This window comes from Klebsiella sp. HMSC16A12 (assembly GCF_001808265.1).
Taxonomy (GTDB): domain Bacteria; phylum Pseudomonadota; class Gammaproteobacteria; order Enterobacterales; family Enterobacteriaceae; genus Klebsiella; species Klebsiella pneumoniae.
Genome location: NZ_KV792576.1, coordinates 1233 through 57861 on the forward strand (window position 1 = coordinate 1233; position 56629 = coordinate 57861).

General features: G+C 58.1%; 56 protein-coding genes, 3 pseudogenes and 1 other annotated feature (1 of these 60 running past the window's edge). Of the genes and pseudogenes, 21 read left to right on the forward strand and 38 right to left on the reverse strand.

Translation table 11 applies throughout. The features are described 5' to 3' along the window. Positions 1–65 precede the first annotated feature (65 nt). The 5 genes and pseudogenes from phnV to phnR all read right to left on the reverse strand — a co-directional run bounded on the left by phnV (position 66) and on the right by phnR (position 4753). Positions 66–863 carry a 2-aminoethylphosphonate ABC transport system, membrane component PhnV gene (phnV, locus tag HMPREF3140_RS08830; RefSeq protein ID WP_004145044.1) on the reverse strand — a complete coding sequence of 266 codons (798 nt, stop codon included), beginning with the start codon at positions 861–863 and terminating at the stop codon, positions 66–68. A gap of 2 nt (positions 864–865) precedes the next feature. Then, positions 866–1726 (reverse strand): 2-aminoethylphosphonate ABC transporter permease subunit, encoded by an 861-nt coding sequence (gene phnU, locus HMPREF3140_RS08835; protein ID WP_004150257.1) that lies wholly within the window; start codon positions 1724–1726, stop codon positions 866–868. Continuing rightward, positions 1726–2838 (reverse strand): annotated as a pseudogene (gene phnT, locus HMPREF3140_RS08840) (2-aminoethylphosphonate ABC transport system ATP-binding subunit PhnT). Before phnT ends, phnU begins: the two are co-directional and overlap by 1 nt. A gap of 5 nt (positions 2839–2843) precedes the next feature. Beyond that, complete coding sequence (gene phnS / locus HMPREF3140_RS08845) at positions 2844–3857, reverse strand: 2-aminoethylphosphonate ABC transporter substrate-binding protein (protein WP_032412630.1); 1014 nt, start codon at positions 3855–3857, stop codon at positions 2844–2846. Positions 3858–4033: 176 nt separating this feature from the next. After that, complete coding sequence (gene phnR, locus HMPREF3140_RS08850) at positions 4034–4753, reverse strand: phosphonate utilization transcriptional regulator PhnR (RefSeq protein ID WP_002923196.1); 720 nt, start codon at positions 4751–4753, stop codon at positions 4034–4036. Between the two features lie 141 nt (positions 4754–4894). Here phnR and phnW point away from each other — a divergent pair, with 141 nt between their 5' ends. Both phnW and phnX read left to right on the forward strand, forming a co-directional pair. Further along, positions 4895–5998: a 2-aminoethylphosphonate--pyruvate transaminase gene (gene phnW / locus HMPREF3140_RS08855; protein WP_032412633.1), complete on the forward strand. Its 1104-nt coding sequence runs from the start codon at positions 4895–4897 to the stop codon at positions 5996–5998. Positions 5999–6007: 9 nt separating this feature from the next. After that, positions 6008–6817, forward strand: coding sequence for a phosphonoacetaldehyde hydrolase (gene phnX / locus HMPREF3140_RS08860; RefSeq protein ID WP_004210697.1), 810 nt, complete (start codon positions 6008–6010; stop codon positions 6815–6817). On the opposite strand, the gene nepI is transcribed toward phnX, so the two are convergent. After that, positions 6814–8007, reverse strand: coding sequence for a purine ribonucleoside efflux pump NepI (gene nepI / locus HMPREF3140_RS08865; protein ID WP_004186250.1), 1194 nt, complete (start codon positions 8005–8007; stop codon positions 6814–6816). The two genes, phnX and nepI, sit on opposite strands and share 4 nt — an antisense overlap. A 211-nt stretch (positions 8008–8218) precedes the next feature. Between nepI and HMPREF3140_RS08870 the strand changes: the two are divergent. Both HMPREF3140_RS08870 and HMPREF3140_RS08875 read left to right on the forward strand, forming a co-directional pair. Next, positions 8219–8580, forward strand: a pseudogene (locus HMPREF3140_RS08870) (type II toxin-antitoxin system RelE/ParE family toxin). Beyond that, the gene (locus HMPREF3140_RS08875) at positions 8564–8887 is read left to right on the forward strand and encodes a helix-turn-helix domain-containing protein (RefSeq protein WP_004173862.1); all 324 of its coding nucleotides are present in this window, start codon (positions 8564–8566) and stop codon (positions 8885–8887) included. Before HMPREF3140_RS08870 ends, HMPREF3140_RS08875 begins: the two are co-directional and overlap by 17 nt. Before the next feature lie 128 nt (positions 8888–9015). Here the strand turns inward: HMPREF3140_RS08875 and HMPREF3140_RS08880 are convergent, their stop codons facing one another. From HMPREF3140_RS08880 to ivbL, 8 genes are all read right to left on the reverse strand, one after another. Next, positions 9016–9468: a DUF1198 domain-containing protein gene (locus tag HMPREF3140_RS08880; protein ID WP_032412636.1), complete on the reverse strand. Its 453-nt coding sequence runs from the start codon at positions 9466–9468 to the stop codon at positions 9016–9018. Positions 9469–9604: 136 nt separating this feature from the next. Continuing rightward, the gene (gene uhpT / locus HMPREF3140_RS08885) at positions 9605–10996 is read right to left on the reverse strand and encodes a hexose-6-phosphate:phosphate antiporter (RefSeq protein WP_002923280.1); all 1392 of its coding nucleotides are present in this window, start codon (positions 10994–10996) and stop codon (positions 9605–9607) included. A 145-nt stretch (positions 10997–11141) separates the two neighbouring features. After that, positions 11142–12470 (reverse strand): MFS transporter, encoded by a 1329-nt coding sequence (locus tag HMPREF3140_RS08890; protein WP_004145056.1) that lies wholly within the window; start codon positions 12468–12470, stop codon positions 11142–11144. An 11-nt stretch (positions 12471–12481) separates the two neighbouring features. Beyond that, a complete protein-coding gene (uhpB, locus tag HMPREF3140_RS08895; protein WP_004151519.1) occupies positions 12482–13963 on the reverse strand; it encodes a signal transduction histidine-protein kinase/phosphatase UhpB in 1482 nt (493 codons plus the stop codon). Between the two features lie 17 nt (positions 13964–13980). After that, a complete protein-coding gene (gene uhpA / locus HMPREF3140_RS08900) occupies positions 13981–14574 on the reverse strand; it encodes a transcriptional regulator UhpA (RefSeq protein ID WP_002923282.1) in 594 nt (197 codons plus the stop codon). A 150-nt stretch (positions 14575–14724) separates the two neighbouring features. Then, positions 14725–15012, reverse strand: coding sequence for an acetolactate synthase small subunit (gene ilvN / locus HMPREF3140_RS08905; protein ID WP_002923283.1), 288 nt, complete (start codon positions 15010–15012; stop codon positions 14725–14727). 3 nt (positions 15013–15015) lie between these two features. Further along, positions 15016–16704: an acetolactate synthase large subunit gene (gene ilvB, locus HMPREF3140_RS08910; protein ID WP_004173858.1), complete on the reverse strand. Its 1689-nt coding sequence runs from the start codon at positions 16702–16704 to the stop codon at positions 15016–15018. 104 nt (positions 16705–16808) lie between these two features. Further along, positions 16809–16904: an ilvB operon leader peptide IvbL gene (ivbL, locus tag HMPREF3140_RS27135; RefSeq protein ID WP_002923286.1), complete on the reverse strand. Its 96-nt coding sequence runs from the start codon at positions 16902–16904 to the stop codon at positions 16809–16811. A 12-nt stretch (positions 16905–16916) separates the two neighbouring features. On the opposite strand from ivbL, the gene HMPREF3140_RS28695 reads away from it, so the two are divergent. From HMPREF3140_RS28695 to emrD, 5 genes are all read left to right on the forward strand, one after another. Continuing rightward, complete coding sequence (locus tag HMPREF3140_RS28695) at positions 16917–17084, forward strand: hypothetical protein (RefSeq protein WP_004150272.1); 168 nt, start codon at positions 16917–16919, stop codon at positions 17082–17084. Between the two features lie 452 nt (positions 17085–17536). Continuing rightward, positions 17537–17656 (forward strand): type I toxin-antitoxin system toxin TisB, encoded by a 120-nt coding sequence (tisB, locus tag HMPREF3140_RS08915; protein ID WP_004145059.1) that lies wholly within the window; start codon positions 17537–17539, stop codon positions 17654–17656. A gap of 90 nt (positions 17657–17746) precedes the next feature. After that, positions 17747–18193, forward strand: coding sequence for a GNAT family N-acetyltransferase (locus tag HMPREF3140_RS08920; protein ID WP_070552940.1), 447 nt, complete (start codon positions 17747–17749; stop codon positions 18191–18193). 68 nt (positions 18194–18261) lie between these two features. After that, on the forward strand, positions 18262–19095 hold the full coding sequence (locus tag HMPREF3140_RS08925; protein WP_002923296.1) for a DMT family transporter: 834 nt from the start codon (positions 18262–18264) through the stop codon (positions 19093–19095). Between the two features lie 175 nt (positions 19096–19270). Beyond that, a complete protein-coding gene (emrD, locus tag HMPREF3140_RS08930; protein WP_004181587.1) occupies positions 19271–20455 on the forward strand; it encodes a multidrug efflux MFS transporter EmrD in 1185 nt (394 codons plus the stop codon). Between the two features lie 159 nt (positions 20456–20614). Here the strand turns inward: emrD and dsdC are convergent, their stop codons facing one another. Together dsdC and HMPREF3140_RS28700 are read right to left on the reverse strand one after the other, a co-directional pair. Next, complete coding sequence (dsdC, locus tag HMPREF3140_RS08935) at positions 20615–21538, reverse strand: DNA-binding transcriptional regulator DsdC (protein ID WP_032412637.1); 924 nt, start codon at positions 21536–21538, stop codon at positions 20615–20617. Continuing rightward, positions 21526–21672, reverse strand: a complete 147-nt coding sequence (locus HMPREF3140_RS28700) for a hypothetical protein (RefSeq protein ID WP_032412641.1) — start codon at positions 21670–21672, stop codon at positions 21526–21528. The genes dsdC and HMPREF3140_RS28700 overlap by 13 nt, the downstream gene beginning before the upstream one ends. A 91-nt stretch (positions 21673–21763) precedes the next feature. Here HMPREF3140_RS28700 and dsdX point away from each other — a divergent pair, with 91 nt between their 5' ends. Beyond that, a complete protein-coding gene (gene dsdX, locus HMPREF3140_RS08945; protein ID WP_004145064.1) occupies positions 21764–23101 on the forward strand; it encodes a D-serine transporter DsdX in 1338 nt (445 codons plus the stop codon). A gap of 17 nt (positions 23102–23118) precedes the next feature. Next, a complete protein-coding gene (gene dsdA / locus HMPREF3140_RS08950; protein ID WP_004186258.1) occupies positions 23119–24447 on the forward strand; it encodes a D-serine ammonia-lyase in 1329 nt (442 codons plus the stop codon). Positions 24448–24450: 3 nt separating this feature from the next. Here the strand turns inward: dsdA and HMPREF3140_RS08955 are convergent, their stop codons facing one another. The 5 genes from HMPREF3140_RS08955 to HMPREF3140_RS08975 form a co-directional block, all read right to left on the reverse strand. Then, entirely contained in the window at positions 24451–24873 is a 423-nt protein-coding gene (locus HMPREF3140_RS08955) for a radical SAM protein (RefSeq protein WP_002923302.1), read from the reverse strand. Positions 24874–24947: 74 nt separating this feature from the next. Then, entirely contained in the window at positions 24948–25310 is a 363-nt protein-coding gene (locus HMPREF3140_RS08960) for a DUF202 domain-containing protein (RefSeq protein ID WP_002923304.1), read from the reverse strand. Beyond that, on the reverse strand, positions 25300–25647 hold the full coding sequence (locus tag HMPREF3140_RS08965) for a YidH family protein (protein WP_002923305.1): 348 nt from the start codon (positions 25645–25647) through the stop codon (positions 25300–25302). Before HMPREF3140_RS08965 ends, HMPREF3140_RS08960 begins: the two co-directional genes overlap by 11 nt. A 101-nt stretch (positions 25648–25748) precedes the next feature. Then, complete coding sequence (locus tag HMPREF3140_RS08970) at positions 25749–27071, reverse strand: 6-phospho-alpha-glucosidase (protein ID WP_002923306.1); 1323 nt, start codon at positions 27069–27071, stop codon at positions 25749–25751. Further along, positions 27068–28690 (reverse strand): alpha-glucoside-specific PTS transporter subunit IIBC, encoded by a 1623-nt coding sequence (locus HMPREF3140_RS08975; RefSeq protein WP_002923307.1) that lies wholly within the window; start codon positions 28688–28690, stop codon positions 27068–27070. Before HMPREF3140_RS08975 ends, HMPREF3140_RS08970 begins: the two co-directional genes overlap by 4 nt. A gap of 298 nt (positions 28691–28988) precedes the next feature. On the opposite strand from HMPREF3140_RS08975, the gene HMPREF3140_RS08980 reads away from it, so the two are divergent. Beyond that, on the forward strand, positions 28989–29711 hold the full coding sequence (locus HMPREF3140_RS08980) for a GntR family transcriptional regulator (protein WP_004151520.1): 723 nt from the start codon (positions 28989–28991) through the stop codon (positions 29709–29711). On the opposite strand, the gene HMPREF3140_RS08985 is transcribed toward HMPREF3140_RS08980, so the two are convergent. From HMPREF3140_RS08985 to ibpA, 4 genes and pseudogenes are all read right to left on the reverse strand, one after another. Continuing rightward, a complete protein-coding gene (locus HMPREF3140_RS08985; protein ID WP_020802518.1) occupies positions 29703–31364 on the reverse strand; it encodes a putative transporter in 1662 nt (553 codons plus the stop codon). The genes HMPREF3140_RS08980 and HMPREF3140_RS08985 overlap by 9 nt on opposite strands. A gap of 101 nt (positions 31365–31465) precedes the next feature. Further along, positions 31466–32290, reverse strand: a pseudogene (gene dinD, locus HMPREF3140_RS28265) (DNA damage-inducible protein D). A gap of 136 nt (positions 32291–32426) precedes the next feature. Continuing rightward, complete coding sequence (gene ibpB, locus HMPREF3140_RS08995) at positions 32427–32855, reverse strand: small heat shock chaperone IbpB (protein WP_004145074.1); 429 nt, start codon at positions 32853–32855, stop codon at positions 32427–32429. A 116-nt stretch (positions 32856–32971) separates the two neighbouring features. Then, on the reverse strand, positions 32972–33385 hold the full coding sequence (gene ibpA, locus HMPREF3140_RS09000; protein ID WP_004151523.1) for a small heat shock chaperone IbpA: 414 nt from the start codon (positions 33383–33385) through the stop codon (positions 32972–32974). Continuing rightward, positions 33379–33454 (reverse strand) — a sequence feature (ROSE (Repression Of Heat Shock gene Expression) occurs in the 5'-region of heat shock genes and acts as an RNA thermometer to modulate expression.). (Overlaps the previous gene by 7 nt.) 245 nt (positions 33455–33699) lie before the next feature. On the opposite strand from ibpA, the gene HMPREF3140_RS09005 reads away from it, so the two are divergent. After that, a complete protein-coding gene (locus HMPREF3140_RS09005) occupies positions 33700–34032 on the forward strand; it encodes a YceK/YidQ family lipoprotein (protein WP_004151524.1) in 333 nt (110 codons plus the stop codon). Between the two features lies 1 nt (position 34033). Here the strand turns inward: HMPREF3140_RS09005 and HMPREF3140_RS09010 are convergent, their stop codons facing one another. From HMPREF3140_RS09010 to dnaA, 13 genes are all read right to left on the reverse strand, one after another. Then, a complete protein-coding gene (locus HMPREF3140_RS09010) occupies positions 34034–35260 on the reverse strand; it encodes a DUF3748 domain-containing protein (RefSeq protein ID WP_070552941.1) in 1227 nt (408 codons plus the stop codon). Positions 35261–35311: 51 nt separating this feature from the next. After that, complete coding sequence (locus tag HMPREF3140_RS09015; RefSeq protein WP_004150285.1) at positions 35312–36649, reverse strand: MFS transporter; 1338 nt, start codon at positions 36647–36649, stop codon at positions 35312–35314. 177 nt (positions 36650–36826) lie between these two features. Then, positions 36827–37975, reverse strand: a complete 1149-nt coding sequence (gene dgoD, locus HMPREF3140_RS09020; RefSeq protein ID WP_004150286.1) for a galactonate dehydratase — start codon at positions 37973–37975, stop codon at positions 36827–36829. After that, entirely contained in the window at positions 37972–38589 is a 618-nt protein-coding gene (locus HMPREF3140_RS09025; RefSeq protein WP_004145082.1) for a 2-dehydro-3-deoxy-6-phosphogalactonate aldolase, read from the reverse strand. Before HMPREF3140_RS09025 ends, dgoD begins: the two co-directional genes overlap by 4 nt. Continuing rightward, positions 38573–39451, reverse strand: coding sequence for a 2-dehydro-3-deoxygalactonokinase (locus HMPREF3140_RS09030; RefSeq protein WP_004145083.1), 879 nt, complete (start codon positions 39449–39451; stop codon positions 38573–38575). The genes HMPREF3140_RS09025 and HMPREF3140_RS09030 overlap by 17 nt, the downstream gene beginning before the upstream one ends. Beyond that, the gene (gene dgoR / locus HMPREF3140_RS09035) at positions 39448–40137 is read right to left on the reverse strand and encodes a D-galactonate utilization transcriptional regulator DgoR (protein WP_004145084.1); all 690 of its coding nucleotides are present in this window, start codon (positions 40135–40137) and stop codon (positions 39448–39450) included. The genes HMPREF3140_RS09030 and dgoR overlap by 4 nt, the downstream gene beginning before the upstream one ends. A gap of 229 nt (positions 40138–40366) precedes the next feature. Then, on the reverse strand, positions 40367–41500 hold the full coding sequence (locus HMPREF3140_RS09040; RefSeq protein WP_021313055.1) for a BamA/TamA family outer membrane protein: 1134 nt from the start codon (positions 41498–41500) through the stop codon (positions 40367–40369). Then, entirely contained in the window at positions 41497–42579 is a 1083-nt protein-coding gene (locus tag HMPREF3140_RS09045) for a porin family protein (RefSeq protein ID WP_073972708.1), read from the reverse strand. The genes HMPREF3140_RS09040 and HMPREF3140_RS09045 overlap by 4 nt, the downstream gene beginning before the upstream one ends. A gap of 149 nt (positions 42580–42728) precedes the next feature. Then, entirely contained in the window at positions 42729–43541 is an 813-nt protein-coding gene (gene yidA, locus HMPREF3140_RS09050; RefSeq protein WP_004151530.1) for a sugar-phosphatase, read from the reverse strand. 201 nt (positions 43542–43742) lie between these two features. Next, positions 43743–46157, reverse strand: a complete 2415-nt coding sequence (gene gyrB, locus HMPREF3140_RS09055) for a DNA topoisomerase (ATP-hydrolyzing) subunit B (RefSeq protein ID WP_004173845.1) — start codon at positions 46155–46157, stop codon at positions 43743–43745. Positions 46158–46185: 28 nt separating this feature from the next. Beyond that, on the reverse strand, positions 46186–47259 hold the full coding sequence (gene recF, locus HMPREF3140_RS09060; protein ID WP_004150293.1) for a DNA replication/repair protein RecF: 1074 nt from the start codon (positions 47257–47259) through the stop codon (positions 46186–46188). Positions 47260–47466: 207 nt separating this feature from the next. Then, entirely contained in the window at positions 47467–48567 is a 1101-nt protein-coding gene (dnaN, locus tag HMPREF3140_RS09065) for a DNA polymerase III subunit beta (protein ID WP_004145090.1), read from the reverse strand. Between the two features lie 4 nt (positions 48568–48571). After that, positions 48572–49975 carry a chromosomal replication initiator protein DnaA gene (gene dnaA / locus HMPREF3140_RS09070; protein ID WP_004151534.1) on the reverse strand — a complete coding sequence of 468 codons (1404 nt, stop codon included), beginning with the start codon at positions 49973–49975 and terminating at the stop codon, positions 48572–48574. Between the two features lie 621 nt (positions 49976–50596). On the opposite strand from dnaA, the gene rpmH reads away from it, so the two are divergent. From rpmH to yidZ, 8 genes are all read left to right on the forward strand, one after another. Next, positions 50597–50737, forward strand: a complete 141-nt coding sequence (gene rpmH / locus HMPREF3140_RS09075; RefSeq protein ID WP_000831330.1) for a 50S ribosomal protein L34 — start codon at positions 50597–50599, stop codon at positions 50735–50737. Between the two features lie 15 nt (positions 50738–50752). Next, positions 50753–51112: a ribonuclease P protein component gene (gene rnpA / locus HMPREF3140_RS27160; protein ID WP_004151535.1), complete on the forward strand. Its 360-nt coding sequence runs from the start codon at positions 50753–50755 to the stop codon at positions 51110–51112. Further along, positions 51076–51333: a membrane protein insertion efficiency factor YidD gene (yidD, locus tag HMPREF3140_RS09085; protein WP_004151536.1), complete on the forward strand. Its 258-nt coding sequence runs from the start codon at positions 51076–51078 to the stop codon at positions 51331–51333. The genes rnpA and yidD overlap by 37 nt, the downstream gene beginning before the upstream one ends. 2 nt (positions 51334–51335) lie before the next feature. Further along, positions 51336–52982, forward strand: a complete 1647-nt coding sequence (gene yidC / locus HMPREF3140_RS09090) for a membrane protein insertase YidC (RefSeq protein ID WP_070552942.1) — start codon at positions 51336–51338, stop codon at positions 52980–52982. Between the two features lie 194 nt (positions 52983–53176). After that, positions 53177–54541 (forward strand): tRNA uridine-5-carboxymethylaminomethyl(34) synthesis GTPase MnmE, encoded by a 1365-nt coding sequence (gene mnmE, locus HMPREF3140_RS09095; RefSeq protein WP_004181597.1) that lies wholly within the window; start codon positions 53177–53179, stop codon positions 54539–54541. A 119-nt stretch (positions 54542–54660) separates the two neighbouring features. Then, a complete protein-coding gene (locus HMPREF3140_RS09100; protein WP_004151539.1) occupies positions 54661–55080 on the forward strand; it encodes a GNAT family N-acetyltransferase in 420 nt (139 codons plus the stop codon). A 99-nt stretch (positions 55081–55179) separates the two neighbouring features. Beyond that, positions 55180–56358, forward strand: coding sequence for an MFS transporter (locus tag HMPREF3140_RS09105; RefSeq protein ID WP_004151540.1), 1179 nt, complete (start codon positions 55180–55182; stop codon positions 56356–56358). Next, positions 56333–56629, forward strand: the beginning of a protein-coding gene (gene yidZ / locus HMPREF3140_RS09110; RefSeq protein WP_004211197.1) for an HTH-type transcriptional regulator YidZ. It continues 663 nt past the right edge of the window; 297 of the gene's 960 nt are visible here — the first part of the coding sequence; it begins with the start codon at positions 56333–56335; its stop codon lies off the right edge, out of view. Before HMPREF3140_RS09105 ends, yidZ begins: the two co-directional genes overlap by 26 nt.

Here is a 56629-nt window from a genome sequence, read left to right on the forward strand (position 1 = left end):
CCAGGACCGGCAAGCGCAGCGCCGCCGGGCAGTCAGACCCGTGCCCTGGTGGCGTCATCAATTCTTTATCTCTGGCTTAATCGGCGGGCGATACGCTCAAGCTTCATCATCAACAGCAGCGTGACGCCCACCAGCACAATGGTCAGCGCCGAGCCATCGGCGATATTGCCGCGATCGGTGAGGCTGAAAATGGTCACCGGCAGCGTCGTCCAGCCCGGCGGATAGATCATCACCGTCGCCCCTAGCTCTCCCATCGACAACGACAGGCTCAGCGCCAGCGCCGAGATCATCCACGGCGTCATCAGCGGCAGCGTCACATGGCGCAGGCGATACCACGGCGAAGCGCCCAGGCTGGAGGCGACGTTTTCAATATCAGCGGAAATACGCGCCAGCCCGGTCGTTACGTTGCTGAAGGTAAAGGCGGAGATCAGCACGAAGTGCGCCGCCAGAACGATAAAGAAGGTGCCGTTCATCTGCAGCGGCCCCTGGCTAAACGCCACCAGAATGCCCAGCCCGACGGAAACCGAGGGGATGGCGCTGGGCAGATAAAACGCCAGGCCAAGATATTTCTGTAGCGTCGCGCCATACTGGCGCAGCGCCAGCGCCGCCCACATCCCGCACAGCAGCGCCAGCAGGCTGGCGCAGAAGCCCACCATCAGGCTCGAAAACAGCGAATCCCACGCCGCGCCGCGAAAGGCGTTAACAAAGTGGGCAAAGGTAAAGCCGGTGGGCAGCAGGCCATTCCATTGTTTACTCAGGCTGGAGAGTAAAATCACCGCCAGCGGCAGCAGGAAAACGCCGGCAAAAAGCGTCACCGCCAGCGCGCCCGCCGCCGCGCGGCCTTTACGCGACCAAATCAACATCGTTAACTCCTTACGCCAGTGCGCGCCGCCGCCAGCCGATAGAGCATAAACAGCCCCAGCGACAGCAGAATATTGATCAGCGCAATCATGCAGGCCACGCTGTAATCCGACTCCAGAATCGCCTTGCTGTAGACCATCATCGGCAGGGTATTGACCCCTTTGGCGCCAATAAACAGCACGATCCCGAACTCGTTAGTGGTCAATAGCAGGCACAGGCTGCCGCCCGCCATCAGCGCCGGGAGCGCTGCCGGGAAGATAACCTGGGTAATCACCCGTAACGGATGAGCGCCGAGAATACTCGCCGCTTCCAGCTGGCTCTTATCTATCTGCCGCAATCCCGCCATCAGCGGACGCATCACCAGCGGCGTAAAGACGGTAATCTCCGCCAGAATCACGCCGTTAATCGAATAGAGGAAGTCTACCGGCGGCAGTTCAAAAGCAAACAGCGCCATCAGGGTGCCGTTGAGCAGCCCCGCCGAACCGTAAATAAAGGTGAATGCGAGAGTGATAAGAAAGGTCGGCAGCGCAATAAAAGTATCAATGACCCGGCCCACCAGTTGGCTTCCGGGGAACGGAATAAACACCAGAATCAGCGCCAGCACGCTGCCGAGCACCAGACAGCCAAGGGTAGCGAACACTGCAATCTGTAAGGTATTGAGCAGCGCGCCAATAAAGCGTTTTGAGTCAATCACCTGCCAGAAAGTCTCGAGGCTCAGGTTGCCGCTGGCGTCACGTAATGCCTGTTCGGCGATCAACAGTAGCGGATAGAAAAACAGCGTCGCCAGCACCAGCAGCGGCAATGCCAGCCACAGGTAAGGCCGTAAGTTTCGCGCCGGACGCGCAAGCGTGAGGGTTTGCGCCATCATTGCACCTCGATCAGAACCGCATCGCCAGGTTCGAAGTAGAGCGCCAGCTTGTCCCCCCGCGCGCGGCAGCGGGTTCACGTGGGTCATCACAATCCGCACCGCTTCGCCCGCGACGTCGCACAGCAGATGCGTCAGATCGCCCTGCCAATGTACCGAGGTCAGGGTAGCATTGAGACGATTACTAGTTGCCGATCGCGGCGCCAGGCTCATGTGCTGCGGGCGAATGCATAACAGCTTGTTGTTGCCATGCAGGCCGCCACGGCTGAAGGCGTTAATCAGGCCGCCGCCACAGCTCACGCTAACCAGCCCCGGCTCGGGGCTGTCTTTCAGCGCCGTCGCCTGCAGGATATTGGCGCGGCCGAGGAATTCGGCGCTAAAGCGGTTCGGCGGATAGTGGTACAGCTCGTGCGTTTCACCGTGGGCGATCAGCGACCCGTCTTTCATAATGCCGATTTTGTCCGCCAGGGTCAGCGCTTCGGTCTGATCGTGGGTGACGTAGAGGATGGTGAGTTCCGGTAGTTCGCGATGCAGGCGGGCAATCTCTTCCACCATGTTATGGCGAATTTGCGCATCCAGCGCCGACAGCGGTTCATCAAGCAACAGCACCCGAGGACGCACGGCAATCGCGCGGGCTATCGCCACGCGCTGCTGCTGGCCGCCGGAAAGCTGATGCGGGTAGCGGGTGGCGTAATCCGCCATGCCGACGATTTTTAAGGCTTCAGTCACCCGCTCGGCGATAAGCCCCCTGGGCTGCTTTTGCGCCCGCAGGCCGAAGGCGACGTTATCTTCCACCTTCATATGCGGAAACAGCACGTAGTTCTGCACCACCATCGCCAGCCCGCGTTTGTACGGCGGCAGCTGGGTGACGTCCGTATCGCCGATCAGGATCCGCCCGCCAGCCGGTTGCACAAAACCGGCAATCGCCCGCAGCACCGTGGTTTTCCCGGAACCGGAAGGCCAATCAGCGCCAGCACCTCACCGGGCTCAATGGTCAATGACAGCGGTTTTAAGACCACGTTGCCGTGGTATGAAACGCGCAGCGAGTCCAGGGTGATCCCGGACGTCCCCGCCAGCGACGGGGAAGAAGTGACGGTGGTTTTCATCAACATCAGGCTTACTCGCTATCGGTCACTTTATGCCAGCGGGCAATGTCAGCCGACAGCGATACCGCGACATCATCCCAGTTCGGCTCCCAGCTCTTCACGTCGTCGAGCGCCGCTTTCGCCGCCTTAAAGTTAGCATCATCCGGCGCTACATCGCTGCGTACCGGCAGGCCCCAGGAGCGCGCGCTGACGCTGGATTGCGCCGGTTTATCCAGCAGGAAATTGATCAGCTTTTTGCCGTTTTCGCTGTTCGGTCCGTTCTGTACCAGCCCGATGGTGTAGGGCAGCGCCAGCGCGCTGCGCTCGCCTTTGTCATCCGCCGGCCAGAAAATTTTAACGTTCGGGTTACGCGCCATCTGCGACAGGTTCATCTGCAGATCGCCGTTGGCGACGTACAGCTCGCCTTTGTTGACCAGCGCCGTCAGCTTACCGGTCGAGGCCGATGGGCCAACGTTATTGGCCTGCAGCTTACCCAGATACGCAAAACCGGCGTCTTTACCGCCGAGGCTATGGAACGCCTGCAGCATCACCGCGGTACCGTCGCCCGCCTGACCCGGCGTGGAGTACTGCAACTTGTTCTTGAAGCGGCTATCCAGCAGATCCTGCCATCTGGCCGGCGCGGTTTTCAGCAACTGGCTGTTATAGATGAAGGTCAGATAGTTGTTCACCAGCGGCGCGTAACGGTCATTAGCGCCGGGGATCTGCGCGCTTCCCTGCGGGGTAAAGGTTGCCAGCAATTGCTCTTTCGCGGCGCGCTGGATAAACGGCGGCACCGTGACCAGCACATCAGCCTGCGGATTGGTGCGCTCCTTGGCCAGACGCTCGACGATCGCGCCGGAGCCGCCTTCCACATACTGCACTTTGATGCCCGTCGCTTTGGTGAAGGCAGCGAACTGGCTCTGATACCAGCTGTTATCGCCGTCATGCAGGCCGTCGGCGGAGTAAACCGTGACGACGCCGTCCGCCCAAACCGGAGAGCTGGTCAGCGCGAACAGGGACAGCAGAGCAAGTCGGGAGAGTTTCATCGTGTAAGCCTCATCGCAGTTAGTTATTCTGGTGTAGACCAGATTTAGCTTCACGCTACCGAGGGTTTATGACAAAACGATGAAAGAAGTATGTCGAAGGAGTTAAAACGAGCGGGATGCGTAGCCCCGGTAAGCGCTAGCGCCACCGGGGAGATCAAAAAATTTAACTAATAAAATCAATGGGTATCGACTTCGATCCGCAGGCTATCATGCCGCCAGTATTCAATATCGTAATCGAGAATACGCCCGTGCTGATCGTAATTCAGCCTGCGCAACAGCAGCGCCGGGCGCCCCTCCATCACCCCCAGCGCCTCGGCGGCCTGCGGCGGCATTGAGGTGGGATAAAACGACAGATGCATACTGGTATAGATCAGTTCGTAGTGAGTTTGATAAATCTCGGTCAGACTGCCGTTGAGATCGTGGCGCAGCAGCTCAGGCACCCGCGCGGGCAGACAGTGGTTTTCGCAGTAGCACACCGGCCGGCCGTCGGCATAGCGCAGCCGGGTCAGCAAATAGACCTGATCGAAGGGCTGCAGCGCCAGCGGCGCCATCACATCCAGCGGCACGGCAGCCAGGCGGCCATCAAGCAGCACCGTTTTCGGTTCGCGCCCCTGTTCGAGACACAGCTTGTGGAAGTTGGTATTTTGCGTCGGATCCAGCCACAGACGCTCCGGCGTTACAAACCAGCCGCGGCGGTCGGCGCGGTAAATCACGCCGCTGGCCTCCAGCTGCGCCAGGCTCTCACGCACCGTAATACGGGTCGTGTTGAACAGCGCGCACAGCTCGCGCTCGGAAGGCAGCTTGTCGCCGCTTTTGAGGGCGCCGTTTTGAATACGCGCCTGCAGCTGCGCCTTAATCATCAGGTATTGCGGCATCTCGCCAGAGGGTGATTTCATGTTTACTCACTGCCACTTTTCGTGCGCTCATTATACATAGCCAGATGAATTTTTTGTTGCAGCGCCACATTTCCTTTGACCCTTTCCCGGCTTTGTCTCCATGATAACTATAAATCTGGTATAGACCAAATGGTGAGACAAATGACTTCACGAAATTACCTGCTGCTGACCCCCGGCCCGTTAACCACCTCCCGTACGGTGAAAGAGGCGATGTTGTTCGATAGCTGCACCTGGGATGATGATTACAATCTCGGCGTGGTACAGACCATTCGCCAGCAGCTGGTGCAGTTGGCTACCCCGGCCGACGGTTATACCGCAGTGCTGCTGCAGGGTAGCGGCAGCTACGCGGTCGAAGCGGTGCTCGGCAGCGTCATCGGCGAACAGGGCAAAGTGCTAATCGTCAGCAATGGCGCCTATGGCGCGCGTATGATTGAGATGGCGCAGCTGATGGGCATCGTCTGCCACCCTTACGACTGCGGCGAAGTCTCCCGTCCGGACGCGGCCGCGATCGAACAGATCCTGCAGAACGACCCGGCGATCACCCATATCGCGATGGTACACAGCGAAACCACCACCGGTATGCTGAATCCGATCGAAGAGGTGGCCGAACTGGCGAAACGGTACGATAAACGCTATATCGTCGATGCGATGAGCAGCTTCGGCGGCATTCCACTGGATATCGCCGCGCTGAATATTGATTACCTGATAAGCTCCGCCAACAAATGCATTCAGGGCGTGCCGGGCTTTGCCTTCGTGATTGCCCGTGAAGCGGAGCTGGCCGCCTGCAAAGGCCGTTCGCGCTCGCTGTCGCTGGATCTGTACGCCCAGTGGCGCTGCATGGAGGACAACCACGGCAAGTGGCGCTTCACCTCGCCGACCCATACCGTGCTGGCCTTTGCCCAGGCGCTGAAAGAGCTGGCGCAGGAGGGCGGCGTTAGCGCCCGCTATCAGCGCTACCGCAACAATCAGCGCCGGCTGGTCGCCGGGATGCGCGCGCTCGGCTTCCGGCCGCTGCTCGACGATAGCCTGCACTCGCCGATCATTACCGCCTTTTATTCACCGGATGCGCCGCAGTATCGCTTTCACACCTTCTACCAGAAGCTGAAAGATCAGGGCTTCGTTATCTATCCGGGCAAAGTATCGCAAAGCGACTGCTTCCGCATCGGCAACATTGGCGAAGTCTACGACGCCGATATCACCGCCCTGCTGGCGGCTATCGACAACGCCATGTACTGGAAACAATAAGGAACCGCCATGAACCGTATTAGCGCACTGATCCTTGACTGGGCAGGCACCACCGTAGACTTCGGCTCTTTCGCCCCGACGCAAATTTTCGTCGAGGCCTTCCGCCAGGCCTTCGATATTGAGATAACCCTTGAAGAGGCCCGCGTGCCGATGGGGCTTGGCAAATGGCAGCACATTGAGGCGCTGGGCAAACTCCCCGCTGTCGATAGCCGCTGGCAGGCCAAATTCGGCCGCGCGATGACTGCCGCCGATATCGATGCGATCTACGCCGCGTTTATGCCGCTGCAAATCGCTAAGGTTGTCGATTTTTCCGCACCAATAGCCGGCGTGGTCGACACCATCGCCACGCTGCGCGCCAAGGGCCTGAAGATCGGCTCCTGCTCGGGCTATCCGCGTCCGGTGATGGAAAAGCTGGTACCGGCCGCCGCCGCCCAGGGCTACGCCCCGGACCACTGGGTCGCCACCGATGACCTTGCCGCCGGCGGTCGTCCGGGCCCGTGGATGGCGCTGCAGAACGTGATTACCCTGGGCATAGACGATGTGGCCCACTGCGTGAAGGTCGACGACGCCGCACCGGGCATCAGCGAAGGGTTACATGCCGGGATGTGGAGCGTCGGGCTGGCGGTGTCCGGTAACGAATTCGGCGCAACCTGGGAGGAGTACCAGGCGATGTCGAAAGCGGAAATCGCCACCCGCCGCGAGCGGGCGGCAGGCAAACTGTATGCCGCCGGGGCGCATTATGTGGTTGATACCCTGGCGGACCTGCCGGAAGTGATTGCCGACATCAATGCCCGGCTGGCAAAAGGCGAGCGGCCTTAAGCGGGTGAATTCACCTTCACTTTGGCCGCCACCAGCAGGCCGGTAAACAGCATCAATATCCCTGACAACACCAGCGGCGACAGCAGCCCTAAGTGGTCAAGCGCAATGCCGCCGACCGCGGCGCCGCAGGTGTTGGCCAGCTGGATCACCGCCACCTGAATCGACCCGGCTTTTTCCGCCTGATCGGAGAGGGAACGGGTGATCCACGTTGACCACCCCACCGGGATCAGCGCAAACGCGAAGCCCCAGATAATCGCCACCGTCGAGGCGATGATTTTGCTCTCTCCCCACAGCACCAGCGCCACCGCGCAGGCGGTCAGCACCAGCGGCGCGATCGCCAGCGCCGCTTTTACCGAACGCTTGAGCAGCACCGAGGAGAGCGAGGTGCCGATAAAGCTGGCGATACCAAAGCTCAGCAGCACCAGCGTCAGGCCGTCGACGTCAAAACCGGCGAGGGTCATGTAAACCGGGCGAATATAGGTAAAGAAGGCGAACTGTCCGGCAAAGGCCATGAAAATGGCGCACATTCCGGCCATCACCCCCGGACGCTTCAGCAGACCAAACATATTTTGCTGCTGAGAAGCCGATTCACCGGGCAGCGACGGCAGCGCTTTCAGCACCCAGAGCGTACACAGCACGCCCATCACCGCCGCGCCGTTAAAGACGTTGCGCCAGCCGATAAGCCCGCCAAGGAAACTGCCCAATGGGGCAGCAATTACCAGCGCGATCGATACCGCGCCGAAAATAATCGATAGCGCTTTCGGCACCACGCGCATCGGCACCAGCCGCATGGTCAGCGATGCGGACATCGCCCAGAAACCGCCGAGCGCCAGGCCCAGACAGGCGCGCCCCAGTAGTAGCAGGGTGAAGCTATCAGCGAAAGATACCAGCAGGCAGGAAAGGGTCAGCAGCAGCGAAAACAGGATAACCACGTAGCGGCGATCGGTTTTACCTATCACCGTGGTGATAAACAGGCTGGAAAACATCGCGACGAATGCCGTCGTCGTCACCGACTGCCCGGCCATCCCTTCGGAGATGCCTAAATCCAGCGCCATCGGCGTCAGCAGACTGACCGGTAGAAATTCGACGGTAATCAGGCAGGCAACGCAGAAAGCAACCGCGAAGACCGCCGACCAGTTTGGTCGCGCCAGCTCGCGTGCATGGGGTTTGGTTTCATTTGAATGACTCATGAGTGACCTGCGAAGAAAGTGGCGGAAAGCTGCGCAGTGTAACATTTTGTTTGTGACGCATTTAACGTTTTCGCAACTCTCATCGCTTTTCATAAGAGGATGCGTAGCTGCTCGTATGTTTAAAAAAACGTTGCTTGCTATCGCTTTAACAAATCTCAGGAGAATTTAATATAGCACTATGTGCTATACTTTTAACGACAGGATGTCAGCAATGCGTATCTTCAAAACCAAATGGTTCGCCAGAGAGGCTAGCTCTCATGGCATTTCCGACGACGAGCTCTATCAGGCAATTCAATCTGCGCTTCAGGGCAAGGTGGTTGATTTAGGAGGAGGGGTTTATAAAAAGCGACTCAACAAGAATCGCGATCGCGCAATCATCCTTACCAAAAAAGCGCAGAGTATTGGTTTTATACCTTTCTATATGCCAAACAGGATATGGCCAATATCAACCATCGCGAATTAATGGGGATTCGTGAGTTAGCAAAACACTATGCCAATCTCTCTGAAGAGAAAACGACGGCCTTAGTTAAAAGTAAAGAATTAGTGGAGATTTGCGATGACAGCAAAAAATAAATACAAAAGCCCGGCTTTCGAAGCGATCCATAGCGCTGCGTCGGGGCTATTCAGCGTTGGCGCAATCCCACAGGAAACAATGCGCCATTTTGATGAATCATGTCTCGGTAGCGTAGCCGCACTTCAACCCATTGAAATTAAAGCGCTACGTGAACAACTCAATGTTAGCCAACCCGTGTTCGCTCGTTATCTGAATACCAGCGTGTCTACCGTGCAAAAATGGGAGACTGGCGCTAAGCGGCCAAGCGGAATGTCATTAAAATTGCTTAGCGTCGTACAAAAACACGGCCTGAAAATCCTACTGTAGTTATCCTGCCGGATGGCGCTTACGCTTATCCGGCCTGCAAGTGACGAGTGCGGAAACCGTAGGCCGGATAAGGCGCAGCCGCCATCCGGCACAAAAAGCGATGAACCCCAGGCCGAATAACTATGAGATCAGTGCAGCCAGTGCACGCCGTCTTCCGGGAGAAACAGGTCGTTATAGCGCTGCTGAAGGTTATGCAAATCGCTCATATCCGGATCCAGCTCGCGCAGAAACCCTTGCGCCAGGCGGATCTGCGCCTCGGTGATCGGCGCCGCTAAACGCGCTTTTTGCATCAGGCGATACCAGTAATGCAGGTTTTTTTCGCTGGCGTCGACAATCGCGACCTGCCAGATGAGCAGCACCTGGGCGGCGTTCTGCAGATGTGCTTCATTCGGCCGCTCCAGGTAACGCAAATACTCATTACCGGCGGTTTTTCCCAGCTGATCGATCATCGATTCCAGCGGGACAGGCGTGATGCCGAGGCGTTCGCTCAGGCGGCGGATCGCGCGGCGTGAATCAGAGGTAAGCACCCGAAATCCCACAACAAACACCACTATCAGGGTGGCCAGTCCTATCCAGATCATGCATCCTCTCATCCAATCGCAGCCTGACTATCATAATGGGAATTTGCCTGCTGTCGACTGTCGGACCTGGCATAATGCGCAAGAAATAAAAAAGCCCGGCGCGAAGGCCGGGCAAGGTTACCAAATACCTGGTGAATCAGGCGGTCTGCAAAATACGGTTCTTTTTCTCGCGGCGAATTTTACGCTCTTCAAAGATAGCCACGATGGCCATCAGGCAGATACAGCCGACGGCGGCGGCGTCCAGCGCCGCAAAGGTGCCGGCCCAGCCGGTCAGGCCGAAGACCGGGGTGCCGTCGGCGATCATCCCAAGACCCAGTTTGGCGAAGCTATCGCCGATCAGATAGGCGAAGGTGCCCTTGATTCCATCGGCGGCGCCGATCGCTTTTTTCGGTACGAAACCGACGGCGGCGACGCCGATCAACAGCTGCGGACCAAACACCAGGAAGCCCAGCGCAAACAACGAGGCCAGATAGACGTACTGGTTGCTGGCATGTTGGTAAACCCCGAGGGTGGCGATAATCAGCGCCAGCGCGATGCAGGCCACCAGCGCGCGGCGGCCGTTGGCCAGATCCGACAGCCAGCCCCACAGCAGCGTGCCGACCAGCGCGCCGACCTCAAACAGGGTAAAGCCCTGAATCGCCACCTCTTTCGACAGCTTCAGCTCCTGGAAGGCGTACACGGTGGACCACTGATCGATACCGATACGCACCACGTAGAGGAAGATGTTGGAGAAGCACAGCAGCCAGATCACTTTGTTTTTCAGCACGTACTCAACAAAGATCTGCCACTTGGTCATCGCATTTTCTTCGGTCTCTTTGTCCTCTTCGCTGATCGCTTCGCCAAACAGCTCTTCCGCCGTGCCGAGGCCGTAGGATTCCGGAGAGTCGCTACCGTAGCGCAGGCCGATAAAGCCAACAATCAGCGCAATAATCGACGGGAAGATAAACATGCCGATCACATGGCCGTCGAACAGATAGTTGGCGCCAAACAGCGCCACGCCCGCCGCGCCCGCGCCGCCGAGGTTGTGGGAGATATTCCAGAAGCCGAGGAAAGTGCCGCGTTTGCGTCTGGGCGTCCACTTGGTGATGGTGGAATAGCTGCACGAGCCGCCGGTGCTCTGGAAGAAACCGCTCAGCGCATAGAAGGCAATCATCAGGAACAGGCTGGTAGAACCAGCCCCCATGCTGGCGCTAAAGCCCAGCATACAGATGGCGGAGAGGATCAGCATAAACGGCAGGAACTGCTTGGTGTTTTTGCCGTCGGCATAATAAGAGACCAGCGTCTTGCCCACGCCGTAGGTGATGGAGAAGCCCAGGCCAATCATCCCCAGCTGGGTCATGCTCAGCCCGTAGGTGGAGATCATGTCGTTCTGCGCGATGTTAAAGTTCTTGCGGATCAAGTACATGGTCAGGTAGCCGATGAAAACCACCAGATAGGACTGCATGAAAGGTTTGAACCACATTTTGCGCCGCACATCGAGCGGCAGATCCAGGGTCGGCTTGCGCACCTGATTCAGAAAGGCCAGCATGGGTATCTCCTGAGCTGATTTTTTATGCCTGCGTAATAACCAGGCATTGTAAAAACCAGCGCGCCGTCTGGCCTGAGACGGCGTCCAGGTAAAACCGGGAAAATTTCTTAGTTTTGCCCCGTTCGCGGCGAAAGGGTGAGCTACATCACGCTTCGCTGGCGGTACGCGGCGCCTGCGCGTTTAAAAACGGCAGCAGCAGCAGCGCGGAAATGCCGGCGGCAATCGCAATCACCACGAAGAATCCGGTCCAGTGCCAGATATCCATCACCTGCGCCAGCGGCCAGCCGGAAAGCGAGGCGCCAAGATAAGCGAACAGGCCGACAAACCCGGTTGCCGCCCCGGCGGCTTCTTTATGCGAACATTCCGCCGCCGCCATGCCGATCAGCATCTGCGGGCCGAAAACGAAGAAACCGGTAGTGAAGAAGCAGGCCGCCTGCATGACATAGCTGGCGAACGGCATCAGCCACAGGCCGCCAACCGACAGCAAAATTCCGGCGGCGAAAATCAGGTTCATCGGCCCACGGTTGCCGTTAAACAGCTTATCCGAGCCCCACCCCGCCACCAGCGCGCCGATAAAACCGCCCAGCTCAAACATGGTCACCGCCGAGTTAGCGGTCACCAGATCGACGCCGAGCGTCTCCGACATATACAGATTGCCCCAGTCGTTAATCGCCGCCCGCACCACGTACACCAGCACATAGCACAACGACAGCAGCCAGATGTAGGGATTGGCCAGCACGTAGCGGGTCAGGATCGCTTTACGAGACATCCCAGCGCCTTCCTGCTGCTGGGCGATTTCCAGCGCATCGTGACGCCAGTCGCCCACGGCGGGTAACCCCACCGCCTGCGGGCGATCGCGCAGCCGCCAGCACAGATACAGTCCGGCGAGGATCGCCAGACAGCCGGCGATGGTCATCCCGGCACGCCAGCCGTAGTGCAGCGCCGCCGCTCCCACCACCATCGGGATCAGCGCGCCGCCGACGTTATGCGCCGTATTCCATAGCGCCCACCAGCCGCCGCGCTCGGTCCGCGAATACCAGGCCGTCAGCAGTCGGGCGCACACCGGCGAGCCCCAGCCCTGGAAGAAGGCATTCAGCGCCCACAGCAGCGCGAAAGCCCATAGTGAGGAAGAAAAACCGAACAGAATATTCACCACCCCGGTGGCGATAAGCCCAAGCCCCATAAAATAGCGGGCGTCGGAGCGGTCGCTGACGATACCGGAGAAAAATTTCGACAGTCCGTAGGTGATATAGAACAGCGTGGCCAGCAGGCCAATATCGCTGCGGGTCAGGACGTTGCTGGCGAGAATTTCCGGGACCGCGGCGTTAAAGCTTTTGCGGGTGAAATAGAACAGCGCGTAGCCCAGCCAGATGGTCAACAGGATATGGCGACGCCAGTAGCGATAACGCGCATCAAGCTCGCGTTTATCGCTAATCGGCGCAGCGTCCGGCGGGGCTTTTAAAAAGGCGAACATCGGCGATCCTCTCAGGCGTAACGCAGCGGTAGATTGACGCACACCCGGGTACCGTGGGTGCAGGAGATCGTCAGTGTGCCGCCCAGGGCGGTCACGCGCTCGCGCATGCCGGTCAGGCCGAACCCCTGCAGATTCGACCCCGGCGGCAGGCCGCAACCGTCATCTTCCAGCACCAGCATTAGTCGCTCATCCTGCTGCCAGCCCTGCAGAGTGACAGCGCTGGCGCTGGCGTGCTTGACGATATTATTCAGCCCCTCCTGGCAAACGCGAAACAGCGTCACGCGCTGGTTCTCGCTCAGTCCCGCCTCGTTAATCCGCCAGTCGAGATGGCTGACAATGCCGCGGTCCTCCAGCTCCATCTCGCGCATCAACGAACGTACCGCCTGCTCCAGCGGCAGGTCGTCGAGCTGACGCGGACGCAGACGGCCTAGCAGTCTACGCACCGAGTCGTAAACTCCCAGCGACAGCTGTTCTATCAGCTGACCGCTCTGGCGCACGCTGGCGTTGTCCGGCGCCAGCCGCTGTACGATCCCGGCCTGGGTGCGGATCGCGGTGATGGTCTGGCCGATATCATCATGGAGCTCGCGGGCGACGTCTCGCCGCACGCTCTCTTCGGTCTCCAGCAGGCGTTCCGCCAGCCGACGATTACGCGCCAGCTCGCTTTGTAATGACTGATTCAGCTCGCGTAGCCGCTGGATCCCCGCCCCCAACAGCAGCCCGGTGAGGCTCTGTGCCAGCAGGGAAAGCAATAAATCGACCGGGTGATCGTGCCAGGTCTGGCTGGCAATCAAGGCGATAGCGTTCATCAGGGTGGCGATCAGCGCTCCCTGCCAGCCGTAGTGCCAGGCGAGGGCGATAATCGGCAGCGCCAGACAAAACGGGGTAAAGCGGGAGAGCTCGGCGGGCAGGCCAAGCTGCAGCCACAGGCTAATGGTGAATAACAGCAGATACCAGATCAGATGCCGCCCGCGCCAGTTAACCGGCTGCGCCACCAGCGCCGGCCCCAGCGGCCGCCAGACGGTGCTGGTAAGATAGTGCCAGAAAACCAGGCAGGTCGGCGCCAGCGTCAGGCCGCCGGTCAGCGTCAACAGCAGGGCGTTAAGCCCCTCGTCCCCCTCCGCCAGCCACGGCAGCGATTGCAGCAGCGCGGCGGCCATTAACGCCCCGCCCTGACGCAGCAGCGTCAGCCAGTCGCGCTGCTGCCGGTAGCGCGAGATCAACGCCACCGGCAGCAGAGTCAGCAGGCTTCCGGTCATCAAAATTATCGGGTGCGCCAGCGCCACCTCCTGCGCCAGCCATAAGATAAGCAGCCACTCGGTTCCCAGCAGCACTGGCCAGTAGCCGCGGGGGCATTGCAGCATTAACCCCAGCCGCAGGCCAAAGGGAAACAGCAGCACCGCTAAATCCGCGCGTTCCACCAGATGCAGACTGATGCTCCACAGGCAGAACCAGGCGGCCGCGAAGATAAAGGCGCAGCCGATGACCGACAGCAATCGTGAGACGACGGCCTTCATTGCCAGCTATCGAACATGCGGCGCGCCAGCTCAACGTCGTTGCTGACGCCCAGCTTTTCCAGCAGGTTGGCGCGGTGTACGTGGACGGTTTTCGGCGACAGACCGAGCTCGGCGGCAATCTCTTTCACCGCCATGCCCTGCGCCAGCTTTTCCGCCACCTGACGCTCGCGTTTGGTGAGCGGATCCTGGCGCCCGGCGGCCAGCTTCATGGCGATATCCGGCGTGAGATAGCAACCGCCCGCCGCCACCGTGCGTACCGCGGCGATAAGTTCATCGGGGCTGCAGCGTTTCGACAGGAAGCCGCGCGCGCCGGCGTTCAACGCCTGCTCGATCAGCGCCGGGCTATCGTGTACCGACAGCATGATGGTCGCCATCCCCTTCGGCAGCTGGCTGAGCAGCTCCAGCCCGGAAATATCCGGCATTGAGATATCGCAGATACAGACCTGCACGCCGCGCCCCGGTAGCCCCGTCAGCGCCTCGCGGCCGCTACCAAATTCGGCGACAACCTGAAAATCAGCTTCCAGCCCCAGCAGCTGAGCAAAGCCGGAGCGGACAATCAAATGATCGTCAATAAGGGCGATGGTGGTCATGGTGTGTCCTGGTGCCTGAAAACGCAGGATGGCGGCGTAAACGCCTTATCCGGCCTACGGATTCACTGCCTGTAGGCCGGATAAGCGCAGCGTCATCCGGCAAAGGCGCTTACCTTAGCGATAAGCGCGTGGCTGTTCAAGCCTTGAGCGCTATTCGAAGAACACCGCAATTTTGTTAAACATGGTGGGATCGGACTGGTTACGCGCCACTTTGGTGACATCTTCCAGCTTTTCAATCTGGCTAATCATCTGCCCCAGTCGCTGGTCATCATTTACCAGCAGCCAGATGCGGCTGTGTTCGCTGCCCTGAATTGGCAGACAGAGAATGCCTTCGACGTTAAACGCGCGACGGGCAAAAAGCCCGCACACGTGGGTCATGACGCCGGGATGGTTGCGGACGGTGAGTTCCAGAATGACGTTATCACATTGTTTTTGCATGGCTTATTCCCCCACCATTTCAGTATTGGCCGCACCCGGCGGTACCATCGGATACACTTTCTGCTGTGCGTCGATGCGCACGTGGATCAGCGCCGGCCCCGGACGGTCGATAATCGCCTGCAGCGCCGCCTGCGGATCGACTTCATTATTTAAATCACAGGTTTGCAGGCCAAAACCGGCGGCAATCTGCATAAAGTTAATCATCCCCGGATAGGTGGCGGCAAAAACGCCCTGCTGATAGAACAGGCTCTGCTGCTGATGCACCAGCCCCAGCGCTTCGTTGTTCAGCAGGATAATTTTTACATCCAGCTGATTTTCGGCGGCGGTGGCCATCTCCTGAATATTCATCATCAGGCTGCCGTCGCCGGAGAAGCAGATAACCTTGCGCTGCGGATTCGCCAGCGCCGCGCCGATCGCCGCCGGCAGGCCGAAGCCCATGGTGCCGAGGCCGCCGGAGGTCAGCCACTGGCGCGGACGATTGAGCGGGTAGGCCTGCGCCGTCCACATCTGGTGCTGGCCAACGTCGGTAGTGATGATCGCTTCATCATCCACGCAGGCGGCCACGGCGTTAATCAGGCCGTAATGGGAGAGCGGGTCGCTTTCCTGCGGGATGGCGCAGGGGAATTCGCGCTGCAAGTCGGCCACCAGCTGGCGCCATTCCTCGCGCGGCTGCGCCTCAATCTGCGGGTTCAGCTGGGCTAAGACTTCCGCCACATCGCCCTGAATCGCCACGTGCGGTTGCTTAATTTTGCCCAGTTCGGCGCGGTCGATATCGACGTGGATAATCTTCGCGTTCGGGCAGAACTGCTCGGTCTTGCCAATCGCCCGGTCATCAAAACGGGCGCCTAAAACAATCAGTAAATCCGCCTCCTGCAGAATGAAGTTGGTGCTGCGCGCGCCGTGCATCCCCAGCATCCCCAGCGACAGCGGGTGCGCCTTCGGCAGCATGCCCAGCGCCATTAAGGTCATGGTGGTCGGCAGGTTGGCTTTTTCCGCCAGCTCACGGATCGCCTGCGGCGCGTTAATCACCCCGCCGCCCAGATACAGTACCGGGCGTTTCGCCGCGTTGATCATTGCCGCCGCTTCACGCACGCTTTCAGGCGCGAATGCCGGTGCCGGGGCGCGCTCGCCAGGCTCAGGCAGCGCTTCCAGCTCAATGGTCGCCGACTGCACGTCCTTAGGAATGTCTATCCACACCGGCCCGGGACGCCCGGACTGGGCAATACGGAAGGCATCGCTGATCACCTGCGGCAGCTCGGCAATGTCGCGCACCAGATAGTTATGTTTGGTGATGGGGATAGAGATGCCGTAGGTGTCCACTTCCTGGAAGGCGTCGGTACCGATCATCGAGGCCGGTACCTGGCCGGTGATGCAGACCAGCGGAATCGAATCCAGGCGGGCATCGGCGATCGCCGTCACCAGGTTCGTCGCCCCCGGGCCGCTGCAGGCCATACAGACCGCCGGCTTGCCTTCGGTACGCGCCATCCCCTGGGCGATAAAGCCCGCGCCCTGCTCGTGGCGCGCCAGGATGTGGCGGATCTGCGTGCTCTGGCTTAAGGCATCGTAGATAGGCAGGATGGAGCCGCCCGGAATGCCGCTGACCATAGTGATACCCTGGCGCTCCAGTAAATGAACAACCAGCTGCGCGCCGGTAAAGCGCATTGTGTTTGATGTGGTGCCCGAACTTGCCATGCTCCAGTCCTTTTCTTCTGGGCCGACTTTACCGGGGGGCTCGCCAACAAAAAACCCCGCTCGGTTTGCGCCGGCGGGGTTTGGAATTCGTGTTGTTCCGGACCCTACGGCGCATTGCCGACGACGACCACCACAGACACGACGACCACCGCGGCTGGCGCGGTTTTTAGTAGGGTCGAAGCGATCAGGGTTGCGTTCATTAGGGACCTGTTGTGTCGAAAAATAAGCTGAATTTATACAAACACAGGTTTTACGTTTTCACAATGGATTTATTTTCATCCACGAAAATTTGCGCGAAAGATCACAGTTCGGCGCAAAAGGACAGAAAACAAAAAACCCCGCCGGAGCGAGGTTTTTATCAGCATGGTTACAGGTGGTAGCCGCAAGCACACTGTATTACGTCAACGCCAAAAGTATACGCGATCGCTGCAGTTCGCGCAATTTAAGGTCGGTTTTTCTCTGTCATAGAGTATGGATGAGAGGGGCGGATTTGTCCAAAAAATACTGTTCATCCATACAGTGTTTATCTATACTGGGTGTGTTCACTTTGTGCCATTCGGGGGCCGCAAGTTTGACCGGCGCAACGAAGTCCTGGCTGAAACGGGTGGTGCCGTCAGTGCCTTAACCCCGAGAGAGCACACTGTGTTACGTCAACAACGTGCAGTCACTGGCCCGCGCGGCAACGCGTGGCTCAGCGCTGCGCACCCCTGTCGTTGCAGGCGGCGGGCCGGGAAGCCGTTCATGGAAAGGACGAACTATCGGCCAGGGCAGACGCCGCCGGCGACAGGCAGGGATAAGCTGGCAACGGGCAGCGGAAAGGTACGTCAGCTTATTGTGCTCCTTAACCACAGGAGACGCGCGTATGGGCGGAATGGATATTATTATTTTGATCCTGAAACTCATGGTTGCTGTGTTGCAACTACTTGATGCAGTCCTGAAACAGTTCCGCTGATTCAGGTTCAAGTCGCACCTGAGGGGGGCGGGAAACCGCCCCCCTGCAGGCGCCCGCCGGGCGTCCCGGGATGACTTGATGGAGGAAGCTATGCCACCCCTGTTAATTGCCGCCACGACGCCGGATGCCCCGGGGTTCGCGGCGCTACGAATTGAAAGCCTTGAACAGCATTTCAATATGCTGCGCCGCCTGGCGGAAAACTGGCAGAGCGGCAAAAACCGCTTTAACGCGCCGGGCGAAACGCTGCTGGGCGCCTTCGTCAACCACCAGCTGGTAGGGGTATGCGGCATCAATAGCGATCCCTTCAGTTCGCAGCCGCGGGCCGGGCGCATTCGCCACCTCTACATCAGCGAACGCTACCGTCGCCGGGGCATCGGCCAGCAGCTGCTGGTCTCGGTTATCACCCACTCCAGCGCCTGGTTCGACTTTCTCAACACCCATGCCCCGGCGCAGGCCTGGCCCTTTTATGAAAGGCTTGGTTTTCGCCCGGTGTACGATGAACCGCGGGTGACGCATCGCCTGTTTTGTTCGCTTTAACCCCCCGCTGGCAGGCAGCGCGGGCGCGTGTTACATTCCGGTGACCTTCACTGTTGAACCTGTCTGCGATGACCCTCACCGTATTCTGCATTTTGCTGTTCGCCGCCCTGCTGCACGCCAGCTGGAACGCTATCGTCAAAGCCAGCGGCGATAAAATGTACGCGGCGATCGGCGTCAGCGGCTCGGCCGCGCTGATCGCCCTGGTGATGCTCCCCTTTGCCCCGCAGCCCGCGCTGGTCAGCGCCCCCTATCTGCTGGCGTCGTGCGCGTTACAGGTGGTGTATACGGTGCTGGTGGCGAAGACCTACCAGGTATCGGATATGAGCCAGACCTATCCGCTGATGCGCGGCACTGCGCCGCTGCTGGTGGCGGCGATAAGCGTGCTGTTCCTCGGCGATCGTCTGTCGCCGCTGGCCTGGCTGGGTATCGGCGTCATCTGCCTGGCGATTCTGGCGATGGCCTTTAACGGCCGCGCCAGCTCGCGCAAAGGCATCGTGCTGGCGCTGATCAACGCCTGCTTTATCGCCGGTTATACGCTGGTGGACGGCACCGGCGTCCGGCTGGCGGGCTCGGCGCTGGGCTACACCCTGTGGACCTTTTTTATGAACGGCTTCTGCCTGCTGTGCTGGGCGATGGTGGCGCGACGGCGTGAGGCCAGTCGTTATTTACGTCAGCACTGGAAAAAAGGCATCCTCGGCGGGATCGGCACCATGGGCTCCTACGGCCTGGCGCTATGGGCGATGACCCAGGCCCCGCTGGCGGTGGTCGCCGCGCTGCGTGAAACCTCCATTCTCTTCGGCGCGCTGATCGCCTTTATCGTCCTGAAAGAGCAACTGATGCCGCTGCGCATCGTGGCCGCCTGCGGGATTGCCGCCGGGGCGATCCTCCTGCGCCTGGCGTAGCCTGAGATGGCAACATTAGTTGCCGTTCCTGTTTACATAATCTGCCTGGAATTCCCTCAACAATCGGCACTTTGCAGTTGTTCTGTCATTTTAATATGGTAGATTCCTCCATCGTTTACGGGATGTGGTAGTCACATATTCTTCATTTCTCTTTACTCACAAAGTATTCATCGACATGAAACGGCATAAGAACTTCAATTTGTTGTTGATGCTGGTACTGCTGGTGGCCGTCGGCCAGATGGCGCAGACCATTTATATTCCGGCCATCGCCGACATGGCGGTCGCGCTGAACGTCCGCGAAGGGGCGGTACAAAGCGTGATGGCGGCCTACCTGCTGACCTACGGTATTTCACAGCTGTTCTACGGCCCGCTCTCTGACCGCGTCGGTCGCCGCCCGGTGATCCTCGTCGGGATGTCGATTTTTATGCTGGCGACGCTGGTAGCTATTACCACCCATAGCCTGCCGGTGCTGATCGCCGCCAGCGCCATGCAGGGGATGGGCACCGGGGTCGGCGGCGTGATGGCGCGCACCCTGCCCCGCGACCTGTACGAAGGCGCTCAGCTGCGTCATGCCAATAGCCTGTTAAATATGGGTATTCTGGTCAGCCCGCTGATTGCCCCGCTGCTCGGCGGCATCCTCGACACCCTGTGGAGCTGGCGCGCCTGCTACGCTTTCCTGCTGGTCCTGTGCGCCGGGGTGACCTTCAGCATGGCGAAGTGGATGCCGGAAACGCGCCCGGAAGGGGCGCCGCGCACCAAACTTCTGGCCAGCTACAAAACGCTGTTCGGCACCGGCGCCTTTAACTGCTATCTGCTGATGCTGATCGGCGGCCTGGCGGGGATTGCGGTATTCGAAGCCTGCTCCGGGGTGCTGATGGGCGCGGTGCTCGGCCTGAGCAGCATGGCGGTGAGTATTCTGTTTATTCTGCCGATCCCGGCGGCGTTCTTCGGGGCGTGGTTTGCCGGCCGCCCCAACAAGCGTTTCCCGACCCTGATGTGGCAGTCGGTGATCTGCTGCCTGCTGGCGGGTCTGATGATGTGGATCCCAGGGCTGCTGGGCATCATGACCGTCTGGACCCTGCTGGTGCCTGCGGCGCTGTTCTTCTTCGGCGCCGGGATGTTGTTCCCGCTGGCCACCAGCGGCGCGATGGAGCCGTTCCCGTTCCTCGCCGGAACCGCCGGGGCGCTGGTGGGTGGCTTGCAGAATATCGGCTCCGGCGTGCTGGCCTGGCTGTCGGCGATGATGCCGCAAACCGGTCAGGGCAGCCTCGGCCTGCTGATGATGCTGATGGGCCTGTTGATTCTGCTATGCTGGCTGCCGCTGGCCTCGCGCTTTACCCACCATCAGCAGCCGGTATAAGCGCGGCGGCCGTTCCCCGGATGGCGGCTGACGCCTTATCCGGGCTACCGGACTGGTCGTCTGCCGGCCCGCGCATGCGCAGTGCCGTCATTTTGCCGGGTGGCGGCTCACGCCTTACCCGGCCTCCCTAACAACACCGAGGGATAGCCCGGCTCTTTTTCAGGTCAGGCTATGCAGCCACTCGATAAAGGCGTCGATTTTCGGCCACTGGCGGCCCGGCAGGGTCGTCACGTAATAATGCTGATGGCATTTCAGCATCATATCGCCGAACGGGGCGATCAACTCCCCACTCTCTAACCGCTTCTGCACCAGCCGTTTACGCCCCATCGCTACCCCGACATGATTCATCGCCGCAATCACCGCTAAATCAGAACGATCGAAGCCAATGCCCGACGATTGCGGCAGTTCAATCCCAAATTGTTGTGCCCAACTGAACCATTCATCGGTGCCGGAATCATTGCTCCATGCCTGGCGATCGTGAAGCAGCGTACAGTGGCGCAGACTGGCAGGATTTGACGTTAACTGCAGCTGGCGGGCGTAATACGGCGTACATACCGGCACGATCGCCTCATCCATCAGAAAATGGTGGCTTAGCTGCGACGACGGCGCGTCATCAAAATAGATTGCCAGATCGATACCCGCCCGCTGCAGGTTGACGTTATCGTTGCCGGTCAGCACGGTCAGCGAGATGGCCGGGTAGCGGCGACTGAAATCCCCCAGCGCCGGCACCAGCCAGCACTGGGCGATAGAGGGCCGCGAGTAGACCGTCAGACTGCCGGAGAGCTCCTGGTTTTTGATGTCCAGAATCTCCTGATTGAGACCATCCAGCGACGCCTTCAGCGCCCAGTAAACGCGCTTCCCTTCACGCGTCAGCTCCACTTTGCGGTGCGAGCGGACAAAGAGCTGGATCCCCAGCTCCTCTTCCAGCTGATTAATCCGGTGACTGACGGCGCTTGGGGTGAGCGCCAGCTCGTCGGCGGCAAGGGCGAACGACTCGTGCCGCGCCGCCACCTCAAACGTCGACAGCCTGGAGAGCTGCCAGCCGTTCAGCAACCGGGTACCTAAGGTTTTTAGCACATCCATTCTGCGCTCCTGGCGATAAAAGGGAGTCTGGATGATAAAAAAATAACGCCGGAACTTCCGCTAAAGGATGATTTAATTTGACCCATAGCATATTTAGAGGTCACTTTTAGAGCTAAATCACCTTTTTGATTCAATCTGGCTCATCTGAAAGGTCATTTATATCGTTTGTCAGCCCATGCCGAGTTTCTGTTCAATAACCACACGTTACTTACGGCGAGGTGGGGTATGGAATCGCAAATTTGGGTTGTGAGCACATTGCTGATTAGCATCGTGTTAATTGTATTAACCATCGTCAAACTGAAGTTTCATCCGTTTCTGGCGCTGCTGCTGGCAAGCTTTTTCGTCGGGGCGATGATGGGAATGGGCCCGCTGGAGATGGTCAACGCCATTGAGAGCGGGATCGGCGGTACGCTGGGCTTCCTGGCGGCGGTGATCGGTCTCGGCACCATTCTCGGCAAGATGATGGAGGTCTCCGGCGCGGCGGAGCGCATCGGCCTGACGCTCCAGCGCTGCCGCTGGCTGTCGGCGGATGTGATTATGGTGCTGGTCGGCCTGATCTGCGGCATTACCCTGTTTGTCGAAGTCGGGGTGGTGCTGCTGATCCCGCTGGCATTCTCCATCGCCAAAAAAACCAATACTTCGCTGCTGAAACTGGCTATTCCGCTGTGTACCGCGCTGATGGCGGTGCACTGCGTGGTACCGCCGCATCCGGCCGCGCTGTTCGTGGCGAATAAACTGGGGGCTGACATCGGGACGGTTATCGTCTATGGCCTGCTGGTCGGTCTGATCGCCTCCCTGGTCGGCGGCCCGCTGTTCCTCAGGCTGCTCGGCAACCGCCTGCCGTTTAAACCAGTGCCAGCCGAGTTTTCCAACCTCGACGTTCGCGAAGAATCGACGCTGCCGTCGCTCGGCGCTACGCTGTTTACCGTGCTGTTACCGATTGGCCTGATGCTGGTGAAAACCGTCGCTGAACTGAATATGGCGAAAGGCGGCACGCTGTATACAGTGCTGGAATTTATCGGCAACCCCATCACCGCGATGTTTATCGCCGTCTTTGTCGCCTATTACATGCTCGGCATCCGTCGGCAAATGGGGATGGGCGTTCTGCTGACTCATACCGAAAACGGCTTTGGGTCCATCGCCAACATCCTGCTGATTATCGGCGCCGGCGGCGCATTCAACGCGATTTTGAAATCCAGCGGCCTGGCCGATAGCCTGGCGGTGATCCTCTCGAATCTGCATATGCATCCGATTCTGCTGGCCTGGCTGGTGGCCCTGATCCTTCACGCCGCCGTCGGTTCCGCCACCGTGGCGATGATGGGCGCTACCGCCATCGTTGCCCCGATGCTGCCGCTTTATCCCGGCGTAAGCCCGGAGATCATCGCCATTGCCATCGGTTCCGGCGCCATTGGCTGCACGATCGTCACCGATTCCCTGTTCTGGCTGGTAAAACAGTACTGCGGCGCCAGCCTCAGTGAAACGTTCAAGTACTACACGACAGCGACATTTATCGCGTCGCTACTTGCACTGGCCGCCACCTTCCTGCTTTCTTTCATTATCTGAGCGCAAAGAGACGTATGATGAAACACGCTGACCTGACCACCTTAACCGCGACCTTCCCGCTTGTGCAGGATCTGATCGCCCTGAAAGAAACCACCTGGTTTAACCCGGCAACCACCACCCTGGCGGAGGGGTTGCCTTACGTCGGTCTGACCGCCGACGATGTGCAAGACGCCCATGCCCGCCTTCAGCGCTTCGCGCCCTATCTGGCGGCAGCCTTCCCGGAAACCGCCGCGAGCGGCGGGATTATCGAATCAGAAGTGGTTGCCATTCCGGCAATGAAACGCAGCCTTGAGCAAAAATTCGGCCAGCCAATTAGCGGCGAACTGCTGCTGAAAAAAGACAGCCATCTGCCGATCTCCGGCTCAATCAAAGCGCGCGGTGGGATTTATGAAGTGCTGACCCATGCGGAAAAGCTGGCGCTGGAAGCCGGGCTGCTGACGACCGCAGACGATTATCGCAAATTGCTGACGCCGGAGTTTAAACAGTTCTTTAGCCAGTTCAGCATCGCCGTCGGCTCCACCGGCAACCTTGGGATGTCGATCGGCATCATGAGCGCGCGCATTGGTTTTAAAGTCACGGTGCATATGTCCGCCGATGCCAGGGCGTGGAAAAAAGCCAAACTGCGCAGCCACGGCGTAACGGTGGTTGAGTATGAAGAGGACTATGGCGTGGCGGTCGAACAGGGGCGCAAGGCAGCGGAATCCGACCCGAACTGCTTTTTTATCGATGATGAAAACTCGCGCACGCTGTTCCTCGGCTATGCCGTAGCCGGCGAGCGCCTGAAAGCGCAGTTCGCGCAAGCAGGACGCGTGGTCGATGCCGATCATCCGCTGTTCGTCTATCTGCCGTGCGGCGTCGGCGGCGGCCCCGGCGGCGTGGCATTTGGCCTGAAGCTGGCCTTCGGCGACCACGTTCACTGCCTGTTCGCCGAACCGACCCATTCGCCATGCATGCTGCTCGGCGTCTATACCGGGCTCCACGACCAGATAGCGGTGCAGGATTTAGGCATTGATAACCTGACCGCGGCCGACGGTCTGGCGGTCGGCAGGGCGTCCGGGTTCGTTGGCCGGGCAATGGAGCGCCTGCTCGACGGGTTCTATACCCTTGACGACCAGACGATGTATGACATGCTGGGCTGGCTGGCGGCAGCGGAAAATATCCGCCTTGAACCCTCCGCGCTGGCCGGGATGGCCGGAGCGCAGCGGGTCTGCGCCAGCAAAGCGTACCATCAGCTGCAGGGGCTGAGTGAGCAACAGCTGCAGCAGGCCACCCACCTGGTGTGGGCCACCGGCGGCGGCATGGTGCCGGAAGAGGAAATGGCGCAGTACCTGGCGAAGGGGCGCTAATCTTTAGCGCAGCAGCGGCATCAGCGCCTCTGGCGGCCGCTGCTGTCGCCGCAGGTCCCGCATCACTCGCATATAGGGCCCGCTAAAATCGTAGAACTGCCGGTAACCCGCGCACAGCGGGTCTTCCTGTTCGCCACAGCGGCACAGGCGCAGCCACGGGCAGCCGTAGCAGGTGCTGTTGGCCGCCGGCGCGCCTGGCTGGGTCAGCGTCTCGCCGCACCAGGCGCTCAGCGTCTCGCTAAACAGTAAAATATTGATGCGCCCAATATCTTCCCGCACCCAGCGGTGAAAGACTGCGCAGAGAAACTCTCCCCAAAGCGCGGCGTCGCCGGCCGCCAGCTGCGGAATAAAATGGATAGCGGTGAGCCCCTGTTGACGAAGCTGCGCATAGAACGCCTGCGGTTGATGGCAATGATGCGCCTCCACCACGACAGCCTGAAAGGGAGTGTCATGTTGCTGGCCGGGGGCATGAGTGAGAGGCAAATTCGCCGGACATCCTGTCATGACATATCCCTAATGAATAAAACGATCGGTTGAAGGTGAGTAACAGCAAACAGGAATGCCAGAGAAAGTACTGCGAGTGCGATCAAAAATTTGTCACGAACCGCCCGCGGCTGTAAAAAATCGCTATCGTCGACATCCATCAGATGACGACGGCGGGTATAGCCCCAGAGGATCACCGCCACAATCGCCAGTACGCCGATCGACAGCCAGAACGGCAGGCCGGCGCGGTGCCAGCTGTGCTTAATCGCCAGCGCCATCAGCGCGCCGTAGCCCAACAGGGTGCGAAACCAGGCCAGCGAGGTGCGCTCTGGCTGAAGACCGGGATCGCTTTCCCGCCGCGCCCGGCGTTTATCCGCCATACACCACCAGCAGCATCACCGCGGCCACCACCGCCAGCAGCAGAATGCTAATCACCAGCAGCGTGCGGGTATAGGGAAGGTCCTGCTTGAGGCGCATCGCCTTCTCGTTATTCAGCCAGCGCAGATAGCCATAGATGGCCATGCCGCCGGCAAAGAGACACAGCAGCAGGGCGAGAATTTCACGGATCAGCGGCGTGGCAAAGTCCGGCGCTAACTGGTCAAGGCCGACGCCGGCGGCGAGAAAACCGAGCGCCGTGCGGATCCATGCCAGAAAGGTGCGTTCGTTAGCCAGCGAAAAGCGGTAATCCGGCGCTTCGCCGAGGCGGGAGATTTTCATTACAGTTCCTTGTTCATCGCGCTGCAGGCTTCAGCATAGCGTAAATCAGGAACCGGGGAGAAGAACCGGCGCCCCGCAGGGCGCCGGTATTACAACGGGGATTAATGCAGCTCAGGCCAGTAATCTTTGTTGGCGGCAATGAGGTCGTCGAGGATCGCTTTCGCCACCGAGGCGCTCGGCACGGTTTTCGACAGGGTAATCGCCTGCCACAGCTTGTGGTACGAGCGCTGTTCCCAGGCATCGACCACCAGTTTTTCCACTGCCACCTGCTGGCTCATCAGCCCTTTCTGGAAATGCGGGATGTCGCCGACCGTCAGCGGCTCCGGTCCGTTGTGGCCTACCAGACAAGGGATCTCCACCATCGCGTCGGCGTCAAAGTTATGGATCGCGCCATTGTTCGGCACAATCAGCAGCATCCTTTCCTGCGTGTTAAAGGCGATAGCCGTCGCCAGATCGACGATATAGGAGGCATGCTCGTCAATCTCCAGATCGCCGGCGGTGGATTTCCCGGCGGCGATGATCGCCCGGCAGGCGCTGAAGACGTTTTTCTCCCGATGATCCATCACCTCATTGGCGCGGGTGCGTTCCGGGTTGGAGTGGGCTACCACATAGTCCGGGAACAGATAATATTTCAGGTAGGTATTCGGCATGGTCTGCGGATCCAGCGCCTGCACATCTTTCGCTTTGGCAAAGGTGTCGTTCCAGCTGGCCTCGGTGTGCGGATCGTTCGAGGGCGGCACATAGCCGTATTTCGCCACATATTCGCGCAGTTTCGGCATCAAATCATTGCCGTCGAGGTCCTCAATCGACGTCCACCAGCCGAAGTGGTTGAGGCCGTAGTAGCGCACGCGCATCTGTTTACGGTCTTTGAGGCCGACAATCTGCGCCATCCGCCCTTCAATGCCGATCGGCATATCGCAGATGTTGAGGATTTTGGCGTTCGGCCGCAGACGACGTGTGGCTTCCGCCACAATCGCCGCCGGGTTGGAGTAGTTAAGCATCCAGGCGTTCGGCGAATATTTTTCCATATAATCCACCAGCTCCAGCACGCCGCCGATAGAGCGCATACCGTAGGCGATCCCGCCCGGTCCGCAGGTCTCCTGGCCCAGCACGCCGTGGCGTAGCGGGATTTTCTCATCTTGTTCACGCATCGGATATTTCCCGACGCGGATATGCGCCATGACAAAATCAACATCGGTAAACGCCGCCTGCGGATCGGTGGTATAGCTGAACTCAATCTCCGGCGCCTGCTCTTTGAGGATCACTTTGCACGCCTCGGCGATGGTCTCCTGGCGCGCGCCGTCGTTGTCATAAAATTTCAGCGACCGCAGCGGAAAACGATCCTGGTTTGCCAGCAGCATCAGGACAATGCCCGGGGTGAAGGTGCTGCCGCCGCCTGCGATAACAACTGAGAATTTTTTCATGATACTGCCTCCGTCATGGTGGTATGTTCGGTCGAAAGAGAATCTTTCATCAGGTTTTCCAGCTGGTCGCGCACCTGGGGAACGTGCAGGCCGACGATGACCTGAATCCCGTTGCCGCGGCGTACTACCCCGTGGGCGCCCAGCGCTTTAAAGACGTCGTCACTTTGCGTTTTCGCCATATCGACCAGCGCGATGCGCAGTCGGGTGGCGCAGTTGTTGATGCTTTCAATGTTGTCGGCGCCGCCGAGGGCCTGCAGGAAGCCAGCGGCCTGACCCAGCCGGGTCTCTGGCGCGGCGGCGGCCGTGGTTTTACCTCGTGCCGCCTGGTAATCGGCCTTGCTGTAGAGCTTGATTTCGCTCTCTTCCCGGCCAGGCGTCTTCAGGTTCAGACGCAGGATCAGGGTGCGGAAGACTACGAAGTAGAGGGCGGTGAAACAGAGGCCGATGCCTATCTGAATGAACATCATCGAAGCGTGGTGATGGAACATTGGGATCCAGTTTTGCGGCAAGAATTGATCGAGCAGGCCGCCGCCGAAGTTGCCCACCACGCCGCAGATGTACATCACCGTCGCCATGGTCGCCGCCAGCACCGCGTGAACGGCGAACAGCAGCGGCGAGATGAAGAGGAAGGTGAACTCCAGCGGCTCAGTGATCCCGACCAGCATCGCGGTCAGGGTGGCGGGGATCAGCAGGCCGGCGACCTTGACGCGGTTTTCCGGCGCGGCAGTGAAGTAGAGCGCCAGCGCAATCCCCACCGAACCAAACACTTTCGAGTTACCGTGCAGGGCAAAGCCGCCCTCCGGGAACAGCGTCTTCAGCGGTTCCGTACTCTGACTGAACGCCTGCAGATGCTCTGCCCAGTAGACCTGCAGTCCGCCCTCCACCACCGCCGGGCCAAAGATGAACGGGCCATAGACGAAGTGGTGCAGGCCGGTGGGGATCAGGATGCGCTCAAGGAAGATGTAAACCCACACCCCAAGCGCCCCGGCTGAGCGCAGAAAGGCCTGCAGCGATTCAATACCCAGCTGGACCTTTGGCCAGCCGAGCAGGGTCAGCCAGGCGCAAGGGATCATCGCGAGGAAGGCGACAATGACCACAAACGATGAACCCTGAAAGATGCCGAGGAATACCGGCAGGGGTTTATCGAAATAGCGATTGTGCAGGGCCGTCACCAGACCGGAGATGACGATGGCGCCGATAATGCTGGTGTCGAGGGTTTTAATCCCGGCAATCATCGTCAGGCCGCTGCCGGCCGTGGGTTCAGCGGAAAAATCGACGCCGAAGAAGTGGCCCCAGGTCATCCCCATGGCGTTGATAAAGTAGTTCCAGGTGAGAAAGCTCACCAGCACCGCCAGACAGGCCCGGCCCTGGGCCTGTTTCGCCAGACCGATCGGCAGACCGACGGCGAAAATCAGCGGCATATTACGAAAGACGGTCCAGCCGCCCTCCTCAATGATGTGAACGATCTGGGCAAACAGGCTGTCGGGTGCGGTCAGCGCTTCGCCGACGAACATCGGGTTGCGCAGCATGATGGCGATACCAACCACAATCCCGGCAAAAGGGAACAATAAAACCGGGGTAAACATGGCGCCGCCAAAGCGTTGTATTTGACTGAGCATTGGGAAATCCTCATGTAACAACTCGTAGGGTGAGTGGCCTTCTTTTTCTTGATTACCGGCCTGACTGGAGAATAAAAATTTGCCCGTCCGACAACATGCCGCGCCGTTGCGATTCGTGATCCCATTCATGGTTTTAATTTGGCCAAAGTTGTCTACTTCGATAACAAAAGTTAGACATCGATAAGTCAGGCAGCGAAATTAACTAAATGAATGTGTCTTAATTGATTGTAATTAACCTACTTTTTTAGAAAAAAGAGCACAAAGCGACATCCCCTTTTCCTGCACAAGAGGACTACTGGTGATCTACAAATCCATTGCTGACCGCCTGCGGCTGCGGCTGAATTCCGCCGACTTCGCCATCGGCAGCCCGCTACCAGGAGAGAAAAAACTGGCCGAGGAGTTCGGAGTGGCGCGCATGACTATTCGCAAAGCCATCGATCTGCTGGTGGACTGGGGATTGGTTGTGCGTCGCCACGGCTCGGGAACTTACGTGGCGCGTAAAGACGTCCATCATGAAACCAGCAATCTGACCGGCCTGGCGGAAGTGCTGCGCAAGCAGGGTAAAGAGGTGGTGAGTCAGGTGCTGGCCTTCGAGGTGATGCCCGCCCCGCCGGCCATCGCCAGTCTGCTGCGGATTAAAATTGATGAACGGATCTACTTCTCACGGCGGGTGCGCTACGTCGACGGCAAGCCGCTGATGCTGGAGGATAGCTATATGCCGGTGAAGCTGTTCCGCAACCTGTCGCTGAGTCATCTGGAAGGGTCGAAATTTGATTATATTGAGAAAGAGTGCGGGATCATCATCAGCGGGAACTATGAAACGCTGACGCCGGTGCTGGCGGACAAGCAGCTGGCGCGCTCAATGAACGTCCCGGAGCAGACGCCGCTGCTGCGTATTACCTCCCTTTCCTACAGCGACAGCGGCGAGTTTCTTAACTATTCGGTCATGTTCCGCAACGCCAGCGAGTATCAGGTGGACTATCACCTGCGCCGCGTCCAGGCGCAAAGCCCGCTAGCTTAGCCCCCAGAACAGCACGGCGAGTAGCTGCGGGGTGATAATGCGCAGGAACATCACCAGCGGATAGACGGTGGCGTAAGAGAGCGCCGCTGCGCCGCTGGTGGCGTGCAGGTTGTTGGCGAAGGCCAGCGCCGGCGGGTCAGTCATGGAGCCGGCCAGCATGCCGCACAGCGTCAGATAGTTCATTTTCGCCAGCATGCGCGCGAGGATGCCCACCGTCAGCAGCGGGATGGCGGTGATGAAAATGCCGTAAGCGATCCAGCTCAGACCATCGCCCTGGGTCAGGGTGGCGACAAAGTCACCCCCCGATTTTAGCCCGACCACCGCCAGAAACAGCACGATCCCCAGCTCGCGCAGCGCCAGGTTGGCGCTCGGCGGCATAAACCAGTACAGCTTGCCGATACTGCCGATACGCCCAAGGATCAGCGCCATAATCAGCGGCCCACCGGCCAGTCCCAGCTTCAATGCGGCAGGGAAGCCGGGAATAAACAACGGGATAGATCCCAGCAGTACCCCGAGTCCGATGCCGATAAACACCGGCAGCATCTGGACCTGCTGCAGCTTCTGCTGAGCGTTACCCAGTTCGGCGGCCACGGCGTCAATTGCCTCCGGACGGCCGACCAGGTTGAGGATGTCACCAAACTGCAGGCTGGCGCTGCTGCTGGCTACCAGCTCGACGCCTGCCCGGTTAAGCCTGGAGATCACTACGTCATAGCGCTGTTTGACGTGCAGATCGCGTATTTTCTTCCCCAGCACTTTTTCGTTAGTGACCACCACCCGCTCCACTTTCAGATCGGTGCCGCGCGTCGACAGCGAGGTCGCCACCTCCTGGCCTATCACCAGCTGCGCATTGTGCAAATCCTCAGGTCGCCCCACCAGGTGCAGCAGGTCGCCAGCCTGGATAAGGGTGCCCGGCGCAGGCACCATCAACAGCTCGCCACGCTTCAGCCGCGAACAGACGATGTTGTCGCTATTGAGCATCGGCACATCCTGAATCGCCATCTGGTTGAGGTTGGGGTTCTCCACCCGCACGTTAATGGTGTGCAAATGAGCGTGGCCGTTGCCGCTGCTCTCCTCAAACCGCTGGGCCTCTTTCTCGATATTGATGCGAAAGAACAGACGCACCAGCCACATGGTCAGCAGAATGCCGCAGATGCCGAACGGATACGCCATCGCGTAGCTCATCCCCATTTGATCGACCACCTCGAACGGTACGCCGAGATCGCGCAGAATTTGCTGCCCGGCCCCCAGCGCCGGCGTGTTGGTCACCGCACCGGAGAAGATACCGAGCACCACCGGGAGAGGAATATTGAACAGCTTATGCAGCACCGCGGTCACCAGGCCGCCGAGGATAACGATAAGGATAGCGAACAGATTGAGCCGCAGGCCTGAGACCCGCAGCGAGGCGAAAAAGCCCGGCCCCACCTGAATACCGATGGTGTAGACGAACAGGATCAAGCCGAATTCCTGAATAAAATGCAGCATCGGGCTGCTGAGGGCGACGCCCGCCTGATCGACAAAGTGGCCGACGATAATGCCGCCAAATAACACGCCGCCAATACCAAAGCCAACGCCGCGGATTTTGACATTGCCGATCCACAACCCAACCACCGCCACCAGCGCCAGCACGCTGACCGTCAATGCTATCTCACTCATGGTACCGTCCCTGTGAATAACATTATTATTAACAGGGATTATGACCGCGGCCAGGCGGATTGTATGCTGCCTGGCGCACAATAATCATGGAGTAAGATACGCTATTCAGGCGCGTTCTTATTTTTCGCTGCGATAGTGAGTTGCTGAATACTTTTCTCCGGGGAAGGAAGTGCTTCAGGCATAGTGCCACCCAGGTCTTTAATAGTCTGGCGTACTTTTTGCCCTACGTCATAATGCATTTTGTTGGCGAGTTGCTTCGAATCAACCGCGTCCCGACGTAGTTTTTCTTCCGTTTGGGTAGCACGAAACAGGTTGGCCGCGAGCTCAGTCGATCCCATATAGTCGAGTATTTTTTGGCTTTTCTTTAGGCCCTTACGCTCATGGATTGCTTTTTGGTCAAGACCACCATAGAGACCTTTATAACCATGGTTTTGAAAGACAGCAAAATCAAGAGTCGTCTCAACACCAGCACGTTGGGCCGTTTCAACCAGATGTTTATTATGCTCTTTGAGCTCATTGTGCAGGAACAGTCACTTTTCATCCTCTCGTAGAGACTTAAATATTTGATCATCTTGCAATTCCTGGCGCCGGGTTTGCAAGGCAAAGTACGTTTGCCCCGCAGCAATCACCGGTTTCGACGGATCGCCATTTTGCACTACCAGATAGCAGGCGTAGCGTGAGAGGTGGAAATCTTCAAGATTCCTGCTGGCGCCAGAACCTAATTCGACCATTTTGTTGGTTTCAACAAAATGGTCTGCCGAGGGATGACCACTCGCCTCACATGAAATTATCGCTTTTGCAATGACCTTATAAAAATTCCGCCACTCTTTATAGTCAAGCAGGGGACCAAGGTTGCGGGCAGACCAATACTCCCGCCCCGCCTCATCGCTCTTTCTAATCGCTTCAAATGGCTGCTGTTCGTTCATAACGTATCCTTGTTTGAGTGAGTCCCAAAGTATGATTGTTTTTTAAACTGAAACACCCGTTGCAGCAAGGAAGTTTATTGTGCTCTCGCACACAAAAAAGCCCCGAAAATCGGGGCCTTATAAGTTATTCGCTTAATTAACTATTTAATGCCGGTCGTTCGCTGATGGCGATACGCTGCGGGGCGATCTGCTCAGGCTCATTGCGGGTCAGATCGATATGCAGCAGGCCATTGGTGAAGGTCGCGCCAGAGACCTCCATGTTGTCGGCGAGGGTGAAGCTCAGGCTGAAGGCCTGGCTCACCAACCCCTGGTGCAGCCATGTGGTCTCTTTTTCCGGCTGCTGCGGCGTGCCTTTCACCACCAGACGGGTGCCTTCCAGTTGAATATCCAGATCTTCCTGACGGAAACCGGCCAGCGCAAGGGTAATGCGGTAGTGGTTATCGTCGCTTTTTTCGATGTTATAAGGCGGGAAGCTTTGGCTTTCACCGGCGGTTTGCAGGGCGCTGGCCAGTTTGTCAAAACCGATCCATTGACGCAGCAGGGGGGATAAATCGTAGTTACGCATACTGTTTTCTCCTTCTAAGAAGCGAGTGAATACCTGCGAATTCTGTAAATTCGCATCTGCTCCCTGACGGCGAGCAGGTTGTTACATCAGGCCGCCACGCGGCCTGAAACGGACAATTAGTTGATTTCGATGCGGCGCGGCTTGTTCGCTTCCGGGATCACCCGTTCCAGATCGATATACAGCAGGCCGTTCACCAGATTGGCGCCGCGGACGTGAATGTTTTCCGCCAGCTGGAATTTGCGCTCGAAGTTGCGCTCGGCGATCCCCTGATACAGGTAGGTCCGCTCTTTCTGCTCGGCGGCGTGGGCGCCTTTGACGATCAGCAGATTGTCCTGGGCAGTGATCTCCAGCTCGCTTTCAGCAAAGCCAGCCACCGCGATAGCGATGCGATAGTGGTTTTCGTCTACCAGCTCGACGTTATACGGAGGGTAGCCGCCGTTGCTCTGGCTTTGATTGTTTTCCAGCAGGTTGAACAGGCGGTCGAAACCAATGGCTGAACGATATAGCGGGGAAAGATCGAAGTTACGCATAGTAAATAGCTCCTGAAAATCAGCGAGAATCAAATGACCTTCCATCGTGGACAGGCCGCGGTAATCCGGAATACCCCTCAGGCGTATTCTCAGTGGGTTACACCTATAAAATGGGTTTCTCCCCGTGCTTTTCAAGGGATTGAGGGCAATTTTTTTTGCAGTTTATCGATGATTGCTTAGACTGGGTGGAGGAGCACAAAAAGCAAAGTGCGATGCCCGCCACAGTGCGGCGCAATAACACTATGCATTCACGGGATGGCCCGATATAACCGCTGAAAGGTTATCTCAACGCCCGAAACGACAATGGAAGAACAATGAAAAGCAGACGACTGTTAAAGCTGGTCCTGTTCAGCGGGATAATAAGCCTGAGCGGTTGCTCCAGCGTAATGTCACATACCGGTGGCAAAGAGGGAACCTATCCGGGCACGCGATCCAGTGCGCAAACGCTGGGGGACAGCGATACCAACTGGGGTGTGAAATCGCTGGTGGCGCTGGACATGCCGTTCACCGCCGTCATGGATACCCTGCTGCTGCCGTGGGATATGTTCCGCACCGACAGCTCAATCAAATCTCGGGTCGAAAAGAGCGAGAAGGCTACGCTGGCGACCAACTCGGTGATCCCGCCAGCGCCGATGCCTGCCCAGTAAGTTATCGTCCGGTCTGCGTAACCCACAGCTGACGATAACCGTCCACCTCCTCCATCCAGGCAATCTGTTTACCGTCTGGCGAAAAGACGATCGCGTCCGCCGAGGGCGCATGCGCATGCGTATCGGTTAAAAAGGTGATATCTCCCGTACCGGCATGGCAGCAGGCAATCCGATCCTCCAGCGCAAAACCCAGCCACTCTCCCGACGGATGCCAGTTAAACGCCGACTGGATACCCGACGCGTGATGCGTCAACTGCCGCGGCTCGCCCCCCTGCGGGGAAATAAGCCACAGCTGCACTACGCCGGCGTCGTCGCGCATCAGAAAGGCTATCGCCGTCGCCTGGGGATTGGCGCGCACCCAGTGGCGCGGGACGTTCACCAGTCCCGGGTAGCGGCGATGGTGGGTGAAGGTCAAACGACGCTGGCTGACGCCCGCCGGCGGCGCCGGCATTGTGGTTGCGGTACCGGCCAGCGGCGCCCCGCCAGGCTGCTTCCAGCCGGCTTCATCCTGCGGCAGATCGACAATAAACAGCTCAGGCACTTTATCGCCATTTTCCGCCAGCGTATCGCCAATAAACGCCAGAGTATGGTTCCCGACCCAGCCCTCCTCATAGGCGCGATTAATCTCATCGCTGCCCGGCGCGGGTGCCGGCGTCGTGCGGCTTACCAGCACGCACCAGTGGCTGCCGCCATATTCGCGCGGATGCTGTCCCTGCGGCGTCACGGGTCCATAGGGCGCCGCCACGCCGACGTTGCGCAGATCCAGCGCCGGATCGCGCTCGTGCAGCACGTGATCGTTGTAGGTAAAACTGACAAACTGACCGTTGGGGCTATAGACATGGACGTGGCTGCCGCCGCGCAGCGCGCCGGGCGTGTAGGGGGGGGTAATGTCCATGGCGTCCAGATTCTCGACAGTCCCCTGAAAGGCCACCACCCCGCGGCGATGATGAAAATCATACTGCCACTGCGCATCCGGCCGCTCGGGGCCATGAATAAACACATAGCGCTCCTGGGTTGGATGCACGGTTACCACGCCCACGTGCGCGCCCTGCGTGGCACGATAAATGGTCTCCACAGTACCGCTGTTTACGTTCACTCGCTCAATGGTTTCGCCGGTAAACGATGCGCCGGACGGACGAACGTCGAATACCAGCCACTGGCTGTCGGGAGTCCAGGTATTAATATTGGTAAGCTGGTGATGACGGGGAGCAAAAGTGACTTGTTTCATGACGATACCCTGATGCGAGACTTACGCATCAGGGTAGCGTATCGCAAAAAATTAGCCTACACGTTTCACATCGCCGACCAGCAGGATATAAGACAGCGCGCCTATTAACGCCACCACGGAGATATAAACCAGCGCCGGGCCAAAGCCGTAATCCTGCGCCAGATAGCCAATCACCAGCGGGACGGTGATGCCGCCCAGGCCGCCAACAAAGTTAAACACCCCGCCGGTCAGGCCGATCAGGCGCATCGGCGCCAGGGAGGAGACCAGCGACCAGGTGATAGACGCAAAACCGTTACCGAAGAACGCCAGCGCCATCAGCGCCATGATCCAGATGGGGTCGTTGGTGTAGTTTGCCCCCATGATGCAGGTGGAGATCAACAGTCCACAGATGATCGGCGTTTTGCGCGCCACGCCCAGCGAGTAGCCTTTTTTCACCAGCTTATCCGCCAGCCAACCAGACAGCAGGACGCCAAAAAACGCGGCGAGGAAGGGCACCGTGGTCATAAAGCCGGCCTTCAGCGCGGTGATGCCTTTTTCCTGGGTTAAGTAGTTCGGAAACCAGGTCAGGAAGAACCACAGCGTCGAGGTTACCGCGAACTGTCCAAGGTAAACGCCAACCAGCTTGCGGTGAAAAACCAGCTTCCAGTCCGCTTTCGATAACGGTTGACGCGCCTCTTTCTTCACCGGCGCATCGCCATCCACCAGGCCGCCGCCGTCGCGGATATAGTCGAGTTCGGCTTTACTGATGCTTTTAGTCAGGCGCGGCGGTTGATAAACCTTGAACCAGATCAGCGACCAGATAATGCCGATACCGCCGGTAACGATAAATACCCAGTGCCAGCTCAATAGCTCCTGGATCCAGATCAGCAGCGGCGTGAGGAAGGCCAGGCCAACAAATTGCCCCGAGGTATAAAACCCGACGGCGGAAGCGCGCTCGTGCTCCGGGAACCAGCTGGTCACCATGCGGTTGTTGGTCGGGAAGGCTGGCGCTTCGAAGATGCCGGTAATGGCGCGTAAACCGATAAGCGACATTAAACCGGTGGCGAAGCCTTGTAGCAACGTCGCCACCGACCAGCCAAATATAGCGATAAAGTAGGTAAGCCTGGATCCCACGCGGTCAAGGAACCAACCGCCAGGGATCTGGCAGAGGGTATACAGCCAGGCAAAGGCGGAAAATACGTAGCCCATTTCCGCTTTGCTAATACCAAACTCCTCCTGAATATGCGCCGAGGCGACGGCGAGGTTGGCACGGTCAACATAACAAATAACCACGGTAATAAAGATCATGATGAGCGTCAGATAACGGCGACGCCCGGTTTTTACAGCGGTAACTGAAATATCCATCGCAATCTGTCTCCAGATTTTGGGCATAGCGAAGCCGCTCACCATGCCCGGTAATTTACAGAGGGTGTTTTTGTTTTTTATTAATAACTATGTTGCGATGCGCTAAATAATTCGTGCTGGGGAAAGGCGGCAAATTTTCGCATCCCTGGGAGCATACAATAGTATGTGACCAGGGTAAGAAAATGCAGCCAACGCATCACCAGTGCGAAGTATGACGCGCATTTACCATTCGGCGACAGATCCATCCTCATACCGCCACAACGGATTTCGCCAGTCCGGCGCGTTTTTACTTAACTCAATCACGCGGGCCTCATCAATTTCCACGCCCAGCCCCGGCTTCATCAGAGGTTTAAAGAAGCCGCCTTCCATATTGAAATCTTCTTTGTTTTTCACAAAATCAAGCAGTTCGGCGCCTTTGTTGTAATGGATCCCCATGCTCTGCTCCTGGAAGACCGCGTTATGCGAAACGAAATCAACGTGCAGACAGGCTGCCAGCGCGATCGGCCCCAGCGGACAGTGCGGCGCCAGCCCAACGTCATAGGCTTCCGCCATGCCGGCAATTTTATAGCATTCGGTAATACCGCCTGCGTGCGACAGATCGGGTTGTAAAATAGCCACCCCGCCCGCTTCCAGGACCCGTTTAAATTCAAAGCGCGAAAACATACGTTCGCCGGCGGCAATGGGAATATGGGTTTGCGCCGCCAGCCGCGGATAATATTCCGCCTGCTCGGCTAATACCGGCTCCTCAATAAATAATGGGCGATATGGCTCCAGCTCTTTAATTAATACCTTAGCCATCGGCGCGCTAACGCGGCCGTGAAAATCGAGACCAAACTCAATTTCATTGCCAAACGCTTCACGGATTTGCGCCACGGTATTCACCGCGGCATCAACCGCGCGGGAATTATCAATTATACCCATCTCTTCGCAGCCGTTTAATTTAAAGGTGTCGAAACCAATGCCGCGCAGCTTCTTAATCCCGTCAATCACTTCGGCGGGGCGGTCGCCGCCCACCCAGCTATAGGCTTTAATTTTGTCGCGCACCAGCCCGCCCATCAGTTGCCACACCGGGGCATTCAGGACCTTACCTTTAATATCCCATAGCGCCTGATCAATACCGGCGATAGCGCTCATCATAATCGGGCCGCCGCGATAAAAGCCGCCGCGGTACATTACCTGCCACAGGTCATTAATCCGCGCCGGATCCTGACCAATCAGGTAATCGCCAAATTCATGAACGGCTGCCTCCACCGTACGGGCGCGCCCTTCAATCACCGGTTCGCCCCAGCCGACGATGCCTTCATCGGTTTCAATCTTCAGGAACATCCAACGCGGAGGTAAACGGTACGTGGTGATATTGGTTATTTTCATTTCACTGCCTCTCGATACGCTTTTACGAATGCGGCTGCCTGCTGCGCGGTACGTTCAACCGACTGGCCGGCACGATAGAGATCGCTACCCAATCCTGCCCCAACACAGCCGGCATTAATCCACTGCGCCAGGTTTTCCGGCGTCACGCCGCCAACGGCAAAGACCGGAACCTCGGGCGGCAGCACGGCTTTCAACGCTTTGATGTAATCCGGGCCAAAAGCCGATGACGGGAAGATTTTTAGCGCCTGCGCGCCGGCATCGAGCGCGCTAAAGGCTTCGCTGGCGGTGGCGCAGCCTGGACACACGGTCATGCCGTAACCCACCGCTCGCCGGATCACTTCCGGTTGAATGTTTGGCGTCACAATCAGCCGACAGCCCATGGCCGCCAGCCTGTCGACCTGCTCCGGTTGCAGCACCGTGCCCGCGCCGATAAGCGCCTGCTCGCCGTAAGCGTCGACGACCTGCGGAATACTTTTCTCCCACTGCGGCGAGTTCAGCGGGATTTCAACCGCGTCGAAACCGGCGTCGATAACGGCGCCAACGTGAGCCAGCGCCTCGTCTGGCGTAATACCGCGCAGGATAGCGATAAGTGGAAGGTTAGTTTGCCACTGCATAAGCGATGCTCCTTATTCCTGTCTGAAATGCCGTATCGCCCGCAACCGCGCTGACTTCGCGGCCAATGGCGGCGAATGCCTGCTGATAGCGGGATGTTAACGATGACCCAGCGACGAGACTGATCGCCTGCTGTCCGGCGAATGTGTCGCTGAGGGTGGCAACTTCAGCGCCAATCAGCAGTCCGGAAAGAAATTCGCTAACCTGCTCGCGAGGCAGCGCGCCCAGCACGTGCGAAGCGCGAACTTCAAACAGCTGCGGCAGGACGGCGGGGTTGTTGATACCGCGCTGCAGACCTGCCGCGAATGCGGCAGCGGACGTTTCCTGCGGCGGTAAGCCGGCGCCCACCAGCGAGTGCTGAAGCAACAGATGATGCAATTCACCGGTCAAAACGGTACGAAAATCGTGAATTTGCCGGCGATCGGCCAGTACCCACTTGCAGTGGGTTCCCGGCATCACGTAGACAGACGAAGGGGCTAAGGCGCGAGCGCCCAGCAGCTGCGTTTCTTCCCCACGCATGACGTTATGGTTATCGTCACGGGAAACGCAAAGGCCGGGAATTATCCAGATATTGTCGCCAACGGCAGTTAACTGCTGGCCAATATCCGAGAAAGCGGCAGGAAGCGGCAAATAAGGGGCGATTTTCCAGCCCACGTTGCTGCCGACCATCCCTGCCATCACCACCGGTGTGGCGCCATCGCGCCAGTGCTGTGTGATTTCCGCTAACACCGCAGCGGGAGAGCGACCATTCAGGCGCGTTACGCCTGCTTCAGATTGCCTGCTTTCCAGGCATTCTTCGCCCTGATAAAGCCAGGCGCGTAAATTCGTCGATCCCCAATCTATTGCGATGTAGCGAGCCGTCATGTGATTTCCTTAAGCCTTCGTGTCGAGCTGGCGATCATCGTCAACGCCGCCTGCTCCGCCGCGTCGCTATCCTGATGCCGAATGGCGTCAAATAGCGCTTTATGTTCCTGGAGGGTTTTCGGCATGTTGCCTTCATCGCCCATCCAGGTCCGTTCAAATACCGCCCGCTGCAGCGAACTGATCGCCACGCTAAGCTGCTGCAAAACCGGGTTATGTACTGACTGCAGCACCGCCTCGTGGTAGCGAATATCCGCTTCGTTAAAGGCATCCCGGTTTTGGTTGTTGGCGATCATGTCATTGAGCGCCGACTCGATTTCCGCCAGATCGCTTGAGGTGGCGCGTTCCGCCGCCCAACGGGCAATGGCGGGTTCAACCAGGTTGCGCACTTCACTCATCGCGCTGATAAGACGCGGGTCATAGTCATTTTCCAGTACCCACTGCAGCACCTCGGTGTCGAGGTAGTTCCACTGGTTTCTGGGAGCGACAAACGCGCCGCGATAGCGCTTCATTTCAATCAGCCGCTTCGCCATCAGGGAACGAAACACTTCACGAATGATGTTGCGCGAGGTTTCAAACTCCTCACAGAGTTCCGCTTCGGCCGGAAGCGCCGAACCCGGGACGTATTTACCGCTGACGATCTGTTTGCCCAGCGAGATCACAATGCGATCGGTCTTATTGAGAGTCATGGAGAGTCCTTGTGCTCTATGTGTACTGCTCTACTTTACCGTCGCTGCTGAATTTCGCCTCATGTTTGTACTACTAACGTGATGCTGTACGTTATCAACATGAGCGTAATGTAGTACAACATTATTGTGTTGTACTACAATTTGGATCACAAAAAGAACAATTCATGAAAATTAAAGCGCAGCGGCCCTGGCAAGAGGCGATAAGAGAGAAAATTAAGGGGAGGAGGCGTTAAAACGCTTCGCCGACCTGGAAGTAAAAGCCGCTGCTGCCATTGCCGATACCGTAGTCGAGGCGAACATTAACGCGAGGTTTGAATTCAAAGCGGTAGCCAACGCCCGCCGAAGGCAGCCAGCGGCCATTATTCAGCGACGACAGTGAGGGCCCCATGGTTCCCGCTCCTGCCCAGGCGACAATCCCGTGCCGCCAGGTGAGCTGCCGGCGGTATTCCAGCTGGCCGCTGACGACGTTTTTATCCCGGTAGCGCCCCTGGTAGTAGCCGCGCATCCGTTCATCGCTGCCGAGCAGCGGCATCATGCTCCACGGTACCTCGCCCTGGGTGAAGGCGCCATCGGCCTCCCAGGCGAGCACGCTTTTCTCGCTCAGGGCATGATAATGGCTATAGTGCAGCTGAAATTCCTCAAAGCGGGTATCGCTACCTAATCCGGGCGCATAGTGGGTATAGCGGAGGTTGGCATACTGACCCCGGCGCGGGTTAGGGACAAAGTCGCGATCGTCCCAGTTAATATCGATGCTGGCGCCGGAGCTGAATACCGACGGCCCCTGTGGAGTGTTTTCTATCTTCGGCCGATCGTCATGGTCCATCTCATCGGCATTCTGCGCCGCCAGCGACCATCCCGCCCCGAGATAAACATGATCGATAAGCTGCCGATAAAGGGTGGGTCGCAGGGTCAGTACCTGGGCGGTATACTTCTCTTTTTCATTGTCTTTATCCCCGGCATGAAAACCCTGCCCCCAATAATAAGTGGGCGTATTGGCTATCGACCCTTCGACAAAAACGCGCCACAGATCACGATCGAAAAAGGTGTAGTTTTTCACGCTGAGGCCAAAGGCGCCGGTAGAGCTGGCGTAGCCGCTGAGCGTCAGGGTCGAGTTCTGGCTGGTGGTATCCTGCGGGTCGGGACGATACAGGCCGACGACAGCGGTGCCAATGCCCAACCCTAGTTCCGGCGTATAGAACGGACCGGGCATCACGCCCCAGTCGATGCCTTTGCTGGCGTCGAACTTATCGCTGGCGCCGAGATGCTGCAGCCAGCCGTCGATTTTCTCGCGGCTGAGCGCCTCGGCCTGGCTGCCTGTCGGGCAGGCCATCAGCAGCAGAAAAGTGATAAACAGTCGGCTCAAAAGCGATACTCGCCGGCAATAAAGAAACTGTTACGTTCGGCAAAGCCAAACTCGGTAGTAATATTAAAATTCTGCGTCAGCTCGTATTGCGCGCCCACCAGAACGTTCCATGGCGACTGCAGATGCTGCTTCACATCGAAGCGACCGTTATTGTCCTGGTTGGCCAGATTAACCATATTCTGCAGCATCGGCGACGGCATCGAGAGATCGCTGAGGCTGCCTTTAAACTCCTGCTGCACATCCTGATACATGCTGCCAACCCACAGATTTAGCTTTCCGGCGGGGAGATGCAGCGCATCGACCGATGGCGTACTGAAACGATAGCCAACGCGCGGCGAAAAGGTAAGCGCATCGATGCTGCCGTCGAGGATATCAAAGCGCGTTTGCGTGTAGTTGGCGTCCAGCACGGTAAACCAATTGCCGACGCCGCCCACCAGGGTGGTGCCCATCCCGTAGGTAGTACCTTTAAAATCGAGACGAAAGTCGAGATCCTGCATCCCCGGCAGGGGCACCACTTTACCGTTCGGTCCCTTCAGGCCGACAGCTATCTGCGAAATTGAATGCCCTTCGGTGTGCCCCACCAGGCCATAAACGTTCATAAACGGCAGCAGCCAGGCATCCAGCTTGAGCGTCTCGGTTTTGCTGCTTTCCCGCGTATGACCAACGCCAATCTGGAAAGCGTTATCCAGCGAGACCGGCCCATTAGCGAAAATGTTATTCACGGCGTGCTTGCAGACAGGATCCTTACTGCAATCGATATTGCGGCCATCCAGCGACAGCCCGGTGAAGTTTATGCTGTCGACATTAATATTCTGCCGCATATCCATATAGTTAATGCTGACGCCAAACGGCAGCGGCAGGACGTAGCCGCGCTTTCTGGCCTCATCGCCTAGCAAAGGGAGTAGCGAGGACGATGCTGCGGCCGCAGGCTGGCGACTTTCTGGCGCCGGCAGATCCGCGGGCTCTGCGCCGTGATAGGCATACGCCGGTTCGAGCGGCGCCGTTGGTTCCGCGGCCGCGCAAATCTGAACAGAGGCGAATGGCAGCGTAACCAACATCAAACGGTGGTATATATTCATGAAAAGTATGATGTTAGTTCTGAGTTGCTAAAAAGAGGGCGGGTAGCTTATAGAATCCCCTGCAAGGATTGAGGGATTTAAATGCGGATTAACATCTGTTCATGAAAAAAGAGAAGACAGACCCGGCGAACGCCGGGCCGGAAAGAAGTTTACGCTAAAACGTATTTTTCAATGGCGAAGGCAACGCCATCTTCAAGGTTCGATTTGGTGATGAAGTTCGCCGCTTCTTTGACCGCAGGAATGGCGTTATCCATTGCCACGCCGACGCCGGCAAATTCAATCATCGCGATATCATTTTCCTGATCGCCAATCGCCATAATCTCTTCCGGCTTGATGCCCAGCGCATCGGCCAGCGACTTCACGCCAGTGCCTTTATTGACGCGTTTATCCAGTATTTCGAGGAAGTAAGGCGCACTTTTCAGCACGGTGTACTTCTCTTTCACTTCCGCCGGAATACGGGCGATGGCCTGGTCGAGGATTGCCGGCTCATCAATCATCATCACTTTCAGCAGCTGGATCTCAGGATCCATTTTCTCCGCTTCGCAGAACACCAGCGGAATGGTTGCCACATAGGATTCGTGGACGGTGTAGTAGCTGATATCGCGGTTCGCGGTATACAGCGTATTGCGATCCAGCGCATGGAAGTGGGAGCCGACCTCGCGGGAGAGCTGCTCAAGGAAGCGATAGTCGTCATAGCTCAGCGCGGTTTGCGCGACGGTGCTTCCGTCACCAGCCTTCTGCACCAGCGCGCCATTGTAGGTAATGCAGTAATCACCCGGCTGCTCCATATGCAGCTCTTTCAGATAGCTGTGGACGCCAGCGTAAGGGCGACCGGTGGTCAGCACTACGTTAACACCGCGCTCGCGCGCCGCGGCGATGGCGGCTTTCACCGCTGGAGAGATGGTATGGTCGGGCAGCAGCAGCGTGCCGTCCATATCGATTGCAATCAGTTTAATAGCCATAGGGTCCCCGGGTAAGATGAGTCTCCCCTCATGCTAACGCGATTCCGCTCAAAAAACAGTAAAAGTGTCGGCCAGAAAGGGGGATGGAACCGCAGCAGCGGATTCCCCTTTTAGCGGCAAAAGAAAAGCCCGATCGCGCGATGCGACCGGGCTTATACATCCTGTTGCCCCGGTAAAACTCGTTACCGGGAAACATGCGGCTTAAATATCGATATTCGCCGCTTTCAGGGCATTCTCTTCGATAAACGCGCGACGCGGCTCAACGGCATCGCCCATCAGGGTGGTGAACAGCTGATCGGCAGCGATGGCATCCTTGACGGTCACGCGCAACATGCGACGGCTGTCCGGATCCATGGTGGTTTCCCACAGCTGATCCGGGTTCATCTCGCCCAGACCTTTATAGCGCTGGATGGAGAGACCGCGACGGGACTCTTTCACCAGCCAGTCCAGAGCCTGCTCGAAGCTGGCTACCGGCTGACGACGTTCGCCGCGCTCGATGTAAGCATCTTCTTCCATCAGGCCGCGCAGTTTCTCGCCCAGGGCACAAATACGACGATATTCCGGCCCCATAATGAACTCGTTATCCAGCGGATAGTCGGTATCCACGCCGTGGGTACGTACGCGAATAACCGGCTCAAAATGCTGCAGTTCTTTGTTCTCGTGGAGATCGAATTTCCACTGGCTGCCGTGCTGTTCTTTCTCGTTCAGCTCGGAGACCAGGGTGTTCACCCAGCGGGTCACCTTCTGCTCGTCCGCCAGGTCGGCCTCGGTCAGGGTCGGCTGATAGATAAGCTCTTTCAGCAGCGCTTTCGGGAAGCGGCGCTCCATGCGGCCAATCATTTTCTGGGTGGCATTGAACTCGGCAACCAGTTTTTCCAGCGGTTCGCCCGCCAGCGCCGGCGCATTGGCGTTGGTGTGCAGGGTCGCACCGTCGAGCGCGATGGAGATCTGATACTGATCCATCGCTTCGTCGTCTTTAATGTACTGTTCCTGCTTGCCTTTCTTCACTTTGTACAGCGGCGGCTGGGCAATGTAGACGTGGCCGCGCTCGACGATCTCCGGCATCTGACGATAGAAGAAGGTCAACAGCAGGGTACGAATGTGCGAGCCGTCGACGTCCGCATCGGTCATGATGATGATGCTGTGGTAGCGCAGTTTATCCGGATTGTACTCATCGCGACCGATACCGCAGCCCAGCGCGGTGATCAGCGTCGCCACTTCCTGGGAAGAGAGCATTTTATCGAAGCGGGCTTTCTCAACGTTAAGGATTTTACCCTTCAGCGGCAGGATCGCCTGGTTCTTGCGGTTACGACCCTGTTTAGCAGAGCCGCCCGCGGAGTCCCCTTCCACCAGGTACAGTTCGGACAGCGCCGGGTCGCGCTCCTGGCAATCCGCCAGTTTACCCGGCAGGCCTGCCAGATCCAGCGCGCCTTTACGACGAGTCATCTCACGAGCGCGACGTGCGGCCTCACGGGCGCGCGCGGCGTCAATAATTTTGCCGACCACGATTTTCGCATCGGATGGGTTTTCCAGCAGGTATTCGCTCAGCAGTTCGTTCATCTGCTGCTCCACCGCCGATTTCACCTCGGAGGAGACCAGCTTGTCTTTGGTCTGCGAGGAGAATTTCGGATCCGGCACCTTCACGGATACCACGGCAATCAGGCCTTCACGCGCATCGTCGCCGGTGGCGCTGACTTTCGCTTTTTTGCTGTAGCCCTCTTTGTCCATATAGGCGTTAAGGGTACGGGTCATCGCCGCGCGGAAGCCGGCGAGGTGAGTACCGCCGTCACGCTGCGGAATGTTGTTGGTAAAGCAGTAGATGTTTTCCTGGAAGCCGTCGTTCCACTGCAGGGCCACTTCCACGCCGATACCGTCTTTTTCGGTGGAGAAATAGAAAATATTCGGGTGGATCGGCGTTTTGTTCTTATTGAGATACTCAACGAACGCCTTGATGCCGCCTTCGTAGTGGAAATGGTCTTCTTTGCCGTCGCGCTTATCGCGCAGGCGGATAGAGACGCCGGAGTTCAGGAACGACAGCTCGCGCAGGCGTTTCGCCAGGATGTCATATTCAAATTCGGTGACATTGGTGAAGGTTTCCAGGCTTGGCCAGAAACGCACCATGGTGCCGGTTTTGTCGGTTTCGCCAGTCACGGCCAGCGGTGCCTGCGGCACACCGTGTTCGTACATCTGCTTGTGAACTTTGTTATCGCGCTGGATAACCAGCTCCAGCTTCTGCGACAGGGCGTTAACCACCGAGACGCCTACGCCGTGCAGACCGCCGGAAACTTTATAGGAGTTATCATCGAATTTACCGCCAGCGTGCAGGACGGTCATGATAACTTCCGCTGCGGAGACGCCCTCTTCCGGGTGAATGCCGGTCGGGATGCCGCGGCCGTCATCCTGGACGGAGACGGAGTTATCGCTGTGGATGGTGACAACGATATCTTTGCAGTAACCCGCGAGCGCTTCGTCGATAGCGTTATCCACAACCTCGAATACCATGTGGTGCAGACCGGTGCCGTCATCCGTGTCGCCGATATACATACCCGGGCGCTTACGCACCGCATCCAGCCCTTTCAGGACTTTGATACTGGAGGAGTCATAAGAATTCGACATCAACGTTTCTCGCTCATTTTATCTTGGGTTAATCCGTTATTTTACCTTTTTCCACGCGGAACATCTTCGAATTTTTGTCCGACATGTCCATAACGTGTTCAGCGCTGATCGCGCTGACGAAAACCTGCGACTGCGTCGCTTTCAGGCGGCTGGATAACAGACCGCGGCGGGCATCATCAAGTTCCGAGGCAAAATCATCTATCAGGTACAGGCAGCGCCGCCCGCTGACGCGGGTGAGGAACTCTCCTTGCGCCAGACGCAGGGCGCACATCAGCAGCTTAAGCTGCCCGCGCGACAAGGTATCTTCCACCGGCGCCCCGTCGGCGCGAATGCGAAAATCCGCTTTATGCGGGCCGTGGGCGGTGTAGGTTAACATTCTGTCGCGCTCGAAATTCCGCTCCAGCACCTCCGCGTAGTCGGTCTCTTTTTCCCAGCCGCGCTGGAAAGAGAAGGTGAGCGTGAATTCCGGTAAAAATTGCTGACAGGTATCCGCCATGTCTTCGACGATAGCGGCGCTGTATTCGGCACGCCAGCGGCTGATCTGCTCCGCCAGCGGGATTAATTCCAGATCCCAAGGCCGCAGCTGGGCATAGCGGCTGACCTGACGCAGCGCGGCGTTGCGCTGCTTGACCAGGCGCTTCAGATTGCTCCAGGCGGTGAAGAATCCGGCTTCGTTATGAAAGCATCCCCAGTCAAGGAATGCTCTTCTGTATTTGGGGCCGCCGTTGAGTAAAGTAAACCCCTCCGGCGTAATCAGCTGCATCGGCATCAGGTGCGCCAGCTCCGCCACTTTGTGGCCGTCGGTGCCGTCGATACGCACCTTGCTGTCGCCCTGTTTGTCTTTGGTCAGGCCGATGGCGGTTTCCCGCTCTTCACCCTGCAGACGGCCATGCAGAACAAACGCATCCTGCTCGTGGCGGATCACTCGGCCAATTTGCAAACTGCGAAATGCCCGGCCGTGGCCAAGCGTGTAGATAGCTTCCAGCACGCTGGTTTTGCCGCTGCCGTTCGCGCCAACCAGGAAGTTAAAGCCGGGAGATAAAGCGAGATCCGCATGTTCAATATTGCGGAAATCTTTGATTAGAAGTCGGGATAGCGACATATCAGCTCGTCATCATTCAAGGGGCGTGGGTGTCGCAGCCAGTTCGTCTACCGCCAGCGCGCAGAAAGCGGAGCGTACACGAAGTACGTGAGCATTTGCTCGCTCCGCTCGTCCTTCGGACCGTCTTACAGACGTCCAAAACGCATAGCGTTTTGTCGAGCACTGCCGGAAGGCGAAATGGCAAGTAAACCAGCCCCTTTGCAGATTCTACAATCGCATAGGCATGACAACGTAGGCTGCGGATTGAGAGGCCGCATCCTCAATCTGCACGCTCGACACCGAATCCGTCAGCAGAATGCGTACATTCTCGCACTTCAGCGCATTCAGCACATCCAGCACATAGCTAACGTTGAAGCCAATCTCCATCTCCGTTCCGGCGTAGGTCACATCCAGAATCTCTTCCGCTTCTTCCTGTTCCGGGTTATTGGCGGTGATTTTCAGCTGGTTTTCGCTAACGTACAGCCGCACGCCGCGGAATTTCTCGTTGGAGAGAATCGCCGCGCGCGCAAAAGCCTGCTTCAGAATATCGCAGCCCGCTTCGAGGTGTTTATCCGGATTTTTCGGCAATACGCGGCGATAATCCGGGAAACGGCCATCAACCAGCTTAGAGGTGAAGATAAAATCGCCAACGTGGGCGCGGATATTGTTGCTGCCAATCTGCACGCGCAGCGGGGTATCGCCGCCGTCGAGCATCCGCATCAGCTCAATCACCCCTTTACGCGGCACGATCACCGAATGGTTCGGCAGCGACGCTTCCAGCGGCATCGAACAGACCGCCAGGCGGTGACCATCGGTGGCCACCGTGCGCAGTTCGCTGCCTTCGGTTTCAAACAGCATGCCGTTTAAGTAGTAACGAACATCCTGGTGCGCCATCGAGAACTGGGTGGCTTCGATCAGACGCTTCATGGTCGCCTGCGGCAGGGTAAACTCCACTTCACTCTGCCAGTCATCCAGATTCGGGAAATCGGCGGCGGGCAGGGTCGACAGCGAGAAGCGGCTGCGGCCGGAACGCACCAGCATGCGATCGCCTTCCAACTGAACCGCGATCTCCGCGCCTTCCGGCAGGCCGCGGCAGATATCAAAGAATTTCCGTGCCGGAACGGTCGTTGCGCCCGCTTCGTGCGGCTGAACCAGCGCCACGCGCGCCACCATCTCCATTTCAAGATCGGTACCGGTCAGCGACAGCGCGCCGTCCGCGACCTGAAGCAGCAGGTTACCGAGAATGGGCAGCGTCGGACGACCACCTAACGGACCGCTCACCTGTTGCAGCGGTTTTAATAAATGTTCACGTTCTACGGTAAATTTCATAGCGTCACGAGGATAATGTTCTGATTAAATTGGAAAAATCTTCTTTAATGTCGTGGCTTTCTTCACGCAGCTGCTCAATCTTGCGGCAGGCGTGCAGCACGGTGGTATGGTCTCGGCCGCCAAACGCATCGCCGATTTCCGGCAGGCTGTGGTTGGTCAGCTCTTTGGCCAGCGCCATCGCCATCTGGCGAGGACGCGCCACCGAACGGGAGCGGCGTTTGGACAGCAGGTCCGCTACCTTAATCTTGTAGTACTCCGCCACCGTCTTTTGAATATTGTCGATGGTGACCAGTTTTTCCTGCAGCGCCAGCAGATCGCGCAGCGCTTCGCGCACGAAATCGATGGTGATCGCCCGGCCGGTGAAGTTGGCGTTGGCGATAACGCGGTTCAGCGCCCCCTCCAGCTCACGCACGTTCGAGCGCAGACGCTTGGCAATAAAGAACGCCACTTCGCCCGGCAGGCGGATGTCGTTCTCGTCAGCTTTTTTCATCAGGATCGCGACGCGGGTTTCCAGCTCCGGCGGCTCGATCGCCACCGTCAGCCCCCAGCCGAAGCGGGATTTTAGACGATCCTCAACGCCGTTGATCTCTTTTGGATAACGATCCGACGTCAGGATGATCTGCTGATTACCTTCCAGCAGCGCATTGAAGGTGTGGAAAAACTCTTCCTGGGATCGTTCTTTATTGGCAAAGAACTGAATGTCATCGATCAGCAGGGCGTCAACGGAGCGGTAGTAACGCTTAAACTCTTCGATGGCGTTGTTCTGCAGCGCTTTAACCATGTCCTGAACGAAACGCTCGGAGTGCATATAGACCACTTTCGCGTTCGGCTTACGCGCCACAATGCCGTTCCCCACCGCGTGCAGCAGGTGAGTTTTACCCAGACCCGTCCCGCCATAGAGGAACAGGGGGTTGTAGGCGCCGCCCGGGTTATCCGCCACCTGACGCGCCGCCGCGCGGGCCAGCTGGTTAGATTTACCTTCGACGAAGTTATCAAACGTGTGTTTCACGTTAACGTTAGAGCGGTAGGTCGGCTCCGCCGGCGCCGGGACATTATCCCAGCCAGGGCGCACGATCGTCGGCGCCGCGCGCGCGGTCTGCACCTGCGCCGCCGGAATGGCCGCTGCAGCCGGGCTTACCGCCCCTTTCTGCAGCGAGCTGGCGGGCTTAGCGCCCACCTCAAAACGCAGCTGCGGGGCGTCCGCACCGCAAAAATCATTGAGGAGTCCATTGATATTATTGAGGTATTTGTCCCTTACCCAGTCGAGCACAAAACGGTTTGGCGCATACAGTGCCAGCGTGTTATCGCTCAGTTCCGCCTGCAATGGGCGGATCCACATGCTGAATTCTGTGGCTGGTAACTCATCCTGCAATCGGGCAAGACACTGCTGCCAAAGCGAAAGTGACACGGCGGACTCCACTCGAACATAAAATCGATATCAAAGAAAAACTGAAACAATCGTGATTGTTGGCACACGTCGACAAGACCCTGCATTAGCCGAAAAGCCCCTGCACAAAAGGGGTGACGTGCGAACCGCTATCTGCGGTTATTACCCGCTGCGGATCCGGGGATCGCGATCGGGACCGGGGATCATAGCCTAAACTGAGAAAGAGATCTTGTGTTTCTCAACAGATTCTTCCCGATTTATCCACAGGAAGGATCGAAACCGGGTAAGTGTAATCGATCCTGCGGGGAGTGAAGCACGATTTCCGCCGCATATTGGAAAAATTAATGAGCTATGCCGCTTTTGGGCGGAAACGATCTAATAAAGATCCTTGCGGATCCTTGCGCTTTACTGGCCAGGCCGTATAATCCCCCACCCGGCGCGTAATGCCCGTTTTCGTCACGCGTCTCAGCTTATTTTTTGTGCGACGAGGTGCGAGAAATAAGGAAAGAGAATTGACTCCGGAGTGTACAATTATTACAATCCGGCCTCTTTAATCACCCACGCTGAGGCGTAAGTCGTTCGAAGTTCGTTCGGGTCTACGCAAAAGTCAGTGAATTTATTCAAGTTTAGGTAGAAATCGCCATGAAACGCACTTTTCAACCGTCTGTACTGAAGCGCAACCGTTCTCACGGCTTCCGTGCTCGTATGGCTACTAAAAATGGTCGTCAGGTTCTGGCACGTCGTCGTGCTAAAGGCCGCGCTCGTCTGACCGTTTCCAAGTAATAAAGCTAACCCTGCGTGGTTAAGCTCGCATTTCCCAGGGAGTTACGCTTGTTAACTCCCAGTCATTTCACTTTCGTCTTCCAGCAGCCACAACGGGCTGGCACGCCGCAAATCACCATCCTCGGCCGCCTGAATTCGCTGGGGCATCCCCGCATCGGTCTCACCGTCGCCAAGAAAAACGTGAAACGCGCACATGAACGCAATCGGATTAAACGTCTGACGCGTGAAAGTTTTCGTTTGCGTCAACATGAACTCCCGCCAATGGATTTCGTGGTGGTGGCGAAAAGAGGGGTTGCCGACCTCGATAACCGTGCTCTCTCGGAAGCGTTGGAAAAATTATGGCGCCGCCATTGTCGCCTGGCTCGCGGGTCCTGATCGGCCTGATTCGAGTTTATCAGCGCCTGATTAGTCCGCTACTCGGGCCGCATTGTCGTTTCACCCCAACCTGTTCTCAATACGGAATTGAGGCCTTACGCAGGTTTGGAGTGATAAAAGGCAGTTGGTTGACGATGAAACGCGTATTAAAATGCCACCCTTTACACCCTGGTGGTGACGATCCCGTCCCGCCTGGACCATTTGATACCAGAGAACACTAACGATGGATTCGCAACGCAATCTTCTTATCATCGCTTTGTTGTTCGTGTCTTTCATGATCTGGCAAGCCTGGGAGCAGGACAAAAATCCGCAGCCCCAGCAGCAGACCACGCAGACTACGACCACAGCAGCGGGTAGCGCCGCCGACCAGGGCGTACCGGCCAGTGGCCAGGGGAAACTGATTACGGTTAAAACCGACGTGCTTGAGCTGACTATCAACACCAACGGTGGCGATATTGAGCAGGCGCTGCTTCTGGCGTATCCAAAAACGCTGAAATCGACCGAACCGTTCCAGTTACTGGAAACCACGCCGCAGTTTGTCTACCAGGCGCAGAGCGGCTTAACCGGCCGTGACGGTCCGGATAACCCGGCAAACGGCCCGCGTCCGCTGTACAACGTCGATAAAGAGGCGTTTGTGTTGGCCGATGGCCAGGATGAGCTCGTTATCCCGCTGACCTACACTGACAAAGCCGGCAACGTCTTCACCAAAACCTTCACCCTGAAGCGCGGTGGCTATGCGGTGAACGTGGGTTACAGCGTGCAGAATGCCAGCGAGAAGCCTCTGGAAGTCTCGACCTTCGGTCAGTTGAAGCAGACCGCTGCGCTGCCGACCAGTCGCGATACGCAGACCGGAGGCCTGTCCACGATGCATACTTTCCGTGGCGCCGCGTTCTCCACTGCGGATTCGAAATACGAGAAATATAAATTCGATACCATTCTGGATAACGAAAACCTGAACGTCAGCACCAAAAACGGTTGGGTTGCCATGCTGCAGCAGTACTTCACCACCGCATGGGTGCCGCGGAATAACGGGACGAATAACTTCTACACCGCCAACCTCGGCAACGGCGTTGTCGCTATTGGCTACAAATCGCAGCCGGTACTGGTGCAGCCAGGCCAGACCGACAAACTGCAGAGCACGCTGCGGGTCGGCCCGGCTATTCAGGACAAAATGGCTGCCGTTGCGCCGCACCTGGATCTGACCGTCGACTACGGCTGGCTGTGGTTCATCTCCCAACCGCTGTTCAAGCTGCTGAAATTCATCCACAGCTTCCTCGGCAACTGGGGCTTCTCGATCATCGTTATCACCTTTATCGTTCGTGGCATCATGTACCCGCTGACCAAAGCGCAGTACACCTCCATGGCGAAGATGCGCATGCTGCAGCCGAAGATTCAGGCCATGCGTGAGCGTCTGGGCGACGATAAACAACGTCAAAGCCAGGAGATGATGGCGCTGTATAAAGCGGAAAAAGTAAACCCGCTGGGCGGCTGCTTCCCGCTGATTATTCAGATGCCGATCTTCCTTGCGCTGTACTACATGCTGAGCGCCTCGGTTGAACTGCGTCATGCGCCGTTTATCCTGTGGATCCACGACCTGTCTGCTCAGGACCCGTACTACATCCTGCCGATCATCATGGGCGCGACCATGTTCTTCATCCAGAAGATGTCGCCGACCACCGTGACCGACCCGATGCAGCAGAAGATCATGACCTTTATGCCGGTCATCTTCACGGTGTTCTTCCTGTGGTTCCCGTCTGGCCTGGTGGTGTACTACATCGTCAGCAACCTGGTCACCATTATTCAGCAGCAGCTGATTTACCGTGGTCTGGAGAAACGTGGCCTGCATAGCCGCGAGAAGAAGAAATCCTGATACTCTTCATTCTTCAAGCCGCAGATGCGTTGGCTTCATTAGTTCGCCCCAGTCACTTACTACAGTAAGCTCCTGGGGCCTCACTAACTTGCCGCCTTTCTGCAACTTGAATTATTTCGAGTATCTACGGTAGCGTTAATGCCAGAGAAGGCGGTCAATGGACCGCCTTTTTTACATCTACATAGAGAGTCACCATGAGCCATAACGACACTATCGTCGCCCAGGCAACCCCTCCGGGACGCGGGGGTGTGGGCATCCTGCGTATCTCCGGCCTTAAGGCGCGCGACGTCGCGCAGGCGGTGCTGGGCAAGCTGCCGAAGCCGCGCTATGCCGACTACCTGCCGTTCAACGACGTTGACGGTACCCCGCTGGATCAGGGGATTGCGCTGTGGTTCCCCGGGCCGAACTCCTTTACCGGGGAAGATGTGCTTGAGCTGCAGGGCCACGGCGGCCCGGTCATTCTCGACCTGCTGCTTAAACGTATTCTGACCCTGCCGGGCCTGCGCATCGCCAGGCCGGGTGAGTTTTCCGAGCGCGCGTTCCTCAACGACAAGCTCGATCTGGCGCAGGCAGAGGCCATCGCCGACCTTATCGACGCCAGTTCAGAGCAGGCGGCGCGCTCGGCGCTGAATTCGCTGCAGGGGGCGTTCTCCGCGCGGGTGAATCATCTTGTGGAAGCGCTCACTCACCTGCGCATCTACGTGGAAGCGGCCATTGACTTCCCGGATGAAGAAATCGATTTCCTTTCCGACGGCAAAATTGAAGCCCAGCTGAACGAGGTGATGGCCGATCTCGACGCCGTCCGCGCTGAAGCTCGTCAGGGCAGCCTGCTGCGCGAAGGGATGAAAGTGGTGATCGCCGGGCGGCCAAATGCCGGTAAATCAAGCCTGCTGAACGCCCTGGCGGGCCGCGAAGCGGCGATCGTCACCGATATCGCCGGTACCACCCGCGACGTGCTACGCGAGCATATCCATATCGACGGCATGCCGCTGCATATCATCGATACCGCAGGCCTGCGCGATGCTAATGACGAAGTGGAACGTATCGGCATCGAGCGCGCCTGGCAGGAGATTGCCCAGGCCGATCGGGTGCTGTTTATGGTCGATGGCACCACCACCGGCGCCGTTGACCCGGCGGAGATCTGGCCAGACTTTATCGAGCGCCTGCCCGCTAAATTGCCGATTACCGTGGTGCGCAATAAAGCCGATGTCACCGGCGAAGCGCTCGGTATCAGCGAAGTAAATGGCCACTCACTTATTCGCCTGTCGGCACGTACCGGCGACGGCGTGGAGGTGCTACGTAACCACCTCAAGCAGAGCATGGGCTTCGATACCAATATGGAAGGCGGCTTCCTCGCCCGCCGCCGTCACCTGCAGGCCCTGGAAGAGGCGGCGAACCATCTGCAGCAAGGCAAAGCCCAGCTGCTGGGCGCCTGGGCCGGCGAGCTGCTGGCGGAAGAGCTGCGCCTCGCGCAGCAGGCGCTGAGCGAGATCACCGGGGAGTTCACTTCCGACGATCTGCTGGGCCGCATCTTCTCCAGCTTCTGCATCGGTAAGTAACCGCCAGTCCGTAAACGTTCACTAACCCGTATTAACGCCGCGTTAATACGGGTTTTTTCTTGCCCTTTGCAACGCAACGTTCTCTACTTTTATCTCCCCCTCTGCCGCGAGACTAAAACATGACCGTTGAATATACCGTGATCGAGAAGGTGCCCTCCGCCGAAGCGTTTTGCCACCTGCGGGTAGCCGCCGGCATGTCGCCGCGCCCCCTGGAAGGCGCCAGAGCCGGACTGCCGCATAGCTGTTATGGCGTACATATCCTCTGGCAGGAGACGCCGATCGCGATGGGACGCATCGTCGGCGACGGCGCGATTAATTTCGATATTGTCGACGTCGCCGTCGATCCGGCTCACCAGGGAAAAGGCCTTGGCCGGCTGGTGATGGAGAAGCTGGTCGCCTGGCTGGACGCTAACGCCTTTGATGGCGCCTACGTTACGCTGGTGGCGGATGTGCCGGAACTGTACGCGAAGTTCGGCTTCGAAAGCGTTCGCCCGGAGAGCGAGGGGATGGCCCGCGTCTGGCGAACCCGCAGTCGTTAGCTCGCATTTCCTGCCAGGAAAAGAGCGTTGTCCAAATGGCAACTCGTCTTACGGCGCGTTCCTCACTATGCTGAACGCCATTCACATCGCGAGGATCCCATGACACGCTTTCTTCTCTGCAGCTTTGCCCTGGTTCTGCTCTACCCCTCCGGCATCGATATGTATCTGGTCGGCCTGCCGCGTATTGCTCAGGACCTGGGGGCCAGCGAGGCGCAATTACATATCGCCTTCTCGGTCTATCTGGCCGGTATGGCCTCCGCGATGCTGTTTGCTGGCCGCATCGCCGACCGCTCGGGGCGTAAGCCTGTCGCTATTGTAGGTGCAGCGATCTTTGTTATCGCCTCCCTGCTCTGCGCCCAGGCGCATACCAGCAGCCACTTCCTCATCGGACGCTTTATCCAGGGGATCGGCGCCGGCAGCTGCTACGTGGTGGCTTTCGCTATCCTGCGCGATACGCTGGACGACCGTCGCCGCGCCAAGGTGCTGTCGTTGCTCAACGGCATCACCTGCATTATCCCCGTCCTGGCGCCGGTGCTTGGCCACCTGATTATGCTGAAATATCCGTGGCAGAGCCTGTTCTACACGATGACCGGCATGGGCGTCATGGTCGCTGTGCTGTCGGTCTTTATCCTGCGTGAAACGCGGCCGACGGCGCCTCCGCAGGCAGCGTCACCGCAGCATGACGCTGGCGAATCGCTGTTGAACCGCTTTTTCCTCAGCCGCTTACTCATTACCACCCTCAGCGTGACGGTGATCCTGACCTACGTTAACGTCTCGCCGGTACTAATGATGGAAGAGATGGGGTTCGACCGGGGAACTTACTCAATGGCGATGGCTCTGATGGCGATGATCAGCATGGCGGTCTCCTTCTCAACGCCGTTCGCCCTGTCGCTGTTTAACCCCCGCACCTTAATGCTGACCTCACAGGTGCTGTTTCTGGCGGCAGGCGTGACGCTGAGCCTCGCCACTCGCCAGGCCGTCACCCTGATCGGGCTGGGCATGATTTGCGCCGGCTTCTCCGTTGGGTTCGGCGTCGCGATGAGCCAGGCGCTGGGGCCGTTCACGCTGCGCGCGGGCGTCGCCAGCTCGGTCCTCGGCATCGCGCAGGTGTGCGGTTCATCGCTGTGGATTTGGCTCGCCGCCATCATCGGACTCAGCGCAATGAATATGCTGATCGGGATACTCATTGCCTGTAGCATAGTGAGCCTTGTTTTGTTACTGGTCGTCACCCCGCCGCGGGTTGCGCAATACGATGAAGAAGCCGCTGTCGAGTCTTGATCTTAATTTACTCCTCTGCCTGCAGCTCCTGACCCAGGAGCTCAGCGTTACCCGTACGGCGAAGCGGATGAACGTTTCGCCGTCAGCGGTGAGCAAGTCGCTGGCCAAACTGCGCGCCTGGTTTGACGATCCGCTGTTTGTGAAAACCCCGCTGGGCCTGGCGCCCACGCCGCTGGTCAGCAGCATGGAGCAGGATCTGGCGGACTGGATGCAGATGGGCAACCAAATCCTCGATAAACCGCACCATACCATGCCAAGCGGCCTCAAATTC

Coding starts and splice junctions, on each gene's coding strand:
- HMPREF3140_RS08880 (WP_032412636.1), bottom strand. CDS start 9,468: ATGATCTGGATAGGACTGGCCACCCTGATAGTGGTGTTTGTTGTGGGA.
- HMPREF3140_RS08920 (WP_070552940.1), top strand. CDS start 17,747: ATGCCACCCCTGTTAATTGCCGCCACGACGCCGGATGCCCCGGGGTTC.
- HMPREF3140_RS09105 (WP_004151540.1), top strand. CDS start 55,180: ATGACACGCTTTCTTCTCTGCAGCTTTGCCCTGGTTCTGCTCTACCCC.
- HMPREF3140_RS08965 (WP_002923305.1), bottom strand. CDS start 25,647: ATGAAAATCTCCCGCCTCGGCGAAGCGCCGGATTACCGCTTTTCGCTG.
- rpmH (WP_000831330.1), top strand. CDS start 50,597: ATGAAACGCACTTTTCAACCGTCTGTACTGAAGCGCAACCGTTCTCAC.
- phnX (WP_004210697.1), top strand. CDS start 6,008: ATGAACCGTATTAGCGCACTGATCCTTGACTGGGCAGGCACCACCGTA.
- uhpT (WP_002923280.1), bottom strand. CDS start 10,996: ATGCTGGCCTTTCTGAATCAGGTGCGCAAGCCGACCCTGGATCTGCCG.
- dnaN (WP_004145090.1), bottom strand. CDS start 48,567: ATGAAATTTACCGTAGAACGTGAACATTTATTAAAACCGCTGCAACAG.
- ibpA (WP_004151523.1), bottom strand. CDS start 33,385: ATGCGTAACTTCGATCTTTCCCCGCTATATCGTTCAGCCATTGGTTTC.
- HMPREF3140_RS08975 (WP_002923307.1), bottom strand. CDS start 28,690: ATGCTCAGTCAAATACAACGCTTTGGCGGCGCCATGTTTACCCCGGTT.
- phnR (WP_002923196.1), bottom strand. CDS start 4,753: ATGAAATCACCCTCTGGCGAGATGCCGCAATACCTGATGATTAAGGCG.
- HMPREF3140_RS08925 (WP_002923296.1), top strand. CDS start 18,262: ATGACCCTCACCGTATTCTGCATTTTGCTGTTCGCCGCCCTGCTGCAC.
- ibpB (WP_004145074.1), bottom strand. CDS start 32,855: ATGCGTAACTACGATTTATCCCCCCTGCTGCGTCAATGGATCGGTTTT.
- phnV (WP_004145044.1), bottom strand. CDS start 863: ATGTTGATTTGGTCGCGTAAAGGCCGCGCGGCGGCGGGCGCGCTGGCG.
- HMPREF3140_RS09045 (WP_073972708.1), bottom strand. CDS start 42,579: ATGAATATATACCACCGTTTGATGTTGGTTACGCTGCCATTCGCCTCT.
- dgoR (WP_004145084.1), bottom strand. CDS start 40,137: ATGACTCTCAATAAGACCGATCGCATTGTGATCTCGCTGGGCAAACAG.
- ilvN (WP_002923283.1), bottom strand. CDS start 15,012: ATGCAAAAACAATGTGATAACGTCATTCTGGAACTCACCGTCCGCAAC.
- recF (WP_004150293.1), bottom strand. CDS start 47,259: ATGTCGCTATCCCGACTTCTAATCAAAGATTTCCGCAATATTGAACAT.
- nepI (WP_004186250.1), bottom strand. CDS start 8,007: ATGAGTCATTCAAATGAAACCAAACCCCATGCACGCGAGCTGGCGCGA.
- HMPREF3140_RS09030 (WP_004145083.1), bottom strand. CDS start 39,451: ATGACGGCTCGCTACATCGCAATAGATTGGGGATCGACGAATTTACGC.
- HMPREF3140_RS08875 (WP_004173862.1), top strand. CDS start 8,564: ATGACAGCAAAAAATAAATACAAAAGCCCGGCTTTCGAAGCGATCCAT.
- phnW (WP_032412633.1), top strand. CDS start 4,895: ATGACTTCACGAAATTACCTGCTGCTGACCCCCGGCCCGTTAACCACC.
- mnmE (WP_004181597.1), top strand. CDS start 53,177: ATGAGCCATAACGACACTATCGTCGCCCAGGCAACCCCTCCGGGACGC.
- gyrB (WP_004173845.1), bottom strand. CDS start 46,157: ATGTCGAATTCTTATGACTCCTCCAGTATCAAAGTCCTGAAAGGGCTG.
- HMPREF3140_RS09015 (WP_004150285.1), bottom strand. CDS start 36,649: ATGGTGAGCGGCTTCGCTATGCCCAAAATCTGGAGACAGATTGCGATG.
- yidA (WP_004151530.1), bottom strand. CDS start 43,541: ATGGCTATTAAACTGATTGCAATCGATATGGACGGCACGCTGCTGCTG.
- dgoD (WP_004150286.1), bottom strand. CDS start 37,975: ATGAAAATAACCAATATCACCACGTACCGTTTACCTCCGCGTTGGATG.
- HMPREF3140_RS08890 (WP_004145056.1), bottom strand. CDS start 12,470: ATGTTCGCCTTTTTAAAAGCCCCGCCGGACGCTGCGCCGATTAGCGAT.
- yidC (WP_070552942.1), top strand. CDS start 51,336: ATGGATTCGCAACGCAATCTTCTTATCATCGCTTTGTTGTTCGTGTCT.
- HMPREF3140_RS09100 (WP_004151539.1), top strand. CDS start 54,661: ATGACCGTTGAATATACCGTGATCGAGAAGGTGCCCTCCGCCGAAGCG.
- ivbL (WP_002923286.1), bottom strand. CDS start 16,904: ATGAACGCAACCCTGATCGCTTCGACCCTACTAAAAACCGCGCCAGCC.
- ilvB (WP_004173858.1), bottom strand. CDS start 16,704: ATGGCAAGTTCGGGCACCACATCAAACACAATGCGCTTTACCGGCGCG.
- yidD (WP_004151536.1), top strand. CDS start 51,076: ATGGCGCCGCCATTGTCGCCTGGCTCGCGGGTCCTGATCGGCCTGATT.
- dsdX (WP_004145064.1), top strand. CDS start 21,764: ATGGAATCGCAAATTTGGGTTGTGAGCACATTGCTGATTAGCATCGTG.
- phnS (WP_032412630.1), bottom strand. CDS start 3,857: ATGAAACTCTCCCGACTTGCTCTGCTGTCCCTGTTCGCGCTGACCAGC.
- dsdC (WP_032412637.1), bottom strand. CDS start 21,538: ATGGATGTGCTAAAAACCTTAGGTACCCGGTTGCTGAACGGCTGGCAG.
- HMPREF3140_RS08960 (WP_002923304.1), bottom strand. CDS start 25,310: ATGGCGGATAAACGCCGGGCGCGGCGGGAAAGCGATCCCGGTCTTCAG.
- emrD (WP_004181587.1), top strand. CDS start 19,271: ATGAAACGGCATAAGAACTTCAATTTGTTGTTGATGCTGGTACTGCTG.
- HMPREF3140_RS08970 (WP_002923306.1), bottom strand. CDS start 27,071: ATGAAAAAATTCTCAGTTGTTATCGCAGGCGGCGGCAGCACCTTCACC.
- phnU (WP_004150257.1), bottom strand. CDS start 1,726: ATGGCGCAAACCCTCACGCTTGCGCGTCCGGCGCGAAACTTACGGCCT.
- HMPREF3140_RS09025 (WP_004145082.1), bottom strand. CDS start 38,589: ATGCAGTGGCAAACTAACCTTCCACTTATCGCTATCCTGCGCGGTATT.
- dsdA (WP_004186258.1), top strand. CDS start 23,119: ATGAAACACGCTGACCTGACCACCTTAACCGCGACCTTCCCGCTTGTG.
- HMPREF3140_RS09010 (WP_070552941.1), bottom strand. CDS start 35,260: ATGAAACAAGTCACTTTTGCTCCCCGTCATCACCAGCTTACCAATATT.
- HMPREF3140_RS08985 (WP_020802518.1), bottom strand. CDS start 31,364: ATGAGTGAGATAGCATTGACGGTCAGCGTGCTGGCGCTGGTGGCGGTG.
- uhpA (WP_002923282.1), bottom strand. CDS start 14,574: ATGACCACCATCGCCCTTATTGACGATCATTTGATTGTCCGCTCCGGC.
- HMPREF3140_RS09005 (WP_004151524.1), top strand. CDS start 33,700: ATGAAAAGCAGACGACTGTTAAAGCTGGTCCTGTTCAGCGGGATAATA.